Origin of the sequence: Nocardia yamanashiensis NBRC 100130, assembly GCF_001613325.1 — a bacterium.
Lineage (GTDB): Bacteria > Actinomycetota > Actinomycetes > Mycobacteriales > Mycobacteriaceae > Nocardia > Nocardia yamanashiensis.
This window is the reverse complement of record NZ_BDCD01000011.1, coordinates 1-56556: the sequence shown is the minus strand read 5'-3', so window position 1 is coordinate 56556 and position 56556 is coordinate 1. Positions and strand designations below refer to the sequence as shown.

At 68.8% G+C, this 56556-nt stretch carries 53 protein-coding genes (1 of these 53 only partly in view); 23 read left to right on the top strand and 30 right to left on the bottom strand.

The window, feature by feature from the left end; genetic code table 11:
- Window positions 1-127, top strand: partial view of an MFS transporter gene (locus NY1_RS10870; protein ID WP_067710818.1) — the final stretch only. Its footprint begins 1589 nt before the window's first position; 127 of the gene's 1716 nt are visible here — the last part of the coding sequence; its start codon lies beyond the left edge, outside the window; it ends in the stop codon at window positions 125-127.
- Between the two features lie 131 nt (window positions 128-258).
- Window positions 259-1488 carry a bifunctional 3,4-dihydroxy-2-butanone-4-phosphate synthase/GTP cyclohydrolase II gene (locus NY1_RS10865; protein ID WP_067710817.1) on the top strand — a complete coding sequence of 410 codons (1230 nt, stop codon included), beginning with the start codon at window positions 259-261 and terminating at the stop codon, window positions 1486-1488.
- A gap of 62 nt (window positions 1489-1550) precedes the next feature.
- On the opposite strand, the gene NY1_RS10860 is transcribed toward NY1_RS10865, so the two are convergent.
- On the bottom strand, window positions 1551-2741 hold the full coding sequence (locus NY1_RS10860) for a lipase family protein (RefSeq protein WP_067710816.1): 1191 nt from the start codon (window positions 2739-2741) through the stop codon (window positions 1551-1553).
- A 238-nt stretch (window positions 2742-2979) separates the two neighbouring features.
- Between NY1_RS10860 and NY1_RS10855 the strand changes: the two genes are divergently transcribed.
- Complete coding sequence (locus tag NY1_RS10855) at window positions 2980-3684, top strand: carbon-nitrogen hydrolase family protein (protein WP_067710815.1); 705 nt, start codon at window positions 2980-2982, stop codon at window positions 3682-3684.
- 2 nt (window positions 3685-3686) lie between these two features.
- On the opposite strand, the gene NY1_RS10850 is transcribed toward NY1_RS10855, so the two are convergent.
- Window positions 3687-4052: an MmcQ/YjbR family DNA-binding protein gene (locus tag NY1_RS10850; RefSeq protein ID WP_067711432.1), complete on the bottom strand. Its 366-nt coding sequence runs from the start codon at window positions 4050-4052 to the stop codon at window positions 3687-3689.
- Window positions 4053-4235: 183 nt separating this feature from the next.
- On the opposite strand from NY1_RS10850, the gene NY1_RS10845 reads away from it, so the two are divergent.
- Window positions 4236-6539 (top strand): ATP-binding protein, encoded by a 2304-nt coding sequence (locus NY1_RS10845; protein WP_067710814.1) that lies wholly within the window; start codon window positions 4236-4238, stop codon window positions 6537-6539.
- Between the two features lie 174 nt (window positions 6540-6713).
- Here the strand turns inward: NY1_RS10845 and NY1_RS10840 are convergent, their stop codons facing one another.
- On the bottom strand, window positions 6714-8009 hold the full coding sequence (locus NY1_RS10840) for an alpha/beta hydrolase family protein (protein WP_067710813.1): 1296 nt from the start codon (window positions 8007-8009) through the stop codon (window positions 6714-6716).
- 48 nt (window positions 8010-8057) lie between these two features.
- Between NY1_RS10840 and NY1_RS10835 the strand changes: the two genes are divergently transcribed.
- Window positions 8058-8864 carry an IclR family transcriptional regulator gene (locus tag NY1_RS10835; protein ID WP_067711430.1) on the top strand — a complete coding sequence of 269 codons (807 nt, stop codon included), beginning with the start codon at window positions 8058-8060 and terminating at the stop codon, window positions 8862-8864.
- On the opposite strand, the gene NY1_RS10830 is transcribed toward NY1_RS10835, so the two are convergent.
- The 3 genes from NY1_RS10830 to NY1_RS10820 all read right to left on the bottom strand — a co-directional run bounded on the left by NY1_RS10830 (window position 8861) and on the right by NY1_RS10820 (window position 13096).
- Window positions 8861-10840 (bottom strand): S9 family peptidase, encoded by a 1980-nt coding sequence (locus tag NY1_RS10830; protein WP_067710812.1) that lies wholly within the window; start codon window positions 10838-10840, stop codon window positions 8861-8863. The two genes, NY1_RS10835 and NY1_RS10830, sit on opposite strands and share 4 nt — an antisense overlap.
- Window positions 10841-10883: 43 nt before the next feature.
- Window positions 10884-11588 (bottom strand): flavodoxin family protein, encoded by a 705-nt coding sequence (locus tag NY1_RS10825; protein WP_067710811.1) that lies wholly within the window; start codon window positions 11586-11588, stop codon window positions 10884-10886.
- 62 nt (window positions 11589-11650) lie between these two features.
- Window positions 11651-13096, bottom strand: a complete 1446-nt coding sequence (locus tag NY1_RS10820; RefSeq protein WP_067710810.1) for an MFS transporter — start codon at window positions 13094-13096, stop codon at window positions 11651-11653.
- Between the two features lie 162 nt (window positions 13097-13258).
- Between NY1_RS10820 and NY1_RS10815 the strand changes: the two genes are divergently transcribed.
- On the top strand, window positions 13259-14086 hold the full coding sequence (locus NY1_RS10815) for an NADPH-dependent oxidoreductase (RefSeq protein ID WP_067710809.1): 828 nt from the start codon (window positions 13259-13261) through the stop codon (window positions 14084-14086).
- 9 nt (window positions 14087-14095) lie between these two features.
- Here the strand turns inward: NY1_RS10815 and NY1_RS10810 are convergent, their stop codons facing one another.
- The 6 genes from NY1_RS10810 to NY1_RS10785 all read right to left on the bottom strand — a co-directional run bounded on the left by NY1_RS10810 (window position 14096) and on the right by NY1_RS10785 (window position 22918).
- On the bottom strand, window positions 14096-15817 hold the full coding sequence (locus NY1_RS10810) for a family 2A encapsulin nanocompartment cargo protein cysteine desulfurase (protein WP_084534851.1): 1722 nt from the start codon (window positions 15815-15817) through the stop codon (window positions 14096-14098).
- Complete coding sequence (locus NY1_RS10805) at window positions 15792-16721, bottom strand: family 2A encapsulin nanocompartment shell protein (RefSeq protein ID WP_067710807.1); 930 nt, start codon at window positions 16719-16721, stop codon at window positions 15792-15794. Before NY1_RS10805 ends, NY1_RS10810 begins: the two co-directional genes overlap by 26 nt.
- A gap of 220 nt (window positions 16722-16941) precedes the next feature.
- A complete protein-coding gene (locus NY1_RS10800) occupies window positions 16942-17796 on the bottom strand; it encodes an alpha/beta fold hydrolase (protein WP_067710806.1) in 855 nt (284 codons plus the stop codon).
- Window positions 17797-18960 (bottom strand): 3-hydroxy-9,10-secoandrosta-1,3,5(10)-triene-9,17-dione monooxygenase oxygenase subunit, encoded by a 1164-nt coding sequence (gene hsaA, locus NY1_RS10795; protein ID WP_067710805.1) that lies wholly within the window; start codon window positions 18958-18960, stop codon window positions 17797-17799.
- Between the two features lie 102 nt (window positions 18961-19062).
- Complete coding sequence (locus NY1_RS10790; RefSeq protein WP_174567172.1) at window positions 19063-20997, bottom strand: alpha/beta hydrolase; 1935 nt, start codon at window positions 20995-20997, stop codon at window positions 19063-19065.
- Window positions 20998-21346: 349 nt separating this feature from the next.
- A complete protein-coding gene (locus NY1_RS10785) occupies window positions 21347-22918 on the bottom strand; it encodes an FAD-dependent oxidoreductase (protein ID WP_067710804.1) in 1572 nt (523 codons plus the stop codon).
- A 167-nt stretch (window positions 22919-23085) separates the two neighbouring features.
- Between NY1_RS10785 and NY1_RS10780 the strand changes: the two genes are divergently transcribed.
- The 5 genes from NY1_RS10780 to xylB all read left to right on the top strand — a co-directional run bounded on the left by NY1_RS10780 (window position 23086) and on the right by xylB (window position 30234).
- Complete coding sequence (locus tag NY1_RS10780) at window positions 23086-25470, top strand: PEP-utilizing enzyme (protein WP_067710803.1); 2385 nt, start codon at window positions 23086-23088, stop codon at window positions 25468-25470.
- Between the two features lie 228 nt (window positions 25471-25698).
- Window positions 25699-26631, top strand: a complete 933-nt coding sequence (locus NY1_RS10775) for a tyrosine-protein phosphatase (protein WP_067710802.1) — start codon at window positions 25699-25701, stop codon at window positions 26629-26631.
- 104 nt (window positions 26632-26735) lie between these two features.
- Window positions 26736-27740 (top strand): glycoside hydrolase family 172 protein, encoded by a 1005-nt coding sequence (locus tag NY1_RS10770; protein ID WP_218028344.1) that lies wholly within the window; start codon window positions 26736-26738, stop codon window positions 27738-27740.
- Between the two features lie 79 nt (window positions 27741-27819).
- Window positions 27820-28830: a zinc-dependent alcohol dehydrogenase family protein gene (locus tag NY1_RS10765; protein ID WP_067710800.1), complete on the top strand. Its 1011-nt coding sequence runs from the start codon at window positions 27820-27822 to the stop codon at window positions 28828-28830.
- 15 nt (window positions 28831-28845) lie between these two features.
- The gene (gene xylB, locus NY1_RS10760; protein WP_067710799.1) at window positions 28846-30234 is read left to right on the top strand and encodes a xylulokinase; all 1389 of its coding nucleotides are present in this window, start codon (window positions 28846-28848) and stop codon (window positions 30232-30234) included.
- Here the strand turns inward: xylB and NY1_RS41890 are convergent.
- The gene (locus NY1_RS41890; RefSeq protein ID WP_157762149.1) at window positions 30225-30395 is read right to left on the bottom strand and encodes a ribbon-helix-helix domain-containing protein; all 171 of its coding nucleotides are present in this window, start codon (window positions 30393-30395) and stop codon (window positions 30225-30227) included. The genes xylB and NY1_RS41890 overlap by 10 nt on opposite strands.
- A gap of 77 nt (window positions 30396-30472) precedes the next feature.
- On the bottom strand, window positions 30473-30961 hold the full coding sequence (locus NY1_RS10755; protein ID WP_067710798.1) for a hypothetical protein: 489 nt from the start codon (window positions 30959-30961) through the stop codon (window positions 30473-30475).
- 95 nt (window positions 30962-31056) lie between these two features.
- Here NY1_RS10755 and NY1_RS43635 point away from each other — a divergent pair, with 95 nt between their 5' ends.
- The gene (locus tag NY1_RS43635; protein ID WP_169815332.1) at window positions 31057-31218 is read left to right on the top strand and encodes a hypothetical protein; all 162 of its coding nucleotides are present in this window, start codon (window positions 31057-31059) and stop codon (window positions 31216-31218) included.
- 55 nt (window positions 31219-31273) lie between these two features.
- Here NY1_RS43635 and NY1_RS10750 read toward each other — a convergent pair whose 3' ends face one another.
- From NY1_RS10750 to NY1_RS10740, 3 genes are read right to left on the bottom strand one after another with little or no spacing between them, the layout of a single operon-like run.
- Window positions 31274-32749: an FGGY-family carbohydrate kinase gene (locus NY1_RS10750; protein WP_067710797.1), complete on the bottom strand. Its 1476-nt coding sequence runs from the start codon at window positions 32747-32749 to the stop codon at window positions 31274-31276.
- Window position 32750: 1 nt separating this feature from the next.
- Window positions 32751-34169, bottom strand: a complete 1419-nt coding sequence (locus tag NY1_RS10745; protein ID WP_067710796.1) for an L-fucose/L-arabinose isomerase family protein — start codon at window positions 34167-34169, stop codon at window positions 32751-32753.
- Between the two features lie 47 nt (window positions 34170-34216).
- On the bottom strand, window positions 34217-35074 hold the full coding sequence (locus tag NY1_RS10740; protein WP_233434278.1) for a family 43 glycosylhydrolase: 858 nt from the start codon (window positions 35072-35074) through the stop codon (window positions 34217-34219).
- Window positions 35075-35158: 84 nt separating this feature from the next.
- Between NY1_RS10740 and NY1_RS10735 the strand changes: the two genes are divergently transcribed.
- Both NY1_RS10735 and NY1_RS42765 read left to right on the top strand, forming a co-directional pair.
- Entirely contained in the window at window positions 35159-36250 is a 1092-nt protein-coding gene (locus NY1_RS10735) for a winged helix DNA-binding domain-containing protein (protein ID WP_067710795.1), read from the top strand.
- A gap of 132 nt (window positions 36251-36382) precedes the next feature.
- Complete coding sequence (locus NY1_RS42765) at window positions 36383-36580, top strand: hypothetical protein (RefSeq protein WP_067710794.1); 198 nt, start codon at window positions 36383-36385, stop codon at window positions 36578-36580.
- A 280-nt stretch (window positions 36581-36860) separates the two neighbouring features.
- On the opposite strand, the gene NY1_RS10725 is transcribed toward NY1_RS42765, so the two are convergent.
- Window positions 36861-37658, bottom strand: coding sequence for a tyrosine-protein phosphatase (locus NY1_RS10725; protein WP_084534847.1), 798 nt, complete (start codon window positions 37656-37658; stop codon window positions 36861-36863).
- On the bottom strand, window positions 37648-39849 hold the full coding sequence (locus NY1_RS10720; protein ID WP_084534846.1) for a pyruvate, phosphate dikinase: 2202 nt from the start codon (window positions 39847-39849) through the stop codon (window positions 37648-37650). The genes NY1_RS10725 and NY1_RS10720 overlap by 11 nt, the downstream gene beginning before the upstream one ends.
- A gap of 452 nt (window positions 39850-40301) precedes the next feature.
- On the opposite strand from NY1_RS10720, the gene NY1_RS10715 reads away from it, so the two are divergent.
- Window positions 40302-41930 (top strand): FadD3 family acyl-CoA ligase, encoded by a 1629-nt coding sequence (locus NY1_RS10715; protein WP_067710792.1) that lies wholly within the window; start codon window positions 40302-40304, stop codon window positions 41928-41930.
- Window positions 41931-42027: 97 nt separating this feature from the next.
- Window positions 42028-42444, top strand: coding sequence for a nuclear transport factor 2 family protein (locus tag NY1_RS10710; protein WP_067710791.1), 417 nt, complete (start codon window positions 42028-42030; stop codon window positions 42442-42444).
- A 31-nt stretch (window positions 42445-42475) separates the two neighbouring features.
- Here NY1_RS10710 and NY1_RS10705 read toward each other — a convergent pair whose 3' ends face one another.
- The 7 genes from NY1_RS10705 to NY1_RS10675 all read right to left on the bottom strand — a co-directional run bounded on the left by NY1_RS10705 (window position 42476) and on the right by NY1_RS10675 (window position 48462).
- On the bottom strand, window positions 42476-43042 hold the full coding sequence (locus tag NY1_RS10705; RefSeq protein WP_067710790.1) for a Dabb family protein: 567 nt from the start codon (window positions 43040-43042) through the stop codon (window positions 42476-42478).
- Window positions 43039-43392 carry a hypothetical protein gene (locus tag NY1_RS10700; protein WP_067710789.1) on the bottom strand — a complete coding sequence of 118 codons (354 nt, stop codon included), beginning with the start codon at window positions 43390-43392 and terminating at the stop codon, window positions 43039-43041. Before NY1_RS10700 ends, NY1_RS10705 begins: the two co-directional genes overlap by 4 nt.
- A complete protein-coding gene (locus tag NY1_RS10695) occupies window positions 43389-44291 on the bottom strand; it encodes an LLM class F420-dependent oxidoreductase (protein WP_067710788.1) in 903 nt (300 codons plus the stop codon). The genes NY1_RS10700 and NY1_RS10695 overlap by 4 nt, the downstream gene beginning before the upstream one ends.
- 114 nt (window positions 44292-44405) lie before the next feature.
- Window positions 44406-45221 (bottom strand): SDR family NAD(P)-dependent oxidoreductase, encoded by an 816-nt coding sequence (locus NY1_RS10690; RefSeq protein WP_067710787.1) that lies wholly within the window; start codon window positions 45219-45221, stop codon window positions 44406-44408.
- An 11-nt stretch (window positions 45222-45232) separates the two neighbouring features.
- Window positions 45233-45964: a glucose 1-dehydrogenase gene (locus tag NY1_RS10685; protein ID WP_067710786.1), complete on the bottom strand. Its 732-nt coding sequence runs from the start codon at window positions 45962-45964 to the stop codon at window positions 45233-45235.
- A 1-nt stretch (window position 45965) separates the two neighbouring features.
- A complete protein-coding gene (gene kstD, locus NY1_RS10680; RefSeq protein ID WP_067710785.1) occupies window positions 45966-47693 on the bottom strand; it encodes a 3-oxosteroid 1-dehydrogenase in 1728 nt (575 codons plus the stop codon).
- A gap of 13 nt (window positions 47694-47706) precedes the next feature.
- Window positions 47707-48462 carry a glucose 1-dehydrogenase gene (locus NY1_RS10675; protein WP_067710784.1) on the bottom strand — a complete coding sequence of 252 codons (756 nt, stop codon included), beginning with the start codon at window positions 48460-48462 and terminating at the stop codon, window positions 47707-47709.
- Window positions 48463-48706: 244 nt separating this feature from the next.
- Between NY1_RS10675 and NY1_RS10670 the strand changes: the two genes are divergently transcribed.
- The 4 genes from NY1_RS10670 to NY1_RS10655 all read left to right on the top strand — a co-directional run bounded on the left by NY1_RS10670 (window position 48707) and on the right by NY1_RS10655 (window position 52091).
- Window positions 48707-49834 (top strand): LLM class flavin-dependent oxidoreductase, encoded by a 1128-nt coding sequence (locus tag NY1_RS10670; RefSeq protein ID WP_067710783.1) that lies wholly within the window; start codon window positions 48707-48709, stop codon window positions 49832-49834.
- Between the two features lie 20 nt (window positions 49835-49854).
- Window positions 49855-50607 carry an SDR family NAD(P)-dependent oxidoreductase gene (locus NY1_RS10665; protein WP_067710782.1) on the top strand — a complete coding sequence of 251 codons (753 nt, stop codon included), beginning with the start codon at window positions 49855-49857 and terminating at the stop codon, window positions 50605-50607.
- A 30-nt stretch (window positions 50608-50637) separates the two neighbouring features.
- Window positions 50638-51597 (top strand): LipP1 family hormone-sensitive lipase, encoded by a 960-nt coding sequence (gene lipP1 / locus NY1_RS10660; RefSeq protein WP_067710781.1) that lies wholly within the window; start codon window positions 50638-50640, stop codon window positions 51595-51597.
- Window positions 51598-51683: 86 nt separating this feature from the next.
- Window positions 51684-52091 (top strand): DUF4189 domain-containing protein, encoded by a 408-nt coding sequence (locus tag NY1_RS10655; protein ID WP_233434277.1) that lies wholly within the window; start codon window positions 51684-51686, stop codon window positions 52089-52091.
- Window positions 52092-52094: 3 nt separating this feature from the next.
- On the opposite strand, the gene NY1_RS10650 is transcribed toward NY1_RS10655, so the two are convergent.
- The 3 genes from NY1_RS10650 to NY1_RS10640 form a co-directional block, all read right to left on the bottom strand.
- The gene (locus NY1_RS10650) at window positions 52095-52463 is read right to left on the bottom strand and encodes a DUF5313 family protein (protein WP_067710780.1); all 369 of its coding nucleotides are present in this window, start codon (window positions 52461-52463) and stop codon (window positions 52095-52097) included.
- Window positions 52463-52915: a MarR family winged helix-turn-helix transcriptional regulator gene (locus tag NY1_RS10645; protein WP_067710779.1), complete on the bottom strand. Its 453-nt coding sequence runs from the start codon at window positions 52913-52915 to the stop codon at window positions 52463-52465. Before NY1_RS10645 ends, NY1_RS10650 begins: the two co-directional genes overlap by 1 nt.
- A 114-nt stretch (window positions 52916-53029) precedes the next feature.
- Complete coding sequence (locus tag NY1_RS10640; protein WP_067710778.1) at window positions 53030-53446, bottom strand: nuclear transport factor 2 family protein; 417 nt, start codon at window positions 53444-53446, stop codon at window positions 53030-53032.
- Window positions 53447-53529: 83 nt separating this feature from the next.
- Here NY1_RS10640 and NY1_RS10635 point away from each other — a divergent pair, with 83 nt between their 5' ends.
- Together NY1_RS10635 and NY1_RS42760 are read left to right on the top strand one after the other, a co-directional pair.
- Window positions 53530-54084, top strand: a complete 555-nt coding sequence (locus tag NY1_RS10635) for a TetR/AcrR family transcriptional regulator (RefSeq protein WP_067710777.1) — start codon at window positions 53530-53532, stop codon at window positions 54082-54084.
- Window positions 54085-54280: 196 nt separating this feature from the next.
- The gene (locus NY1_RS42760) at window positions 54281-55501 is read left to right on the top strand and encodes a glutamate ABC transporter substrate-binding protein (RefSeq protein WP_067710776.1); all 1221 of its coding nucleotides are present in this window, start codon (window positions 54281-54283) and stop codon (window positions 55499-55501) included.
- A gap of 15 nt (window positions 55502-55516) precedes the next feature.
- Here the strand turns inward: NY1_RS42760 and NY1_RS42755 are convergent, their stop codons facing one another.
- Entirely contained in the window at window positions 55517-56164 is a 648-nt protein-coding gene (locus NY1_RS42755; protein WP_157762148.1) for a DUF4190 domain-containing protein, read from the bottom strand.
- Between the two features lie 94 nt (window positions 56165-56258).
- Here NY1_RS42755 and NY1_RS10620 point away from each other — a divergent pair.
- The coding region (locus NY1_RS10620) for an RtcB family protein (protein ID WP_174567171.1) at window positions 56259-56556 on the top strand (298 nt) is incomplete at its 3' end.

Here is a 56556-nt window from a genome sequence, read left to right as displayed (position 1 = left end):
GCTCTACGCCGACAAGGGCTATGAGATCAGCTTCTACTTCATCGCGATCGCGGCGGTCGTCGCCCTGATCGGCACGGTGATCATGAAGCACGGCCGCACCCCGGCCACCGGCGGTACGGCCCACTAGGTCGCCACTGCCTCGTCCAAGGCCCGGAAGCTTCGGCTTCCGGGCCTTTTTCGTACCGGTGAGCGGGACCCCACCTCGTTGTTCTTCGTCAGTCATATTTCGATTAGAAGTACTGAAGGAGGTGGTCGACGATGACCGGTGAACTCGACAGCATCGCAACCGCGGTGGCCGCGATCGCGCGCGGCGGCATGGTGCTCGTGGTGGACGACGAGGACCGTGAGAACGAGGGCGATCTGATCCTCGCCGCAGAACTGGCGACGCCGGCGAACATCGCCTTCCTGGTGCGCCACACCAGCGGCGTCATCTGCGTGCCGATGACGGGCGAGGACTGCGACCGGCTGCACCTGCCGCCCATGACCGCGGTCAACGAGGACCCCAAGGGCACCGCCTACACCGTGTCGGTGGACGCGGTCGCCGGGGTGAGCACCGGCATCTCGGCCGCCGACCGCGCCCGCACCATGCGCGTGCTGGCCGATCCGCGCACCACCCCGGATCAGCTGTCGCGGCCCGGGCACGTGTTCCCGCTACGCGCCAATCCCCGTGGGGTGCTGGGCCGGCCGGGTCATACCGAGGCCGCGGTGGATCTCATGCGGCTGGCCGGGCTGCGGCCCGCCGGGGTGATCGCGGAGGTGGTGAACGACGACGGCACCATGGCGCGCCTGCCCGAACTGCTGGTCATGGCCCGCGAGCACGAGTTGCCGATCATCTCCATCGCCGACCTGATCGAATACCGGAAACAGTTGGAGCACGGCATTTCCCGGGTCGTGGAGACGCGGCTGCCGACCCGCTTCGGTGATTTCCGGGTCATCGGGTACAGCGACGAGCATTCCGGCGCGGAGCATCTGGCGCTGGTGTACGGCGCGCCATCGGGCGAAAGCGTGCTGGCGCGCGTGCATTCCGAATGCCTCACCGGCGATGCCTTCGGCTCGCTGCGCTGCGACTGCGGCGAACAGCTGGACGCGGCGCTGGAAGCCGTTGCGGCGGAGGGGCAGGGCGTGGTTGTCTACCTGCGCGGGCAGGAGGGCCGCGGCATCGGACTGCTGAACAAGTTGCGCGCCTACGAACTTCAGGACGGCGGGGCCGACACCGTGGACGCCAATGTGCGCCTGGGCCTGCCCATCGACGCCCGTGACTACGGTGCGGCCGCGCGCATCCTGCTGGATCTCGGCGTGAATTCGGTTCGGCTGCTGAGCAACAACCCCGCCAAGCAGTCGGGGCTGACCGCGCACGGGGTCGACGTCACCGACCGTATTCCGCTGGTCACCCAGCCCACCGAGCACAATGTGCACTACCTGCGCACCAAGCGCGACCGGATGCGGCACGAGCTGGCCGAGGCGGATGTCGCGGTCGGGTTCCGCTGACGCCCTCGCCCGAAAACGACTGTGCCCCGCCACGATTGCTCATGGCGGGGCACAGCGCTGTCTCAGCAGGTGGTGGTCACCGGGTCACCGCGGAAGCGGGCCTCCACGTACTCCCAGGCTTCCGGGAAGCCCGCGACGGCCGTGGTGAGATGCTCGGCGATCTCGTACGGCTTGAAGGTGAGCGGAACACCGGCCTGGCAATAGCGTTGCGCCACTTCCTCGACCGGGCCGAAGAAGGTCATGGTGTCGAAACGGCCCTGCCAGAAGAAAGTGGGCACCGTCGGCAGCAGATCGGAGTAGCGCAGGCTGTTCTCGCGCAGCACGGCGTGCGCTTCGGGGCTGCTCATCATGTCGCGGGAGGCGGCCAGCTGCGCGGCATTACGGGTGACGCCGTGGAAGAGCAGGAAGCGGCGGCAGGCGTCCTTGGTGAAATCGCGGAACCAGAGCCCGTTCTCGTTGAGCTGATCGGAGACCGGTAGTCGATCCGGGTACTCCCGCTCCAGGCCCATGGCGGCGGCGAAGGCGAGACCGAAGCCGGGGTGCGGGTCGAAACCCAGGGCCAGGGCCATTTCCCGCAGATCGGCCGGGATGCCACCCGCCACCACGGCGGTCAGCTTCAGATCCGGCGCGTAGGTCGGCTGCATCGCGCCCGCCCACGACGTCGCCATCCCGCCGCCGGAGTAGCCGGCCAGCACGGTCGGCACATCGGCGAGACCGAGTTCGCTGACCTGCTTCACCGCCTTGACGCTGTCCAGGGTCACCATGCCGCCGAGCTTGGCCGCGCCGTAAGCGACCGTGGGACCGAGATAGTCGGGCATGGAGATGGCCCAGCCGCGGCCGATGGGCAGCATGGCGCCCGCCGAGTCCTGCAGCTCGCCGTTGAACAGCGAACGCGACGGACTGCATTGCGTGCCCAGGGAATTGATCAGCGCCTGGTAGGACACCAGCGGCGGGTTCTTCACGCCCTGCGGCATGAGCACGGTGGTCATGCCCATGATCGGATTGCCGGCCGAATTGGTGGACCGGAAGGCCACCTGCCAGCCGTCGGTGTGGACGTAGAAGCCCGGGTCGATGCGGCGCACCCGCACCACGTCACCCGGCTTCTTGTCGGCCAGGTCGCTCGGGGCCTGGAAGAACGGGTCCGGATCGGGCGTGGGGTACAGCGGATTCGCGCCGGCGGGCGCGCTCAGCAACGCGGCGGACGCGGCAACGGTCAATACCAAGATCATGATCTTGATAGCGGATCTCAACATGCCAACCTTCGGAAACAGCGGGAACACCCTAGGGGGACTAGCGATCCGGTGCACCGGTCGACAGTGACCGGCGCAACAGGACGCTGTGAAAATAGCGTTCTTCTGTCAAAGTGCCCAATCCAGGGTGCGGGAACTTGGCGAAACGACAATGGCGACCCACCGCCGATGTCATCGATCACAACGGAAATGCGGCGGGAGCCGCCTTCAACGCGTCCGGCGCATCGTCTATCTTTCCTGCATGAGAATCGCAGTAGCCCAATTGTCCTGCGTTCCAGTCGACATCGAGGCCAATGTGGAGCAGATGGCGGCGCTGGCCAAGGAGGCGGCACAGCTCGGGGCCGAGCTGGTCGTATATCCGGAACTGGCGCTGACCGGATACGAGCCCGACGATCTCGCCCACGACCCGACCCGGTGGACGCATCCGAAGGATCCGCGCCTGACGCCCTTGCGCACGGCAGGCATCGCCACCGTCGTCAATGGCGTGGCGGCCACCGAGAACGGCCCGGCCATTACGACTTTCGTGTTCGGACCGGACGGCGACCTGCTGACCACCTATCGCAAACAGCATCTGTACGCCGAGGAACGCTGGGTGTTCACGCCCGGAAACACCGACGGCCGCTTCGAATTGGGCGGTGTCCGTTTCGGATTGGCGACCTGCTTCGACAATCACTTCCCGGAACTCACGGCGCGCGCCCACGACGACGACTGCGATGTACTGCTGGCCAGTTCCCTCTACGGCTCCGAAGCCGGGATGACCGAGCGGGCGACCGTGTACCCGGCCATCGCCGAGCGGGATCGGATGTTCGTGGCGCTGGCCAATCACGTCGGCGCGGCCGGGGAATGGATCGGCTGCGGGCGCTCGGCCATCTGGGCGGCGGGCGGCGAACTACTCGCCGAGGCCGACGGGACCAGCGCGATGGTGGTGGCGGCCGATATCGGCTGACCTCACCGCATCGAATGCTCGGCCAGCCATTTGCGGCCCCGGGTGGCCGAGGCGCGCGCGAGCCAGGCGTCCTGGACGACTTCGCTCAGTTCCGCCAGGGACACCTGGCCGACGTGCGCGCCGCGCAGCAGGACCGACAGGTGTCCGGCGAAATGCGGGGTGGTGAAGAACGGCGAGTCCGGGTCCTGGGTGAGGGCCAGCTTGTCGGCTTCGGACGGCACCCAGAAGATGATGACGTCGTCCCAGCGCTCCCCCGTGTGCGGATCGGCGGCGTCGCGGCTGGGCGTGCGGAAGTAGACGAAGGACTTGCCGCCCACCTGATAGACGGGATTGCCCTTCGGACCGTGGATCAGGGTCACGTGCGGCATGCCCAGCGCGAGCTGATGCACGTCGTCGAGGCGGGCCCGGCGTGGTCTCGGCACGGAATCGAGTTTAGGGCGACCCGAGCCGGTCCCACTACCACCCGGTAATAGCTGTAAAGCATGGTTGTATTGGGCGTTTTAGGCCCGGGCGCTGGCTTGGAACCGGGCAAATCACATAGGTTGGAGCACATGGCGCGGCGTGTCAACGGAAACCTCCCCGAAGAGGTCACTAGTTTCGTCGGCCGCCGCGACGAACTCGCAACCGCCAAACGGCTGCTGCCGACCACGCGGGTGCTGACGCTGCTCGGGCCCGGCGGGATGGGCAAGACGCGGCTCTCGCGGCAGATCGGGCAGCTGGTGTCGCGGGCCTTCCCGGACGGGGTGTGGCTGGTCGAACTGGCCGATGTGCAGGACCCCAATCTGGTCACGCTGAGCGTGGCCGAGGCGCTGCTGCTGCGCGACGAATCGACCGCGCCGCTGCCCCGGCTCACCGAGTTCCTGGCCGACAAGCGGCTGCTGCTGATTCTGGACAATTGCGAGCATCTGATCGACGCGTGCGCGGCGCTGGTCGGGCGGATCATCGCCACCACCCCGGACGTGCGGGTGCTGGCCACCAGCCGGGAAGTGCTCGGTATTCCCGGAGAACAGGTGATGACGGTGCCGCCGCTGTCGGTGCACGACGCCGACCCGGGCGAGGACAGCGACGCGCTGCGGTTGTTCATCGAGCGCGCCACCGCGGCCAATCCGGGCTTCACCGCGACCGCCGCGAACCGGGCCACACTGGAGGAGATCTGCCGGCGGCTGGAGGGCATGCCGCTGGCGCTCGAACTGGCGGCGCTGCGGTTGCGGGTGTTCACCCCCGAGCAGATCGTGGCGCGGCTGGACGACACCATGGATCTGCTCAGCGCCGGACCGCGCACCGCGCCGCAGCGGCAGCAGACCATCGAGGGGGCGATCCGCTGGAGTTACGACCTCTGCACGCCCGGCGAACAGCGGCTGTGGGAACAGCTTTCGGTGTTCGCCAGCGGTTTCGACATCGATGCCGCCGAGGCCGTCTGTGATCTGGGCGGCGCGTCGCTGATGGAGGCGCTCACCGGGCTGGTCGACAAGTCGGTGCTGATGGCGCGCTATGACGATGCGGTGGGCCGGTATTCGATGCTGGAGCCGATCCGCCAATTCGGCGCGGACCGTTTGACCGAGCGCGGCGAGGCTCCGGCCGCCCGGGCCCGCCATCACCAGCACTACCGGCGCTTGGCGCTGCGCGGCAATGCCGCCTACCCGACCGGCGACGATGTGGCCTGGTTCCGCGACCTCACCCGCGAACACGCGAATCTGCGTGCGGCCCTGCGCTCCGGCCTCGCCGACTCCCCGCTCACCGCCATGGAGATGGCCTCCGTGCTGCGCCCGTTCTGGGAGCACAATCGCTTCCTGTCCGAGGGTTACCGCTGGCTCACCGAAGCCCTGGACCGCAATCCGGAACCGACCGCGGAACGCGCCCGTGCGCTGTCCTCCGCGGCTTCCCTGGCCGCGTTGCTCTCCGATGTGGAGGCGGCCAGCGCGCTGCTGGTCGAATGCGTGGAACTCGGTGCGTCCGTGGGCAATACCCACATCATGGCCGAGATGACCCTGGACGAGGCGCTGCTGGCCTTCTCCGAGAACAAGCCGGTCTCCGCGCTCGAGTTGGCCCGCAACGCCATCCGCTTCGCGGCCGACAGCGGTCAGCTGGCCATCGAAATGGACAGTCTCGCTTTCGCTTTCATGTGCGCCCAGATCACCAAGGCGGGCGACAGCAGCGAATTGGCCGAACGTTTCCTGAAACTCACCACCGCCTCCGGCTCCCACCTGCTGGGCGGCCTGGCGCTGTGGACGGTCGGCATCGACCACTGGCGGCGCGGCGAGAACGACGTCTCCGCCGACTTCCACACCCGCGCCATCGAACAACTGGCCCTCTTCGAACGCTGTATCTGGCTCGCCTCGGGTTTCGAGGGCCTGGCCTGGACCGAGGCCGCCCGCGGCGACCTGGAGCGAGCCGCCCGCCTCATGGGCGCCGCCGAATCCCTGCAACGCAGCACGGTCCGCCTGGCCCACTCCATCACCGGCGTCATCGCCGACAAGGAACTCCAATCCGTCCGAGAAGCCCTCGGCGAGAAACCCTTCCGCGAAGCCTTCGGCGCCGGCGCCAACCTCCGCCTCGAGGAAGCCATCGACTACGCCCTCCGCCGCGAGTCCGCCACCCCCGCCGCAGATCCCGCTCCGCCCCGAAAACCGCTACGCGCCAAACAATCCCCCTCCCCCATGGCCGCCGACGTCCTCACCCGCCGCCAAAAGGACGTGGCCCGCCTGGTAGCCGCCGGCCACACCAACAAACGCATAGCCACCGAACTCGTCATCTCCATCCGCACCGCCGAAACCCACGTCGAACACATCCTCACCAAACTCGGCCTCACCTCCCGCACCCAACTGGCCGCCTGGGCCCACGAACACGACCTCTGAGCAATCTGCACTCGACCAGCGCTAGCTTTGGTATATGGCCGCTATCCACATCCGCGACGGGTCGGAGCGAACGCCGCATGCCGCCCCGGAACCCGTTTCCGGTCGAGCGCCTGAGCCCGTCGGGTTGACCACAGCGCACACCTCGGGCACCGGCACCTGGCACCGGGAGGAAATCTACGACGAGAACGTGCGCTCCACTGCCACCACTTGATCGGACGGCGGGCCGGTCAAGACGGTGTCGGCCATGCCGCCGGCTTTGAGATAGCTGTTGAAGAAGGCGGCTGAATATCGCATGTAGGCATCGGCTTTGGCGGCGAACTCGGCGGGCTGGTGGTTGCGGGACGGTAGTAGGGAACGCAGCAGGGGGTTGAGGGAGACGGTGTCGCAGGCTACGGCGTGGTCGGTGTTCTTGATCTCGACGAAGTATTTCGGGCCGGCGGCGGCGGAATAGATGGCCCACTGCGGGTCTCGCGGGGTCTCCATGTAGGGATCGTCACCGTTGATGAACATCACGGGGATACGGAGATCGGCGGCGCTGCGCGCGATGTTCGACTGGCCGATGAAGGTCGGGGGCGCCATCGCGAGAATGGCCTTGATGCGGGGATCGCGCATGGCAGCCGGATCGGTCAGTGCACGGACGGACGGCAGGGTGCAGGGGTCGATGCGAGCCATCGCGCCGCTGTTCGCGTCCGCTCGCTGCGCGGTGTCGGTCGCCTCGCAGCGGATCGACATACCGCCTGTGAACAGGGAGTAGGTGGCGCCGAGGGAGTGACCCGACATGCCGATTCGATCCGGGTCGATGAGCTCGGCGAGCGGGGAGGCCGGATCGCTGTTGCGGGCGAGGGCGGCATCCAGCGCGAAGGCGGTCTCCTGGGCACGGTAGGTCAGGCCGAAATCGGTGCGGCGGAACCAGTCGCTGAAGGCCGAGAAGACCGAATCGCTCATATTGCGAGTGGGAATGCCGCTCAGCAGCGTGGGTATGTCGGCGAGGCTCCAGCCCGGTGTGGTGGCCGCGGCATCCCAGTGATCGATGCCGATCACCACGTAGCCCTCGCTCGCCAGGTTCTGGGTGAAGAAGTAGTAGCCGTCGCCGGGAGTTCCCAGGCCGGGTGAGAACACGATCAACGGGTAGGGGCCGCCGGAACGATCCGCGGGCGCGTCTTCGATTGCGGCGCCGGTGATTCCGGTCGGGGTGACGTAGGGGTCGCGCGCGGTGGCGGTCGCCGGATACCAGGTGGTTATCCGCATCGGCCGGTCCTGGTAGGTGAAGGTCTGCACGTGCACGCCGACGGCATGCGGGCCGAGCGGGGCGGCCGTGGGCACGGCGGCCGCCGGGACCGGGATCGGGAATCCGGCGACCGGGACGGTGCCCGCCCAGGCCAGTCCGCAGGCCGTCGCGAGGGTGAGTGGCAGGCGAACGAGCCACCCGAGAGCTGTGCTGCGGCGGCTGCGCCGATCCGGGGAGAACATGGGCCAACCGTGATCGATCCCGGATCGGGCGGGCAATACAGTTCTGCTGTGCGGAAAAGAGCGCCGATCGAGCGTCCGGCCTATGTGCTGGAGTCGGTCGACAACGCCCTGCGACTGGTGCAGATGCTGCGGGACGTCGGCGCGCTCCGGCTCACCGATGCCGCCCGCGAACTCGGCATCGCGCCCTCCACCGCCCACCGGCTGCTGGCCATGCTGGTGTATCGAGGATTTGCGGTGCAGGACGAGAAGCGCGTCTACCACCCGGGGCCGGCGCTGGAAGCCGTTCCCGCGCAAAAAGATTGGACCCGGGCGTTCGCGGATCGGTGCCGGCCGTTCCTGGAGACGCTGGCCGAGCAGGTCGGCGAGACCGTCAATCTGGTCATCAGGGTCGGCACCCAGGTGCGCTTCCTGTGGTCGGCGGAAGCGGACCGGCCGCTGGGCGTCGGTGATCGGCGGGGGCAGGTGCTGGACGCGGAACTCACCGCCGGCGGCCGCATCCTGCTCGCCGAACTTCCCCGCGACGCCCTGGAGCGGCTGTACCTGCGTCCCGAGGAGAGTGCGCCGGAACAACTTCCGTGGGGCGATCGCCGGCTCCCGCCACCGGAGTTCGAGCGGTTCCGGCGCGATCTGGCGGCTGCGGCGGCGGTCGGTTTCGCACTCAATGTGCAGCGCACGGAGGAGGGCATCGCGGCGTTCGGTGTCGCCATCCACAATCGGCGCGGGGAGCCGCTCGGTGCACTGGCCGTGGCGGTCCCGCTGGCCCGATTCCAGGACCATGCGCAGGGACCGCTGGTGGCGCGCATGAAGCACATCGTGCGCGACCTCGAACTCGAGGTCGCCGATATCGACCCCTAGCTCGCCCCGCCGAGGTTCTCGACGGTGACGGGGTCGATCTTCTCGTCGGCGGGCAGGTCGAAGCCGAATACCTGGGCGTAGAAGCTCAATTCGGAGTCCAGGGCCTTGCGGATGTTGTCGGCTTGGCGGAAGCCGTGCTGTTCGCCTTCGAAGAGCAGGTAGGCGACCGGGATGCGGCGCTCGCGCAGGGCGTCGACGATCATCTGGGATTGGTTGGGCGGCACTACCGCGTCCTCGGTGCCTTGGAGGACGATCAAGGGGCTGCGGAAGCGGTCGATCTGGTGGATCGGGGACAGTTCGCGGTAGCGGTCGCGCTGGGCGGGGTATGCGCCGATCAGGCCGTCCAGGTAGCGGCTCTCGAACTTGTGGGTCTCGGCGGCGAGGGCTTCCAGGTCGGCGACGCCGTAGTGGTCCGCGCCCGCGGCGAACGGGGTGTCGGGGCGGGCCAGCGCGGCGAGGGTGGTGTAGCCGCCGGCCGAACCACCGCGAATGGCGAGGCGGTTCGGGTCGACGCGGCCGTTGTCGGCGAGCCAGCGGGCGGCGGCGATGCAGTCGGCCACGTCGACCACGCCCCAGGCGTCGCGCAGCAGTTCGCGGTAGGCGCGGCCGTAGCCGGTGGAGCCGCCGTAATTGACGTCCACGACGGCGAATCCGCGACTGGTCCAGTACTGGGTGGCCGGGGACAGCACCGGCACGGCGTGGGCGGTGGGGCCGCCGTGGATGAGGACCAGCAGGGGCGGCAGTGCACCGCCGGGACCGCGGTAGCCGGCGCTCGCGGGCGGGTAGAACAGCGCGTGAGCGGTGCGCGGCGCACCGGTGCGATCCGTCGACGGGAACGAAATCGGTTCGGGCGCGGAGACATCGGCGGTCTCGAGGCCGAGTTCGCGGGGTGCGCACAGTGTTTCGGTCCGCACCACCGGGCCGTCGAATTCGATTCGGTAGATGCCTGGTTCGGTGGTCGGTGCGCCCGCCACCACGACCACCGCGTCGTCGGCCGCCCGCTCGATCGCGGCGATCGCGGAGAACGGCAGGTCCAGCTCCGTCACCGAACCGTCCGCGTGACGCACCGCGAGCCCGTCGTAACCGTCGCGCCAGCGCGCGAACACGATGCTCCCGTCGCCGAGCACGGCGTAGCGAGCGGACCCCAACTGCCATCCCGGAACACCGATTTCGGCCTCCACCTCGATGAGCGCCTCGATCGCACCGCCCGGCGTCCAGCGGTAGAGGTTCCACCACCCGTTGCGATCGGACAGGAACAGCAGGGACCCGTCCGGCTGCCAGCGCGGCTCCTGCACCGACTCCCCCGGACCGCCCGCGACCACCGTGTCCGCACCGGTCGCGAGCTCCCGCACCCGCAGCACGGTGTCGTCCCACGGCATCGAAGGATGGTCCCAGGTGACCACCGCGAGCCGGGTCCCGTCGGGGCTCAGCCGGGGCGCGACGGCGAAATCCGTTCCGCTGAACAGGATTTCCGGCTCCGCGGGCCGGTCGGTAGCCAGCCGCACGATCTCGTTGCGCACATCGATCGCACCGCGTCCGCCGACCGGATGGTGTTCCCGGACGGCCACCATGGTCCGCCCGTCCGGACCGACCGCGCCGTCGCCGTAGCGATCCCCGCGCGGCGTCTCCGGCTCCGGGGTCAGCGCGACCGGCGCCCCGTCCCGCTCGATCCGGTACACCCGCTGATCGGCCCAATTGACGAAATAGAGCACGCCGTCGCGCACCCACCATGCGGCCCCGCCGTATTCGTGCACGGCGGTACGGGCGTTCATGTCCTCCGGCAGCAGATCGACGCGCACGCCGTCGACGCCGCGCCGCACGATCTGGGTCCGCCCGCCTTCGTCCGGCCGCCCCTCCGACCAGTACACGTCGGCCCCGTCCACCCGCACCTCGCCCAGCCGCACCGCGGCACTGACGACGCTCTCGGAGGTGATGGAGGTGGGCCAGGACCCGAACGGCAACTCGGTGATCGTCATCCGGCCAGGTTAGCCCGCGCGCCGGAAGTGCGGGTTCGGGCCGCTACCGGTATTCGGGGTTCTCGTAGTCGAAGCGGCAGCCCGCGTCCCATTCCGAACGCTGGTTGCCGTACACCGGGAAACCGTTGTTGTCCTTGAAGATCCGGGCCAGATGCATCAGGTTCCAGGTCATGAACGTGGTGTTGCGGTTGGTGAAATCGTTCTGCGGGCCCCCCGAGCCGGGATCGAGGTAGGAAGGCCCGGGCCCGGCTTCGCCGATCCAGCCGGCGTCGGCCTGGGGCGGAATGGTGTAGCCGAGGTGCTGCAGGCTGTAGAGGACGTTCATGGCGCAGTGTTTGATGCCGTCCTCGTTGCCGGTGATGAGACAGCCGCCGACCCGGCCGTAGTAGGCGTACTGTCCGGCGGCATTGAGGATCGAGGAGTTCGCGTACAGCCGTTCGATGACGCGCTTGGTGACGGAACTGTTGTCCCCCAGCCAGATCGGGCCCGCCACGACCAGGATGTCGGCCGCCATCACCCGTTCCTGGAGTGCGGGCCATTCGTCGCTGGCGGCGCCGTGCTCGGTCATATCCGGCCACACGCCCGGCGCGATGTCGTGGTCCACGGCGCGAATGTGATCGACCGTGACGCCGTTCTTCTCCATGATGTGGGCGCTGGCGTCGATCAGCCCCTGGGTATTGCTGATCTCCGGGGACGGTTTGAGCGTGCAGTTGATGAACAGGGCGCGGAGGTCGTCATAGGTCGGCATGGACCCAGTGTCCGCGCGATCCCGCGCCCCCGGGCGGTTCCGCGCGTCCGGTCAGTGTTTCGTCATGCCTCGCACCGATCGGCGCGGAAGTGGCGGGAGAACGAGAGGATCGTGGCCCCGGCCGCGGCGGCCGCGCACGCCAGCACCGCCCAGCACAGCGAACGCGTCGACGCGGCGCCCCCGAAGGCCAGCAGCACGCCGGTGGTGAGCGCGATACAGAAGGTCGCCGAAAGTCGTTGCGTGAGTTGCAGGAACGACGCCGCCACGCCGTGCAATGAGGAGGGCGAGAAGGCGAGGGTGACGGCGCGCAGCGGCGGTTCCACCACGCCGCCGGACAGGCCGGAGCCGATCTGGAGCGCCGACAGGACCAGGAACAAGGTCTTCCCGTCCCAGTACAGCGCGGCGGCGGCACTGACCGCCAGGCACGCGGTCTGCCCCGCCAGGCCGTAGGTGACCAGGGCCGGACCGTAGGCGGCGAAGAGCCGCTGGCCCCAGCGCGCCGCGATCATCCGCGCCAGCGCGGAGGGAATGAGTCCGAGCGCGATCACGAAGGCGAGCATGTCGCACACCTGCAGGAAGTAGATGGTTTTGATGGTGGCGAAGGCCAGCACCGAGCCGAACCACAGCGACGCCACCGCATTACCGGTCACGTACCCGCGCGACCGCATCAACGGCGGCGCGAACAGCGGCAGCCGGCCGCGCCGTGCGTAGTGCCGCTCCCACCGGACGAGTCCGGCGACCAGCAGCGCGCACGCGGCGACCACGCCCGCGATGGCGAGCCCGGGCAGCCCGGGATCGATCACCGGGACCGTCACCAGGACCACGAGCAGGCCGAGCGCCACGATGGCGGGCAGATCCAGGTCGACGGCGCGGCCCGGGCGCGGCGCCCCCGGCAGCCCGCGGATGCCGAGCACGATGGCGGCGATCGTGAAGGGTATCGGCAGCAGAAGTATTACCCGCCAGGCGATTTCAGCGGGCAGCAGCCACAGCGCACCACCGGCCAGCAGCGGTCCGGCAATGGCCGCCGCGCCGCCCGCCGCCGTGTATCCGGCCAGCGCCCGCAGCCGGGCCGGACCGGTGAAGACGTCCTGGATGACCGCGAGCACCTGGGCGCTGATGAACCCCGCGCCGAAACCCTGTACGAGCCGGCCGCCGATCACCGCCCATGCTCCGGAGGCGACCGCCGAGCCGATCCCGCCGACCAGGAACAACGCCAGTCCGGCGATGAACAGCCCGCGCCGCCCGTAGGCGTCGCCCAGGCGTCCGGCCGGGGCGAGCCCGAGCCCGAACATGAGCGAGAACGCGGCCAGGAACCATTGCACGTCGGAGTCGGCCAGCTGGAGCGCGGACCGCACGGAGGGCGCGGCGAAGGCGACCACGGCGCCGTCCAGCAGGGTCGCGAAACCGGCTGCGTAACAACACAACAGCGCGGCCCGCTGGGTGGGGGCGACGGCCGCGCCGGCAATCGCGGAGCGCTCGGCGCCGGTGGCGGCCGCCGTATCGGTCATCCCCGCACCGCCGCCACCCGAACCTGATTCATCGGACGATTCTGCGATCCCGGCTCCGCCGACAACAGATTTACGCTCGCCATGATCGTTGCGCCGGCGCAATTCGGCTCGCGCTGTGCCTAATACCTGACTACGCGGCGTTCTGCGGCCACGCTGTCTGCCATGACTCAGACCGCACCCGCACCGGATCAGACGGTGGCCCAGCGCTACGGCGACCCCGTACCCACCGCGCCCGCGGCATGGAATCCCGTACTGCAGGTGCTGCACGAGCACCGCTCGGTACGGCGCTACCTGCCCGATCCTATCCCGGATTCGGTACTGCGCCTGCTGGTCTCAGCGGCGCAGTCCGCGCCCAGTTCCTCCAATCTGCAGCTGTGGAGCGTGATCGCCGTCCGCGATCCGGAGCGCAAGGCCCGGCTGGCGGCGCTCGCGGGCGATCAGGACCACATCCGGCAGGCGCCGGTGCTGCTGGTATGGGCCGCCGATCTGGCCCGGGTACGCGAGCTGGCCGCCGAACGCGGGACGCCGCTCGACGGCGCCGACTACCTGGAAACCAGCTACGTCGCTTTCCTGGACGCCGCGCTGGCCGCGCAGAACGCGGTGGTGGCGGCGGAATCGCTGGGCTACGGCACCGTCTACATCGGCGCGCTCCGCAACCACCCGGAGCAGGTGGCGGCCGAATTGCACCTGCCGCCCGGCGTTTTCGCGGTCGCCGGACTGGTGGTGGGCGTGCCGGACCCGGCGGAGGACGCGCGCGTCAAACCCCGCCTGCCGCAGGCGGCGGTCCTGCACGAGGAAACCTACGATCCCGCCGGGCAGCTGGCGCACATCGCCGACTACGAGACCCGCATCGTGACGTTCTTCGCCGAACAGAACCTCACCCGCTCCTGGATCGACCAGACCCTGGCCCGGCTGGCGTCCGCCGAGTCGCTGAACGGCCGCCACCGTCTGCGCGAACAGCTGACCGCGCACGGCTTCCCGCTGCGTTAGCGGAGCTCGTCACCTCCGGGCGCGGGCCAGTTGTTCGACGGCAGCGATCATGCGGTCGATCTCCGCGCAGGTGTTGTAGAAGGCGAACGACGGGCGCACGGTGGCCTCCAGGCCGAAGTGCCGCAGGATGGGCTGGGCGCAATGATGCCCGGCCCGGACCGCGATCCCCTTCTCGTTCAATGCCTTCCCGACCTCCAAGGGCTCGTACCCGGCGAGCACGAACGACAGCACGCTCGCCTTGTCGGCCGCCGTGCCGACCAGCCGCACGCCCGGCACGGCCGCCAGCCGGGGCGTGGCGTAGGCCAGCAGCCCGTGCTCGTAGCGGGCGATATTGTCCATGCCGAGCCGCCGCACATAGTCGATGGCCGCGCCCAGTCCGACCGCGTCCGCGATATTCCCGGTGCCTGCCTCGAACCGGCCGGGCGCGGGCTGGAACAGCGAGCGTTCCAGGGTGACATCGCTGATCATGTTGCCGCCGCCCTGCCAGGGCGGAAGATCCTGGAGCACTTCGGATTTGCCGTACACCACGCCGATGCCGGTCGGCCCGAACAGCTTGTGCCCGGAGAACACGAAGAAGTCGGCGTCGAGCGCCCGGACGTCGATGCCGGTGTGCGGCACCGACTGCGCGCCGTCGATCAAGGTGACCGCGCCCGCCCGGCGCGCCGCCGCCACCACCTCCCGGACCGGGGTGATGGTGCCCAGCGCGTTCGAAACATGGGTCACCGACACGAGTTTCGTGCGGCCGGACAGCAGGCGGGTGTATTCGTCGAGCCGCAGCTGCCCGGTGTCGTCGACCGGAATGACGCGCAGCACCGCACCCGTCTCGGCGGCCAGCAGCTGCCAGGGCACGATATTCGCGTGATGCTCGAGGTGCGAGATGAGGATCTCGTCGCCCGCGCCCAGGTGCTTGCGCCCCCAGGTCTGCGCGATGAGATTGATGCCTTCCGTCGCACCGCGCACGAAGATGATCTCCTCCGCCGAGCCGGCGCCGAGGAAGCGCGCGACCGTGGCCCGCGCGTTCTCGTAGGCGTCGGTGGAGCGCGCCGCCAATTCGTGTGCGGCACGGTGGATATTGGAGTTCTCGTGCTGATAGAAGTGCGCGATGCGGTCGATCACCGCGCGCGGCTTCTGGGTGGTGGCGGCATTGTCGAACCACACCAGCTGATGCCCGTTCACGCGCTCGCGCAGGATCGGGAAATCGTTGCGCACCGCGTTCACGTCGAACGGGGGATGCGGATCGGGCGCGAGCCCGCCGGACTCCGCGCCGAGGAAGTAGAACGGCGAATCGGCCGGAGCCGCCGGGGCTTGCGGCCGCTCCAGGAAGTAGAACGCGGGTCCGGCCGGTGACGCCGGGGGCGCGGTGAAGCGGGTCGGCGTCAACGGGACGTCCAGTGACGGGAGCACCGGCAGCAGCGGATCGTTGTGCACCGCTTCGGCATACGCCGGGGCGGCGTACCCGGCGCCGGCCGCCGGACTCGGATCCCATTGGGGCACGGTGGGTTCGGGCGTCGGTCCGCCCGGCGGCACCGCGCCCGCCCCGGCTGCGGGCAGGTCGCCGACCGAGACGACCGGGGCCCCGGACGGTGCGGCGCCGGCCACGGCCGAGAAGAACTGCCCGGCAAGCCGATTCAGGGTCGCCTCGTCGGGCAACAGCGCCGCCCATTCCGGCCCCGCCGGGACCACCGGCTCCGGCGGGACCGCGGCGTCAGCGGTAGGTCGGCGCGTAGTCATGGAACTTGTCCACCTCGACGCCCTCGAGCAGCCCGACCGCGTCATCGGTCAGCACCGCCAGCGAGCAGTACAGCGACACCAGGTACGACGCGATGGCGCTGCGATCGATGCCCATGAACTTCACCGAGAGTCCCGGCCCCTGCTCCCCCGCCAGTCCGGGTTGATACAGCCCGACCACGCCCTGCCGTGATTCACCGGTCCGGATGAGCAGGAACTTGGTCTTGCCGTCCACGACCGGAACCTTGTCCGAGGGAATGATCGGCAGGCCGCGCCAGGTGAGGAACTGCGAGCCGAACAGGCTGACCGTCGGCGGCGGCACACCGCGCCGGGTGCATTCCCGGCCGAAGGCGGCGATCCCCTGCGGATGGGTCAGGAAGAAGCCCGGCTCCTTCCACACCTTGCTGATCAGATTGTCCAGATCATCGGGGGTCGGCGGCCCGGCGATCGTCGAAATCCGTTGCTTGGCGGCGGCATTCGCGATCAACCCGTAGTCCGGGCTGTTGATCAGCTCGCCTTCCTGATGCTCCTTGATCGCCTCGATGGTCAGCCGCAGCTGCTGGGCGATCTGGTCGTGCGGGCTGGAGTACAGGTCGGAGACCCGGGTGTGCACATCGAGAATGGTGTGCACGGCCTTGAGCCGATATTCGCGCGGATCCTTCTCGTAGTCGATGAAGGTCTCCGGCAGCGGGGACTCGTCGAAGTTGTCGCATTTGATATCGACGGTCTGCTCGTGGGTCACCCGGTTGCGCCGGTAGATACCGGCCTCGACCGGCACCCAGTTCAGCAGATGGACCAACCACCGCGGAGTGATCGACTCCATCTGCGGCACGGTCTTGGTGGCATTGGCCAGCGTCCTCGCGGCCTCGTCACCCAGGGCAACCGGCTGGGGTACAGCGCTCGTCATGGAAACCGCCTTCAGATAGGCAAATTAACCGTTACCGGCGCTCGCTATGCTAACGCCGCGACGAACCGCTGTCCTGCTGAGCTCACGCGCTGGGCGTGTCATTCCAGCTAACAGTGAGGGAACCGAAATCCATCTTAATCCCGCCGGTTTCCGACGGTAAGAGTGCCACGGTGGTGTCCAGGAACGACTGCGCTCCAAGCCATTCCTGGACATGCGACCGCTACAGGCCGTGGGTCAGGAAGTCGATCACGGCGCGTTCGAAGGCGTCCTTGCGCTCCACCTGCACCCAGTGGCCGCAGCGGGAGAAGATGCGCAGGTCCGCGTTCGGGAGCTGGCGGGCGGGGAAGAGCGAGCCTTCCACGGGGGTGACGCGGTCGTCGCGGCCCCAGAGCATGAGGACCTCGTTGGTGAGGCCCTTCAGGCGCGCCCACAGCGGGAGCGGTTCGGCCAGCTTCGGGTTGTAGAAGGTGGCGTAGGCGTCCCGCACGGCCGCGATGGCGTTCGGGTCCGAGGCGGTGGCCAGGCGCTGCTCCACCAGTTCCTCGGTGAGCACGGCCTGGTTGAAGACCATGGTCTTCAACCACGCCAGCACCCGCTCCTTGGTGGGGTCGGCATTGAACTCCATGAGGCGCGAAATGCCCTCGGACGGTTCGGGTCCGAGCACGTTCACGCCGACGCCGCCGGGGGCCATCAGCACCAGGCGGTTCACCCGGTCGCGATGCTCCAGCGCGGTCAGGGTGGCGACCGCACCGCCCATGGAATTGCCGAGCAGATGCGCCTTGCCGATGCCGAGCTCGTCCAGCAGGCCGACCACGGCGTCGGAGGAGATGCGCAGATAGTTGCGGTCGTACACCTCGGCGCGGCCGCTCTCGCCGAAACCGGGCTGATCCACCACGATGCAGCGGAACCGCTCGGCCAGCACCGGCAGGTTGTTGCCGAAGTTGGCCCAGCCGGTGACACCCGCGCCCGAACCGTGCAGCAGCACCAGGGGTTCGCCGCTGCCGGCCTCGTGATAGCGGACCTTGTGGCCGCCGACCGTGGCGAAGCGAGTGGTGTTCTCGGCAGTCAAGGTCATCTAGAGCATCCGATCCGTGACGGTGAGGCCCATCGCGCCCTTGCCGAACATGGCCAGCGCGCGCTCGACATCGTTGATGGCGTGGACGCTACCGGCATGCGCGTCGCGCCAATGCCGTTCGATCGGATTCGGGCGGCGGATGGAGTGGCCGCCGGAGTTCTTGAACAGCAGATCGATTGCCTCCAAAGCGCGTTCGGTGCCGCGCACCTGATCGCGGCGGGCGCGCAGGCGGGAATCGAACGGGATCTCCTCCCCCGCTTCGGCATAACGCAGCTGCTCGGAGATATTGCGCTCCATCTGCAGGATGGCGGCGTCGATCTCGCTGGCGGCGCGAGCGATTCGCACATGCGCGAACGGATCCTCCGACACCTTCTGGCCGCCGTAGGACAGGCGCACCCGCTCGCGCTGCCGCTCCAGATGCGACTCGTACGCGCCCTCGGCCGCACCGATGATGGGCGCGGTGATGGTGTTGGAGAACACGCTGCCGAACGAGATCTTGTACAGCGGCGCGGTATTCACCTGCTGGCCGGGACCCACCAGGTTGGCCTGATCGGCGGCGCTGTAGGTGCGGTAGGCCGGGACGAACGCCTTCTCGATGACGATGTCGTTGGAGCCGGTGCCGGACAGGCCGGACACGTGCCACACGTCCTCGATGACGTAGTCGGTGCGGGGCACCAGGACCGTGTAGTAGTCCATGCCGCCGTTGCCGTTCGGCGTGATCGCACCCAGGAACACCCACTGGGCGTGATCGCAGCCGGAGGAGAAGCTCCAGCGGCCGGTGATCTCGTAACCGCCCTCGACCACGGTCAGCTTGCCGGTCGGCGCGTACGAGGACGACACCAGAACGTCCGGGTTCTCGCCCCACACGTCGGCCTGGGCGCGATCGTCGAACAGCGCCAGCTGCCACGGGTGCGCACCGAGCACCGAGGTCACCCACGCGGTGGACGGGCAGGCGGTCGCCACCGCCCGCACCACCTGGTAGAAGTCCACCGGGGAGGCTTCCGCGCCGCCGTAGCGCGCGGGCTGCAGCATGCGGAACACGCCGGCCTCGGTCAGTTCGGCAATGCTGGCGTCGGGCACCCGCCGCTGCTCTTCGGCCTCCACCGCCCGTTCCCGGATCGCGGGCAGCAGATCCCGAACCCGATCGAGCACCTTGTTCGTCATGCGGGTGTTTCCTCCTCGTGCGTACGGTCTCCCTCGACGCTATGGTCGGGGCGGCCCGGCGAGGCGGAAAAGTCCCGGTCAACGGAATAGCGCTCCCACTGGCTATTTGTGGGCGTACTCCCAGTCGATGTCCTCGTCGAGGGCCGTGCGGATGCGTTCGGCGAGGTCGGGGTTCCAGTCCGCGGGCTGTGCGACGGCCACCCAGCCGTCCAGGACGAGGGTGCCGTAGCGGTGGCCGTGACCGGACGGGACCTTCTGGGCGTGGGCGAGGTCGGCGCTGACTTGCCAGAAGGTGACGATGGGCCACCAGCGAATGGATTTGGAGACGTCGCTGCCGCGCGGTTCCCGCAGCCAATCCGGTTGTTCGAACAGCAGATCCGGCGACCACCACACGATGGGGTCCGAGGCGTGCTGCAGGTACACCACGCGCGGGTTCACCCACGGGCGATCGGGGCGTTCCAGATCGGGAGCGGCGCCGGCGAATCGGACGATGAGGCCGTCCGCGTAGATGGGCAGGATCTGCGGGGTGCCCGGATCCCGGCGCTGCTCGAGCTGGGTCCAGATGCGGTTGGAATTCGGCGGGCCCACCCACAGCACGCCGTCCACCAGCGTGCGAATGTCATCGAGTCCGGTGAACGCGCCCTCCGAACCCTGCGAGCCGAGACTTTCGCCGTAGACCAGGAACTTCGGCCGCTGATCGGCGGGCAGGCTCGCCCATTTCTCGTGCACCGCGTGAATGACCAGCCGTCCCGATTCGGTGGCTTTCGCCTTGTCCGACAGGAACGACAGCACGCTCGGCAGATACGAGTACTGCGTGGCCGCGATGGCGGTATCGCCGCCGTACATGTACTCGAGCGATTCGGCCGTGGTCGAATCCACCCACCCGGTACCGGTGGTCGTCACCACCACCAGCACCTTCCGCTCGAACGCATGCGTGCGCTCCAGCTCCTGCACGACCAACGCCGCGATGTCCTCCGGCGTCTGCGCCGACTCCAGCCCGGCGTACACCCGGATCGGTTCCTTCGCGGGCTTGCCCGTCACCCCGGCGATCCGATCCGAACTGGGCGCATTGGCCACGAACCACCGCCCCTCCGAACCGAGCGTGTCCCACCCAGCCAAAGACATTGGGCTCCCGGACCTTTCGGGAATCTGCGGCTGCACCGCATACTCCGACGTCTTCCCGTTCCGCAGGCTGAACGCCGAATTGGCCACCGAGAAGAACGCTTTCGCCAGCACGCCCTGGAACAGCAGCACCGCCAGCACCACCACCACGACCACCGCACTCGGCACGGCGACCACGCGCGGAATCCGCCAATCGATATTGAGCACCCGGATCACCGTGCGCAGCAACCACCGCACCAGGCGGTACAGCGCGATGACGAACGCCAGCGTCCCCGCCGCCACCAGCTCGGTCCGCAGATAGCTCGACGTCGTATCGGGCGTCATCCCCATCAGGATCTCCAGATCCCGCTGCCACCGCGCCGACCGCGCCAGGATCAGCGCCGCCAGCACCGGCAGCGCCACCAGGATCACCAACCGGCTGATCTCCCGGGTCCGCAACGGCGGATGCCAGAACTTCCCGATCGCCCCCGCCTCCCGCGGAAACCGCGGCAGCACCCACTTCTGCACCGCCCAGGCCAGCACGCACCCCACGCCGTACCCGATGGCCGCGCTGACCCCACTCACCAAACCTTGAAAGATCCAACTGCGCGGCAACAGCGAAGGCGATACCGACCAGGCGAAGAACACCGCCGCCACCAGCAGCCCGGGATAGCTGGGCCGCAGCTTCCGCTCGACCCGCAGCACCGCACCCCAGGCCCGCGCCCGGCCCGATATGCCTGCCGTGGAGATCGCTACGGCTGATGCCGTTGCCGGCTCCTCCGGTGCCTTCTCCTCCGGCGGCTCGGAGGGCGAATCGACCGGCGGGGCAACGATGTCCGCGCCGGACTCCGGGATCAGCTCGTCGCCGGGGTGCGGTCGCAGGTCGTCGTGAGATTCGGGCACGGGCGAATCGCTGGAGCGCGGCTCGTTGCTCATCAGGTGAGTGTTACCGGCGAGTGGGGGCTGGATGGACAGCGACACGCCTTGTTCGAGGGCGTCGGTGGGCGGGTCGCGGTGGGGTCCGCAGAGCGGAAACGAAATAGTGTGGTTGCGTCGGGTGCCGTCCCCGGCTGTGGTCCCCCTGACGGGTGCCGTTCTCTCGCCTTCCGGCGTCGTTACGGCCGTTGTCGACTTCTCGAGCAACAGAACGAAAGACGTTCGAGGTTGAGTGGCACATGAGTGAGGGGGTTTCCGGCGTGTCGCCTCACTCATGTGCCACTGATCATGAAGGGCAGGGTTTCCCGGGTTGGCGTTTCACTTTCCGGGGGCGTGAGCAGAGGAACCGTCAGGCGTTTCGGGCAGCGGCGGTGCCGGCTCGGCGGCCGAAGAAGGTGCCATCGCCGAGGGAGGTGCCCGAGATGTAGCCGAACCCGTGTAGGCCGCTGGCGGCGCGGCCTGCGGCGAAGAGGCCGGGGATGGGGCGGGCGTCGAGATCCAGGACGTGGCCTTCGAGGTCGGTGTGCAGGCCGCCGAGGGTGAAGACCGAGGCGCCGGTGCCACGGCGGTCGCCGGATTCGGCGGGCGGGCGGATACCGGCCTTCACGTCGATGGCGGCCAGCGGCGGAACCAGTGGGCGCAGCCAGCGCGGGGATTTGTGGTGGTCGAGATCCGTTCCGGCAGTGGCGAGTTCGTTGTAGCGGCGGATGGTGTCGACCAGGGAGCCGGTGGGGAGGCCGGTGAGTTCTTCGAGTTCCGAGGGGGTTTCGGCGACGTGGGTGGGCTGGACGCCCCAGCGCTGGGGTTCGGGGACGTCTTCGAAGCCGGTTTCGTCGACGATCACCCAGACGGCGGTGTCGGTGCCGGCCCAGCTGCCGCCCATATTGTTGCGGTAGAGGGCGGATTGGCCGATGCGGCCGGGGTAGGTGTCCTCGTTGATGAAGCGGCGGCCGAGGCCGTTGACGACCATGCCGCGGGCGGCCAGGCCGGGGATGAGGGACATGCCGATCTGGCCGGCGTTCATGTGTCGGACGGCCGCGCCGAGGGCCTGGGCCATGCGGATGCCGCTGCCGTCGTCGGTACCGGCGCTGACCTTGGTGTGGCCGAGGAGTTCGGGGGCGTGGTCGGCGAGCATGGGGTCGTTGTCGACGAAGCCGCCGGTGGTGAGGACGACGCCGCGGCGGGCGCGGATGGTGAGTTCCTTGCCGTAGCGGCGGGCCACCACACCCACCACGCGCGGGGCGACGGCCGGGTGACGCCCGGCGGCCTGGTCGGGGTCGCCGGCAGCGGCAGCGGCAGCATCGCCGTCGGCGACGATGAGCGCGGTGACGTAGGTATCGAATTGCGCTGTCGCACCGGCCGATTCGGCGGCGGCGGTGAGGCATTCCATCAGCAGTTTGCCGCCGAAGTCGTTGGCGGTGGGGCGATGGCCGCGCGGGGCGGGATGCGCGAGTTCGGTGAAGGGCCAGCTGTTCTCGCCCAGCCACATGAGGCCGTCGTCGGTGGGCGGAACCCAGGTGGGGGCGTCCCACATGCTCGGCTTGAAGGGGACGCCGCGGTCGACCAGCCACTGGAAGTGCTCGACGCTGCCCGCGCAGTATTCGTCGATCTTGACCGCGTCCGCGCCGGTGCCTAGAGCGGCCTTCAGGAAGGCGGCCATGGCTTCGGGGGTGTCGTTGTACCCGCAGGCGATCTGGATGGGCGTGCCGCCGCCCAGGTAGATCTCGCCGCCGGACATGGCGGAAGCGCCGCCGGGCCCGCCCGCACGGTCCACGACGAGCACCCGGGCTCCGGTGTGAGCGGCCTCGAAGGCGGCCGCCGCGCCCGCCGCGCCGTAGCCGACGACCAGCACGTCGGTCTCGAGGTCGTAGCTGTTCACCGTGCTCGCCGCGCGGGGCGTCACCGAATTCCGCACTGTCATGGGTACGACGGTGCCCGCCCGACCGGGGCTGCCCTAGCGCCGCATCTTGCTGAGCGACTCGGTGATCCCGTTGACCGGGACTGCGACCCGTGCCGGGCCTGCCTACCACCGATGGTGTGTGAACGGCGTCACTTGTGGTTGGGGGCGCTTCATGAGGAGGAGAGTCAATGCGGATTCTGGTCACCGGGGTCACCGAGCCCAGCGGAAAGGCCGTGGCGCGCATGCTGCTGGCGGCCGGGCACGAGGTCACGGGGCTGGACCGGCAGCGGGATCGCTATGTCGATCCGCGGGTCGAGCAGACCGTCGGCGATCCGGCCGACGCCCGGACCTGCGCGCGGGCCGTCACGGGCGTGGACGCCGTGGTGCACCTGGCGGGCAATGCGGTGGCCGGTATCGCGCAGGCGGCCGCCGAAGCCGGGGTGCGGCTGGTGGTTCCCGTTGCGGCGGGCCAGGATTCGGTCGAGCGCGCCGTCACCGCGAGCGGAGCCGACGCGCTGATCGTGCGGACCGCGCTGGTCGCCGGTCGCCGCATCGACGGCGCCGGCTGGCGCACGCTCGAATCGCTGACCGCCGGCAAGGACGGCTTCCAGGTGCTGCACTACGACGATCTGGAGCGCTTCCTGGTGCAGGCCGCGCTGTCGCAGCGCAGCGGCATCGTCGAATTGGCCGCTCCCGGTGAGGTTTCCGGCGTCGAGGTGAAGCGGATCCTGCGCGAGGCGGGCGTGAAGTACACGCCGTGGCTGCCCAAGTCGGCGGCGAACCGGCCGCGCCTGGACACCACCGCGGCCCGCGAGGAGTGGGGCTTCCGCTACGGCTGGACCGCCAACGAAGTGATCGTCGATGTGGCGCGCGGCCTGCACGGGCGCAAGGCGGCCGGTTCCGGGTTCCGCAGCCGCACCGGCGCGATCCCGCTGCCCGCGCACGTGGTGCCGCAGAACGCGCCCACCTCCGACGGTTACGCGCTGAAATCCGGTGCGCCGGAGGGTCTTCAGGGCGAGTTCGACGATCTCATCGACGACCGCATCCCGGTGTTCACCGCCACCAATACCTCCGAGGCGCTGCCCGGCCCGCTCACCCCGCTGACCATCGATCTGCAAGCGGGTGCCATCCGGCTCGGCAACGAGGCCATGGGCAATATGATCGCCATCGAGGGAATCGCGTTGGAGCACTGGGTTTCCCGGGTCACCGGCGTGCTCGGGCATCACATGTACATCAATGCCTCGATCGGCGTCTTCTCGGCCGAGAACATGCCCGGATGGGACGAGGAGAGCGTGCGCCGCGACGTGTACGGCGCCATCGGCGATGTGGAGCTACACCCCAAGGGCCGCCCCGCCATGCCGACCGGAATGGCCAAGCGCGCGGGCACTTTCAAGGCGATGGGCCGGGTCGCCCGCACCGCCATGAGCTACGCCAAGACCGCCGAGCTGATCAATGCCGCCGCGCACGCGGAGGCCATCGACCGCGACGGTATCGCCGAGCTGACCGATGAGCAGCTGCACGCCCGCGCCCTGCTGTGGCGCGACCGCCTGAACCAGGCGTGGCAGGCCGCTTCCATCGGCGTCATGATGACCGGCGCCGCCACCGCCGCCCACAAGGGCGAAGTCAAGATCAACCTGGAGCGCCTGGAGTCGGCCAAGACCATGCTGGCCGTGGAGCGCCTGGCGGCCCTGTGCCGCAAGGATTCCGGTCTGCAGGGCGTCGCCAAGTCCGGTGACGTGGCCGCCGCGCGCGAGAAGTCGCCCGAGTTCGCCCGGGCCCTGGACGAGGAACTGGCCCGGATCGGCCATCGCGGCCCGGGTGAGTGCGAGCTCATCAACGCCACCTTCGGCGATCGCCCGGAACTGCTGGTGACCGCCGCCGGCCGGGCCGCGGAAATGCCCGCGCCGCACCGCGAACCGGTGCCGGACCCGACCTCGCGCACCGCCAAGATGGCCGTCGGCGCGACCGTCTACCGCGAACGCGCCCGCGATGCCGTGGTGCGCGTCACCAACTGCCTGCGCCTGGCCACCCAGGAGCGCGCCGCCCGCCTGATCAAGGCCGGCAGGCTCACCGAGATCGAGGATTCGGCGTTCCTGACCCTCGACGAGATCCTGTGGGCCCCGGCCGATCTGAAGGAACGGGTGGCCCGCCGCCGCGCCGAGCGCACCCGCTACCAGGGCGTGCGCATGCCCGATGTGGTGAACGGTGAATGGGAGCCGGAAGAGGTCTCCGGCGCGCTGCCGATCGGCGGCACCCTGACCGGTCTGGGCGTCAGCCCGGGCGTGGTGGAGGGCACCGTCAAGCGGGTGCTGTCCCTCGACGACGATATCGAGCCCGGCGACATCCTGGTCGCCTCGGTGACCGACACCGGCCACACCGCCATGTTCGGCTACGCGGGCGCGGTGGTCACCGATATCGGCGGCGCCGCCTCGCATGCCGCCATCGTGGCCCGCGAGTTCGGGGTCCCCTGCGTGGTGGACACCAAGACCGCGAGCACCAGCCTCAGCGACGGACAGCGGGTCCGGGTGGACGGCGCCGCCGGCACCATCACCCTGCTGGCCGACGCCGACTGATGCGGGCCCGGGCGGCGATCCACCGGGGTCACCGCCCGATCCGCAAGAGCGACACCGCTCACCGGGACCCGCGCCGGGAGTTCGCCCGCTGTATCCCGTTCCGCTACCCCGCGGCGGCAATGTCGCCGCGGCCGACTTCGAACGCCGCGCCGCAATCCGGTGCGGCGTTCGGTTGTGACCCGGGCCGGGCACCCACTGCCCGGTCCGTTTTGGAAAGGAATATCGCTAGTGACGTATTCGCGCGCTGTACGCGGCACCCTCACCGGTGTTGCCGCCGTACTCCTGGCCGCGGGCCCGATCGCGGTCACACCCGCGTTCGCCGCCCCGGCCGTCCCCGGCATCGCACACCAGGCTCCGGCCAATGCCCCGCTGGCGTTGCAGGCCGCCCCGAACGCCCGTGACATCGGCGGGGTTTCGGCCACCGCGGGCAAGATCAAGCCGGGCCTGGTGTACCGCACCGACGCCCTGAACCGCCTCACCGACGCCGATCAGCAGGCGCTGGTCTCCGCCGGCATCACCAACATCATCGATCTCCGTTCGCCGACCGAGCGGGCGGCCAACCCGGACAAGATCCCGGCCTCGATCCCGGTGCAGACGTTGCCGATCTACGATCCGGCCAACGACTTCTACCTGTTCTTCGCCAAGGCCGTGCAGGGCGGCCCGGCGTACCAGCAGCAGGTGCTCGGTGACGGCAAGGCCGTGAAGTACATGGTCGACTACTACAAGTGGATGATCACGGACGCGACCACGCGGCAGCAGCTGGCGACCGCGCTGCGGAGCATCGCCGACGCCAACGGCCCGGTGCTGTACCACTGCACGCAGGGTAAGGACCGCACAGGCGTGCTGACCGCGATCCTGATGAGCATCCTGGGCACCTCGAACAACGACATCTACGCCAACTACCTGCTGTCCAACGACAAGCTGGCCGCCAGCAACAAGGCCACCCTGGACGCGCTGGTGGCGCAGGGCCTGGTGCAGGACCGGACGCTGTTCGAGCCGGTGCTCGGCGTGCAGCGGGAATTCCTGGACGCGGCGCTGAACCAGATCAACGCCTCCTACGGTTCGATGGCCACGTTCGTGCAGCAGGGTCTGGGCCTCAACGGCGATGTGACGGGCAAGCTCACCTACCGGCTGGTCGAGCGGTCCGGTCCGTTCGGATAAGCAGCCGGTTCGGATGCCGGTGTCGCGTGTGGGGCGGCGCCGGCATTGTCGTGTTCTGGCATGTCCGCAGACATATAGCCGATGCGCATGCGAAAATTCGCATGGTGCACGAGATCTGGCAGCTCGATGGGCGGCGCACCCGCTCGGTCAGCGCGGAGAATCCGACCGGCGCGCCCGGGGCGGGTGGCCGCGCCATCGCCGGTACCGGGGCGTTCGCGGCGGCGGGATTGGGCCGGGGCTGGAAGGTTTCACCGTCCATCGACCTGGCGCCGGGTGAAACCGCCACGCTCGCCGATATTTCCGGCCCCGGTGTGATCCGGCATCTGTGGCTCACCACCGACCGCACGCTGCTGCGGCACTTCACCCTCCAGATGCATTGGGACGGCAGCCCCGAACCCGCGGTGGCGGTGCCGCTGGGCGACTTCTTCTGCAATGGCTGGGATCAGCTGGCGCTGGTGAATTCGCAGCTGATCGTGGTGGCCCCGGCGGGCGGCCTGAACAGCTACTGGCCCATGCCGTTCCGCTCGCACGCCTTGATCACCCTGCACAATGGCTCCGACCGGTCGGTACCTGTTTACTATCAGATCACCTATCTGGAAGAGGATGTTCCGGACACTTCCGGCTATCTGCACGCACTCTGGCGGTGCAGCGATCCACTCGGAAATCCGGCCGTGCATCCCATCGTCGAAGTCGCCGGCGGTCCGGGCCGTTATGCCGGAACGTATCTCGCCATCGAACCCCGCGTTCCGGGCTGGTGGGGCGAGGGCGAGCTGAAGTTCTATCTGGACGACGACTCCGAATTCCCGACCATCTGCGGCACCGGCACCGAGGACTATTTCGGCGGCGCTTGGAATTTCGATCTCAACGGCGCGCAACTGCCCTACTCCACCCCATATCTGGGCCTGGTGCAGGTGCAGCCGCGCGACCGCATCTACGAACCGCACCAGCGATTCGGCATGTACCGCTGGCACATTCCCGACCCCATCTGTTTCGACACCGGACTGCGCGCCACCGTGCAGGCGCTGGGCTGGCGCGAGGACGGGCACTACCTACCCCTCGATCACGCGCACGTGGCGACGACCGCCTTCTGGTATCGATCGCTCCCCTGATCCCCTATTTCCCTGACCATTCGATTGCTATTGGGTAAAAAGCGCCGGTTACCCGGGAGTCGGGTGCATCGTTATTACTATGCGCGCGTTGGTCGTCGAGAAGCCGGGCCGGTTCTCGGTCGAAACTGTCCCAGATCCCGCACCCGGTCCGGGCGAAGCGGTGATACGAGTGGACGCGGTCGGGATTTGCGGAACCGATATCCATATCACCGAGGGGGAATTCCCGCCCACGCCCTATCCCATCGTGCCCGGACACGAATTCGCCGGGGAGGTAGTGGCACTCGGCCCGGAAACCGCCGGCGTACGGGTGGGCGATCGGGTGGCGGTCGATCCCTCGCTGTTCTGCGGCCGCTGTCATTACTGCGCGATCGGGCGCGGAAATCTGTGCGAGAACTGGGGCGCCATCGGCGATACCGTCGACGGCGCCATGGCGGAATACGTGAAAGCGCCCACCGCCAACTGTTATCGGCTACCCGGGCATATCCCGGCCGCGCACGGCGCATTGGTGGAACCGCTCTCCTGCGCCGTGCACGGATTCGACCGGCTGCCCCGGCAACTGGGCACGCACTATCTGATCTACGGGGCGGGCACCATGGGCCTGCTCATGACGCAATTGGCCGTCGCGGCCGGGGCGGCCTCGGTATCGGTGGTGGACACCAATCCCAACCGGCTCGCGGTGGCGCGCACGCTCGGCGCGGACGCCGCCACCGTCGGCGCCGACGATCTGGACCGGCCCGAGGGCTGGGAGATCGTCATCGAATGCAGCGGCTCGGTGGCCGCTATGGAGGACGGGCTGACCCGGGTTCGGCGGGGCGGCACCTATCAGCAATTCGGCGTCGCCGCGGCGACGGCGCGGGCGGCGGTCTCGCCGTTCCGCATCTACAACGACGAGATCACCATCGTGGGTTCGATGGCGGTCCTGCACAGTTTCGGCCGGGCCGTGGATCTCATGGGCGAAGGCGTCATCGACGCGGAAACCATGATCACCCACGACTTCTCGCTCGACGAGTTCGACGAGGCGCTGCGCACCTTCCGCGCGGGCACCGGCCGCAAGATTCAGCTGCACCCCGGGCGGCGGGCGGCGCGATAAGACGGGTAGGGGCCAATGACGGTCGTTGCCGGAGTGGATTCGTCCACGCAGTCCTGCAAGTTGGTGGTGTGCGACGCCGATACCGGAACGGTATTGCGGCAGCGGCAGATTCCGCACCCGGACGGGACGGAGGTGCCGCCGTACCTGTGGTGGGACGCCTTGCGCACCGCCTGCGACCGCATGATGCGGGATGTGGAGGCGATCGCGGTGGCCGGGCAGCAGCACGGCCTGATCGTGCTGGACGCGGCGGGCAATCCGGTGCGGGACGCGCTGCTGTGGAACGACACCCGCTCCGCCGAGGCCGCCGCGCAATTGGTGGCCGAGCTGGGCGGCCCGCAGGCCTGGGCGGACGCGGTCGGTTCGGTGCCGCTGGCCGCGCATACGGTGGCCAAGCTGCGCTGGTTCGCCGACCACGAACCCGAACTGGCCGACCGGACGCAGCGGGTCATGCTGCCGCACGACTATCTGACCTGGCAATTGCGCGGCGGCGATCCGGCCACCGAGCCCACCACCGATCGCGGTGACGCCTCCGGCACCGGCTACTGGTCACCAGCGGGCGGGCACTATCGAACCGATCTGCTGTCCTTGGCTTTTCGCGGCCGCACGCCCGCGCTGCCGCGGGTGCTGGCGCCCGCCGAGGTGGCCGGGCACACCCCGGGCGGCCGGTTGGTCGCGGCGGGCACCGGCGACAATGCCGCCGCCGCACTGGGTCTGGGCATCGAGGACGGCGATGTGGTGGTGTCGCTGGGCACCAGCGGGACGGTCTTCACCCGCGCCGCGCAGCCCAGCGCGGACGCCTCCGGCGCGGTCAACGGTTTCGCCGATGCCACCGGGGCGTATCTGCCGCTGGTCTGCACGCTCAATGCCGCGCGCGTGCTGGATGCCACCGCCGTGCTGCTGGGCACCGACGTGTCCGGGCTGGAAGTGCTTGCGGCGCAATCGCCCGCGGGGGCCGACGGGTTGATCCTGCTGCCCTATCTGACCGGTGAGCGCACGCCGAACCTGCCGCACGCCACCGGCAGCCTGCACGGGCTGCGACCGCACACCATGCGCCCGCATCATCTGGCGCGGGCCGCCATCGAGGGCATGCTGTGCAATATCGCCGACGCCTTCGACCGGCTGCCCACGGTGCCGCGCCGCATTCTGCTGATCGGCGGGGCGTCGCGGTCCCGGCTCATCGCGCATGCCGCGGCGACCATTTTCGGGCGCACGGTGGCGGTGCCGAATCCGGGTGAGTACGTGGCGCTGGGCGCGGCCCGCCAAGCCGCCTGGGCGCTGCGCGGCGGTCCGCGGCCGCCGCGCTGGCTGACCCCGCCCGCCGTCGAATTCCATTCCGCGGCAGCCGGTCTCGGGGCGGCGATCCGGCAGCGCTACGCGGAGGTGCGGGATACCTACTATCCGTAGACGACCGGATCGTCGGACAGGAAATCGTCCCAGGCGCGCTGCCGTTCCAGATAGGTCCGGAGGGCGTCGCGGACGATCTCCTGTTTGGATCGCCCTTCCATCACCGCCTGCGCGGTCAGCGCAGCCTCTTCACTCTCGCTGAGCCGCAAAGTCCATGCCACCGGCAAGTAATACCATCCCGGCGGCGGTGTGTCCCGGGGATGAGCGCCGGTCGGCCAGATGTTGAAACAAATTCACTTCACATCACGCCGAGCCGGAAGAGCAGCCGCGGATACCAGCCCACCGGATGCGGTTTCCGGACCGCGCCGGTGAGTTCGCGCTCGACGCGGTCCAGCAGCGCTTCCAGGCAGGCGTCGTGCAGCGCGCGAATCGCGATCGGCCACAGCAGCGGGAAGAGGCCGCGCAGGCGCATGGCGGTGGTGTGGCGCAGTTCGGTGGTCTGCTCGTCGATGGGCTCGATGGTGAACTCGTGGAAGCCGGCCATCTCCGGAGCGCCGGTGAAGCGGAAGCGAATCCAGCGGCCCGGCTGGTAGCCGACCACCGTGTAGGTGCCGCCGCCGTGCCCGCCCTCCGCGCCGATGCCGAGGGGCTGTTCGACGCGCATCTCCGGGAACGGGCGGCCCGGCCAGACCCGGTCGGCGTCGCCGCTGCCGAAGGTTTCCAGCAGGTCGGCGACCTTCCCGGCGGGAACGGGGAGCTTGCGCGCGTGCACATTGACTACGTCCATCACACAACGCCTTTCAATTGGAATGTTCGCTTCACATCAATTGGAGCACCCCTTCCAATTCGGCGGTAGGTGGGGGCGCTCACTATCGTGGAGGCGTGGGCATCATGGGCGAACTCTTCGGGAAGAAGATCGAGAAGGACGACAGCTCGGACAGCACCGGCGAACCGGTGCGCCCGCGGCTGGACCTGGACCTGGACGCCGGGGTCATCCGCGTGACAGGCAAACCCCCGGCCGCGAAGACCCGCGACGACGACTGACCCCTCGTCATTCCGGCATGCTTTCAGCCGGAATCCATACGGTTCGCCGGGATGACTAGTGCGCCGCGCGATGCTGCTCGGCCGCCAGGAAATGCGCGGTGGCACGGGTGGATTCGTAGAGGGCGCGGTAGTGGCGGTGGTACGGCTCGTAGCGGGCGGTGTGCGCGGGATCGGGCTGAATGGTGTCGATCACCGGATTCCAGTGCGCGGTGCCGAGGCCGATCGCCTCGGCCGCCAGCAGCGCGTCGCCCAGCGCCGCGCCGACGGTATCGGCCGGAAGTTGCTGCGGCAGACCGGTGATATCGGAGACGATGCGGGTCCACAGGCCACCCTTGGTACCGCCGCCGACCGCGACCAGGCGACGGGCCCGGCCACCCGCGGCGGTCATGGCCTCCAGATTGTGGCGGACGCCGTGGCCGATGCCTTCCAGAACGGCCCGGTACAGGTCGGCGCGGGTGTGGTTGAGGGTGAGCCCGGCGATCATGCCGCGCGCATCCGGATCGAACAACGGGGTGCGCTCACCGGCGAAGTACGGCAGCACCAGCAGACCGCGGCTGCCCGGCGGCACCAGGGCGGCCTCCTCCACCAGTTCGGTGTAATCGCTGCCGGTGAGGGTGCGCAGCCAGTCGGTGACCGCGCCGGAGGTGGCCATGCCCGCGGCGGAAGTGTATGTGCCGGGCCAGGTTCCGCAGGTGCTCCAGAGTCCGGGATGCGGGCGCGGGGCGGTGAGCACCTGGGTGAGGAACAGCGTGGTGCCGTACATGATCATGACGTCGCCGGGGTCGCGGACGCCCACGCCCGCCGCCTCGGCCCAGGCGTCGATGGTGCCGGTGGTGACCGGCAGTCCTGCGGGGAGACCGGTGGCGGCAGCGGCCGCGGCCGTCACGCGGCCGACAATCTCGGTGGGCCAGGCCAATTCGGGCAGCGGCAGACCCGGGGCCACCGATTCGGCCCAGTCGCGAGCCCAGTCCCGGGCCATCAGGTCGTACATGGGTACGCATTGACTGGCGGATTGGTGATCCAGCACGTAGCGGCCGGTGAGCCGGTGAACCAGAAAGGAACTGGCCATCAACAGCATCCGGGTGTCCTTCCACACCTCCGGTTCGTGCCGGATGAGCCAGCGTAGTTTCGGCCCGACGGCCTGGCTGGTGAGCGGCGAACCGGCGCGTTCCAGCACCGTCTCCGGCCCCAATTCCGCTTCCAGTTCGGCGATTTCGACGCCCGCGCGGGTGTCCACCCCGTATAGGATGGCGGGCCGCAGCGGCCGTCCGGCGGCATCGGCCGGTAGCAGGCACGGTCCGATACCGCTCACGGCGAGCGCATCGATCAGCTCACCGCCGGCCGCGGCCACCAGTTCCCGGGCGATGGTCACGAAGTCGGCCCACCACACCTGCTCGGCGTCGTGCTCGAACCAGCCCGGCCGCGGGGTCGAAACCCGGTGCGGGCGTTCGGCTCGCATGGCGACCAGGCCCTCGTGATCGACCAGGACGCCCTTGGATCCGGAGGTGCCGATATCGATGCCCAGCAGCATGTCAGCTCGCCCTGGTGAATTCGTCGAGGGTGACGTCCAGCAGCGCGCAGGCCGCGCGCACCGCGGCGCGATGATCGCCCGGGACGGCGTGAATGTGGTTGGCCCCGAAGCGGGACAGGAAATCGCCCGCGTCGGCGTCGAGTCTGGCGAAGGCGTGCGGCCATTCCCAGGTGGACCGGCGCATGAGCTGTTCGTTGGTGCGATCGTCGTAGTTCTCGAACGCGCCCAGCATCAACTGCATTCGATACGCGCCGTTCTTGCGGGTGAGCCGGGCCAGCGTCATCTCCCCGGGCGCGGCCAGGTGATGCACCGACGCGCCGCCGGCCGGAAAGAAGAACACCTCCGGATACAGGTGCACCTTGGCCAGGTTCTCCTCGGCGTCCGCGCTGCGGGCCGCGTACCAGGTGGCGTGCTGGCCGGAATTGCACAGATCCCAGATGTCGCGGTCGGCGTGATAGTGGCGCACATCCGCGAAAAGCACCGGCGTACCGGCGATCTGCTTGAGCAGCTGCATGGTGAGCGCGCCGTCCATATCGGCTTCGGTGGCGCAGACGTGGGTCTGTTTGGGGCCGTTCCAGTCGTAGGGATCGTTGAGGAACGCCTCGGTGACGTCCATCGTGGCGAAGTACTGGGTGAGCTCCGGCTGGCCCTTGATACCGGTGAAGTCCAGATGCCATTCGGCGATCAGGTCGCGCATGGCCAGGTACGAGCGGATCTGGCGTTCCAGGATTTCGGGGGTGAGCTTGCGGCCGTCGTAGTGCACCCCGGCGGCATTGCGCTCCAGCCATTCTCGCGCGCCCTTGGCCTCCCCCGCGTCGGCGAGTTCGGCGCGGCGTACGATCTCCCACTGATCGATCTCCTCCACGTCCACGCCGAACACGCGCTGCCATTGGTCGGTGGCGGCGACGGCGGTGTTCATGCCCATGGGGCGGCCGCCGATGCGCCCGAAGGTGCTGCCGCGCAGGCTCGTCACGGCCGCTGCGGCCCGCGCCTTCGCGCCGATTTCGGCGATCAGCTCCGGATCCTCCGGGTCGCCCCAGAGCCGGGCGTGGTCGCGGCCGATCTGATCGAGCGCGCCGCCCGCGGCCAGCATGCCCACCATGCCCGGTTGGACCGGATCGATATTCGACAGCAGCAGAAGCGGACTGGTCAGTGCACCGGCGGCCAGCATGGTGAAATGCGGGAAGGCCCAGACCGCGTAGTGCAGTACGGTCAGGTCCACGCCGGAGGCCTGCACCCGTCTGGCGACCGCCACCGCCTGTTGATTGGTGCCGACCGGTTCTCGACCGCGGACCACCGTGTGCCCGGCCGTGGTCAGGGCCGCGACCAGGCGATCCTCCGCCGCCCGAATGAATCCGACGATGCCCCCGTGCACATAGTCGCGGCCGTCGGAAACGCTGATGACACCGATACGGGCCATTGCCTGCCTCCCCGCACTGGGTGGACTTCCGTCTCAAGAATCCCAGCTCAGAGATTGCGCCGGGAGGGAATGGCGAAGATCGGAGCCAGCGCCACGCCGCCGCGGTCCCAGCCCGCCGTGGTGACCCACAGCCGGCCGTCGGCCTCGATCACCTCGGCGGCGTGCGCGTGGATGCGGCCGACCAGGTCCTGCGGATGGAAGCGAAACGGGTTGTCGCTGCGGAAGATCTCGGTGCCGTCGTAGTCGGGGCGCGGGCCGATGAGCAGATACCAGTGCCCGTCGTGGCGCAGCACGAAGGGCGATTCGGTATTGCCGGCTTCGGTGCCGGTGGTGGGATCGGTGTAGGCGACGCTGCGCTGGCTCCAGTACACCAGGTCGGTGCTGGTGCGGTAGGCGACCACGTGATTGCCGCCGGCGGCCTTGCGGGTGGCGCAGTAGTACATGACCCAGCGATTGCCCAGGCGCAGCACCATGGGATCGCGGGCGTCGTAGCCGTCGCGGAAGAGCGGGCCGTCGCCGTGGCGCTGCCAGTGGAAGAGGTCGTGCGACACGGCCAGATACATGCCGGTGGCGGTGCGATCCGCGCCCCCGCCGTCGTAGAACATGAAGTAGCGCGCGCCGTGGCGGACCACGAACGGGGCCCACAGGTGCGTCTCGCCGTGCGCGGCGGAGGCGGTCAGCACCGAGGGGTGCTTGGTCCAGGGACCGTGCAGGCGCTCGGCGGTCGCGTGCGCGAACTCGTGCTCGTCGAACGGGTCGGCCGGTTCCGGATGGGTGATGCCGAACAGGTGCCAGCGGTCGTCCGGTCCGCAAATCACGGTGTGGTCGTTGATATACCAGCGTTCACCCGGTTCACTGGGATCGTAGATGCGCCTGAATTCCCCGGCCCGCAACGGCTGCTGCACGGTGACCTCCGTCTCCTCGCGACAACATCCAATGCTCCCACCACTAGGACAGGAACAGACCTAATTCGGTCGCAGACTGGGCGCATGACGGAAATCTCGCTGCGCGCCCTGAACCGCACCCTGCTGCTGCGTCAGCATCTGCTGGAACGCAGCGATATGCCCGCGGCGGATTTGATCCAGCACCTGGTGGCCGTGCAGGGACAGGAACCGAACTGGCCGTACGTGGGGCTGTGGACGCGCCTGACCGGGTTCCGGCACGAGGAGCTGGCGAAGCTGCTCGACGATCGAACGGTGGTGCGCGCCACCATGATCCGTCGCACCGTGCACCTGGCCACCGCCGCGGATTTCCGCTGGATGTACCCCACCGTCCGGCCGGTGCCCGGTTCGGCGCTGCAAGCCGCGTACTTCCGCGAGGCGGTGGACGGGGTGAACCACGACGAATTGGCCACCGCCGGAACCGAACTCCTCGCCGGGCGCACCCTCCCCCGCGCCGAACTCGGCAAGCTGCTCGCCGCGACCTTCCCCACCGATCATCCCAGCCGCCTGGCCTACGCCGTGGGCGTCATGCTGCCGTTGATCCACGACGCCGCGGCCGGGACCTGGGGCGGCTGGAGCAACCGCCGCGTCTCGGTCTCGCTCGCCGAGGATTGGCTGGGCGTACCCGTCCTGGACACCCCACAGCCGGAAACCCTGATCCTCCGATACCTGGCCGCCTATGGTCCCGCCACGGTGGCCGATGTCCAGAACTGGTCCGGCACAACCCGTCTCGCCGAGGTGATGACGCGCCTGCAACCGCGACTCCGAGTCCTGCACGACGAATCCGGCCGCGAACTCTTCGATCTCCCCGACGCCCCCCTGGCCGACCCGGACCTCCCCGCCCCGGTCCGCTTCCTGCCCGCCTTCGACAACTCCGCCCTCGGCCACCAGGACCGCCGCCGCATCATCAGCGACCCGGACCGCGCCCGGATCAACAAGATCGCCTCAGCGGGCGTCCCGATGTACTTGGTCGACGGATTCGTCCACGGCCGTTGGGATCTCGAAGGCTCCACCCTCCGCATCACCCCGTGGCATCCCCTGTCCGCAGCCGACGAAGCCGACGTGATCGCAGAGGCCGCCCGCCTGCTGCCGGTGATCACCACCGATGCCGAGGCCGAGATCGTCATCGCGCCCCACTGATACCGAAGGCCCCGGCATCGCCATGCTCGGAAACAGCCCCGGTCAACTCCGATGCCGGACCGCCCCGGCACGGTGGAACCGGCCGCACCATAATGCGATGCGGCCCGCGAGCGGTCTGGATACGCTCGCGCCATGACCGCAGCAGAAGACGCACCCTGCCCCGAATGTGGTTCGGGCGCACACGAAATCCGGTACGGGTTTCCGACACCGGAGCTCATGGAGCTCGAGGAGCTGGGCGAGGTCGCGCTGGGCGGCTGCTGCATCGACGGCGACTCACCGCGCTGGCAGTGCCGGGAATGCGGTACGCGCTACGGGAAAACACTCGCCTGACGTAGCCCAATTGGTCCGGCGCTGAATGACGGAACACCGCCAGCAGTCTCAGCGGAACTCCATGCGCCCTCCGGATGCCGCTCCCCTCCGTCATTCCGGCGTGCTTTTGGCCGGAATCCACACGGTTCGCTGGGGTGTGGATCCCGGCTAAAGCATGCCGGGATGACGAGGGCGGCACCGCAGTGCCTGGGAGCGCCTCGGTGCCGGGCGCGCCGCAGTGCCAGGCAGCGCCGCAGTGCCGGGCGCGCCGCGCTGCCAGGGAGCGCCGCGGTGCCGAACGTCAGGCCACCAGGGCGCGGCGGAGCTGTTCCAGTTCGGCTTCCGCAAGCCCCTGCGCCAGTAGCCATTCGGCTGCTCCGCCGTGTTCCGCGTGCAGGTTCTCCAGGAAGCGGAGCATGGTTTCGGCGGTGACGGCGAGGATGCCGGTGTTGGCCTGCGGGAGTCCCTCGTAGGAGGGCAGGGCGTCGAGGCGGTCGCGGACGCGCTGCATGCGCAGGTTGGTGAGGGCGTAGTCGTCGGCGATCGCGGCTGACGGGACGCCTACCGCGTCGAGCAGGACGGCGGCGAGCACGCCGGTGCGGTCTTTGCCTGCGGCGCAGTGGAACAGGACCGACTGCTGGGTGGGGTCGATGATGAGGCGGACCGCTTCGACGATGTGCTCGGTGCTGCCCGCGAGGAGCTGGCCGTAGAGTTCGGTGAGGTCTACGCGGGTCTTGTCGGGGACCAGATCCCTTGCGGCCAGGGAGGATTGCGGGGACTTGCGGATCGGCAGGTTCGCGATGTTCAGGTTCGCGTCAGCGATCAGGCCGTAGCCCTCGCGCTCCACCTCGTCGGGCAGGCGCAGGTCGATGACCGTGCGCAGGCCGAGGAATTCGGTGAGGTGCGCCAGGTCCTCGGGGGTGGCCTGTTGCAGGGTGCTGGAGCGGAACACCACGCCGAAACGGGTGGTGCCGCCGCCGTGGACGGGGAGCCCGCCCAGATCGCGCACATTGTCGATCTGGGCGAACTCGATCCAACGCTCGCCCGCTGCCGGGTTGTGCGAAATGCGGGGAGCGGAGGTCACGGGATCAGTGGGCACGGCCGGCCGCCGCTTCCTCGGCGCGGGTCAGGCCGCACAGGCCGATCAGGTCTTCGTGCAGCTCGAACCAGACGGTGTGATAGCTGTCCATGATCGGGCGGGCCACCCAGGTGTGATCACCTTCGGCGATCTTCTCCACCGCGCGATCGAGCCGGGCCAGGTAGCCGGACAGCCGCGGTGCGATACCGCCGATACGGGCGATGAGCGGGCGCAGGCTCGCGTGCGTGGCGTTCAACCGCGCCAGCACACCCGCGTCGTACTCGGCGTCCGCGTGATCGTTCACGGTGGCCGGGTCCTTCATCTGCCAGTCGGTGATGATCACCTTGAGATCGGCGTTGTACACACAGAACTCGTCGTAGGCGGCGGTGACGGCGGCATGGTCGATACCGTCGCGCTCCGCGGCGAGCAACTGCTCCAAACGCGGCCGCCCCTCGGGGGTGAGGCGGAACCCGGCCGGGGTCGCCGCGGCCAGCCCAGCGCTGACCAGATCGGCACAGCACGAATCGATTTCAGCAACCTCGGCGAACAAGCTGGCGGCCAGATTGTCGGCCTTCACCCGCCCCTTGATACCGACCAACCGCAGCACGGCCAGTTCGGTGACGGGAGCAGGCGCGGATGCAGCCAGATCGGCCGCGGCATCGGCCTGTCCCGTGGTGGAGCTGGCGGCGTTGCCGTTCGCCTCGGCCGCATCGGCGGAGCGGTTTTCGAGGGCGGCGGCGAGTTGCTCGCTGTCCACGCCGGCCCAGTCGGCGAGGCGGCGCACGTCGTCTAGTACGGACTGTTCGACCGGGTTGGCGGTGATTTCGCCGAGCAGTACCAGGCCCGCCCCGCCGTCGACGGTGACGGTCTTGCCGGTGAGGGCGGCCACGACGCCGGGGCCGCAGCCGACCACGCAGGGGCGACCGAGTTCGCGGCTGACGAGTGCGGCATGCGAAGTGGCGCCGCCCAATTCGGTGACGATGGCGCGGGCGGCGATCATGCCGTGCAGGTCGTCGGGGCTGGTGGTGGGGCGCACCAGGATGACGTCCTCGCCCGCTTCCGCGCGCGCCTCGGCCTCGTTCGGGTCGGTGACCACGATGCCGGAAGCCAGTCCGGGGCAGGCGGATTCGCCGCGGGCGAGGGGCTCGAGTCCGGCGGTGTCACCGGAGGCGGGGCGCAGGACTTCGCGCACCTGCTCGGGGGTGAGGCGGCGCAGCGCCTCGGCGGCGGTGATCAGGCCCTCTTCGACCATGGCGACGGCGGTGCGGACGGCCGCCCGCGCGGAACGCTTGGCCGGACGCGACTGCAACAGCCACAGATTCCCGGATTCGACCGTGAACTCGATGTCCTGCAGATCGCGGCCGTCCCGCTCCAGCAGTTGCGCGGCGGCGATGAGCGGCGCGTGCACGGCGGGCTGGGTGGCGGCCAGCTCGTCGAGCGGGCGCGGGGTGAGGCGGCCGGAGACCACGTCCTCGCCCTGCCCGCCGACCAGCCATTCACCGTAGACGGGACCCTCGCCGGTGTTCGGGTTGCGGCTGAAAAGCACACCGGTGCCGGACAATTCGTCCAGATTGCCGAACACCATGGCCTGCACGGTCACCGCGGTGCCGAGCGTGTCCGGCACGCCGCGATGCGCGCGATAGGTCTTGGCGCGGGCGGAATCCCACGACCGGAACACCGCCTCGACGGCCCCGCGCAGCTGATCCCACGGATCGGCCGGCACCGTCCCGGCCGCGTCGCCGAGCACCGTCTCCCGGTACTGGTGCACGAACCGTTCCCGAGTGTCGTTGGCGTAGGCCGGATTACGCGTCTCATCGGCCAGCGCCCGCTGCACCTCGTCGGTCATGCCGAGGTTGAGCACGGTGTCCATCATGCCGGGCATGCTGATCGCCGCACCCGAACGCACCGACACCAGCAGCGGCCGCTCCGCCGACCCGAATCGCCGCCCGGTCCCGGCCTCGATCATGGCGATGCCGGCCCGCACCTGCGCCCAGATCTCCGCCGCGATCTCCCCGCGTACCGTGTAATCGGCCCACGCGTCGGTGGTGATCACGAATCCCGGCGGCACCGGCAATCCCAGCGCCCGCATGTGATTGATGCTCCACGCCTTGCCGCCGATCTTCTCGCGCGACAGCTTGCAGGCACCGTCGAGTTCGACGACGGTGACGGCGTCGGCCACCGGTCGCTGCGCTAGCTCCGCTCCCGCGCTCATGTCACTCCTCCGAGGTCTTGGATTCATCAACCGCTCCAGCGTCCGCCGCACCGTTCCGGCGGCCGGCCGGGCATATCCGTCCCACCACCGGGACCACTACAACGAGCGTGCCCGGAGTCACCCTCCCGCCCCAACCCCCGTCCCGATCAGCGGAACCCTGAACCCGCATATGCCGAGCCGGTATATGCGGGACCGGCAGAAATCACCGGCCCGACAACCAGAACCGGCAAATCACGAACGTTTCCAACTCGACAACCGATTTCGTACCGACCGGGGTAACTCCCCGGGCACGCCCGAATTCGGCTCCGCACCCAACCGCCGGCAGGCGTACGAAACCGGCGGCTCCCGAGCCGTGCGCTGAAGCCGCGGAGCGGCGGGCAGGCACGCCCGGTCAGCGGGATGGCACTGGGAAAAGGGGCATCGCGCGGGGGTGGGTGCGGCAGGATGTTCCCATGGATCGGCGGCATGCGGCAGCCACGGGCAGGCATCCGGCGGCTGCTCCGATCGTGACGATTCCGGCCCTGCTGGCGGATCGGGCGCGACGGTATCCGGAGGCGGTGGCCATCGCCGGGCCGGCGGGGCGGCTCACCTTCGCCGAGCTGGCCGAGGAGGTCGGTGCGGTGACCCGGGCGGCCATCGCGTCGGGCATCGAGGCCGGGGACCGGGTGGGCATGTGGGCGCCCAACGGGATTCGGTGGATCACGGCCGCGCTGGGGATGCTGGGGGCCGGTGCGACGCTGGTGCCGATCAGCACCCGGCTGCGCGGGGCGGAGACGGCCGAGGTGCTGTGCCGTAGCCGCGCCAAGGCGGTGTGCACGGTGCAGGAGTTCCTGGGCGTCGACTATCCGGCCATGCTGGCCGAGCACAGCGTGACCTTGCCCGAGCTGGAACATCTGATCCTGCTGGACGATTCGCCGGGCGAGAGCATCGACGACTGGGATATCAGCTCCTGGCAGGGCTTCCTGGCCCCGGGCACGGTGGTCCCGCCGGAGTACGCGCGCGAACGCAGCGAGTCCGTAGCCCCGGACGCCATCTCCGACATCCTGTTCACCTCCGGCACCACGGGCGCGCCGAAAGGCGTACTGGCCACCCACGAACAGACCCTGGAGGTCTTCGCCGCCTGGGCCGACGCGGTCACCTTGCGCCCGCGCGACCGCTACCTGCTGGTGAACCCGTTCTCACACACCTTCGGCTACAAGGCGGGCATCATCGCCTGCCTGCTGAAGACCGCGACCATGGTCCCGATCGAACGTTTCGAGACCCGCGCGGTACTGCGCCTGATCGAGAACGAGCGCATCACCGTACTCGCCGGTCCCCCAACGCTTTTCGATGATCTGCTGCACGCCGACCGCTCGGACTTCATGCTCGGCTCACTGCGCCTGGCGGGCACCGGCGGCGCGACCGTCCCCGCCGAACTGGTGGACCGGATTCGCGAAGAGCTGGGCGTTCCTTACGTTTTCACCGCCTACGGCCTCACCGAGTCGATCGGCGTGGTGACGGTGTGCCCGCCCGCCGCGCCCACCGAGCTGGTCGCGGGCACGGCCGGAAAAGCCCTGCCCGGCACCGAGATCCGCATCACCGCCCGCGACGGCACGCCGGTCGCCCCGGGCGAGGAAGGCGAGATCACCGTCAAGGGCCCGAATGTCATGCTCGGCTATCTCGACGATCCGGAGGCCACCGCCGCCGTCATCGACCCGGACGGCTACCTGCACACCGGCGATATCGGCACCTTGGACGCGGACGGCTACCTGCGCATCACCGACCGGCTCAAGGACATGTTCATCGTCGGCGGCTTCAACGCCTATCCCGCCGAGATCGAGCGAATCCTGCTGCAGCACCCCGATATTCGCGATGTGGCGGTGGTCGGCGTACCGGACCCGCGCCTGGGCGAGGTGGGCCGCGCGGTGGTGGTCCCGCAGACCGGCATCGATGACGCCGAGGCCATCGCGGAAGCCATCATCGAATGGTCCCGGGACAAACTGGCGGGCTACAAGGTGCCCCGCGAGATCGTCTTCACCGACCAGCTGCCGCGCAATGCGGGCGGCAAGGTGCTCAAGGGTCAGCTGCGCAATCCGGCCTGAACGCGTGCACCGATCGCGGGGGTCTTGGCATCCCCGCGATCCGGCGCTAGCGTGCACCCTGGATATGCAATTAGTTGACTATGAGAGGTGGGGCCCGATGCATCCCTTCCGTGCCGCCGTGGAAGCCCGCGACGAAGCCGCCATCGAAGCGCTGCTGGCCGACAATGTGGTCTTCACCAGCCCGGTGGCCTTCAAGCCGTATCCGGGCAAGGCCATCACCGCGGCCATCCTGCGCGCGGTCATCCAGGTGTTCGAGAACTTCCGCTACGTCCGCGAGATCGCCGACGCCGGCGGCCGCGATCACGCCCTGGTCTTCGAGGCCACCGTCGACGGCAAACAGCTCACCGGCTGTGACTTCCTGCATTTCGACGCCGACGGCAAGATCGACGAACTGATGGTGATGGTCCGCCCGCTGTCGGCGGCGAACGCCCTGGCCGCCCGCATGGGCGAACGGTTCGAGCAGATCACCGCCGAGGCCACCGCGCAGCTGCAGCGCGAGGCCGCGGGAGCCTGAGCGCTCAGACGCCGAGCACCGGCCCGTCCGCCTACCGGTACAGGTGCGCGATTTCCGGCCGCACGATGGACCCGGGCATCTCGGCGTCGAACCACCTGTCCACATGCGTCCAGTGGTACGGGTGCAGCAGATAGTCGCCGTTGAGCCCGTCGGGATCGGCGAATTCCTGTTCCCAGACATGGGTGAACCGGTCGTCGCCAGCCACCCGGCTCAGGGCCCAGGACTTTATGGCGGCGATGTGGGCGGGCATGGCCATCAGGTCGGCTTCGAAGCGTTGCACCACCTCCGACGGCGTGCCGGGCCGCACCCCGAGCAGCAGCGTCCGCTTCACCCGGCGCTCGTGCGGGAGGCGGGCGATGCGGGAGTTGACCGGGGACAGCGGCACCACCCGCGCGCCGTCGGGCAGTTCGCCGAGCGCCTGCACCGGTGCGATATCCGCGGTCAGATCCCACACCGCGCCGAGACCGCCGGTGCTGCCGGGCAATTCGGCTCCGGCCGAGCAGTGCGCGACGCCCGGCGTGGCGGTGGCGGCGGCCGCGCGGGCCGTCAGTTCGGGTTCGCCGCCGGGGAGCGGGCTCAGGACTATCCAGCGACTCATGCCCGGACCTCCGTCTCGACGGCCGCCGGTGCGGCATCGACGGTCTGTTGCGCGGCCAGCACATGCCGTTCCCGCGCCAGCGCGACGGCGTCGGTCTCGGCCCAGAACCGGGTCACCGCGGCATCGGCGCCGGCCATCCCGCGCATACCGTAGAAGTCGTAGATCCCCGGCAGCTCCCAGATGATCTGCCACGCAACCGAATCCGCCCCGGCATGCTCGCGCCACACCTGCGGATCCCGCATACCGCGCGCGGTCGCGCCCGGCACGTAGTCGGCACGCCAGCGCGCCAGCCAGTCATCGGCGCGATCGGCGGGCAGCACGACGCGATCGAGAATGCGGACCGCGTTCACAGCTTCGCCACCACGTCGTTGCGGTACCGCTCCACGTACCCGGCCAGCGATTCCACGCCGTTCAGCAGCGATTCCGGCCCGAAAATGGGCGGGGTCAGCACGATTCGGCTCGCCCCGGCGGTCACGTAGGGGCGCACGTAGTCGGCTTCGAACTCGCGCACGAAGTCGAACGACCCCGGCCAGATGGTCATTTCCACGGCGTCCCCGGAACGTCCTGCCGCCGTGGCGATCTCGCGCACCTTGTCCGCGCCGCGCGCGAAGTCCTCGGAGCCGATGGTGTACGGGAACCACCCGTCGCCGACCTTGCCCGCCCGGCGCACTGCCGGTGCGCTGTTGCCGCCCAGCACGATCGGCACCGACCTCGCCGGCTGCGGCAGGCAGAACTGCCGCTCGAACGATACATGCTTACCGCTGTAGCTGGCCGGGGACTGCGTCCACAGCGCCCGCATGGCCGCGATGCAGTCGTCGAGTTGCCCGCCGCGATCGGCGAACGAGGCCCCGATCGCCGCGTATTCCTCTTTCTGCCAGCCGATTCCGAGCCCGAGCAGCAGGCGGCCGTCGGATTGGATGTCGAGGGTCGCCGCCCGCTTGGCCAGCACCACCGGACTGTGCAGCGGCGCGACCACCATCGCGGTGCCGAGTTTGAGGGTGCGCGAGGCGGCGGCCAGGAAGGCGAGGGTCTCCAGGGGGTCGGTCATCGGCACGCCGAGATCGCCGCCGGGCATCTTGCCGTCGGGTGAGTACGGGTAGAGCGGTTCGTAATTGTCCGCCACCACCACGTGCTCCACGGTCCAGATCGATTCGAGCCCGCATTCCTCGGCGGCGGCGGCGAATTCGCGCAGGAACGCACCCGACGTCACCAAGCCGTCCAGGTACGGCATGAGCATGCCGATACGCATCAGGCACCTCCAATTCTGTTGTCCACGACCGATTTCAAAGGCCGATAGCCCCGCGCACTGGAATGCGGGGCTATCGGCCGTAGGTCCGGGGCCGGATCGCGGCGGCTCCGGAGCCTAGATCTCCTTGCGCATCTGCGCGGTCAGCGGCTTCATGTAGCCGGAGCCGAGCAGGCGGCGCATGACGTTCATCGCCTTGGCGTCCTTGCCGATCAGGATGAGCGGCTTGTTCTTGCGGATGCCCGCGAGCACGGTCTTGGCGCAGTCCTCGGGGCTGGTCTGGGCCAGCCGGTCGAAGTTCTCGGCCAGCGCGTCCCGGTCGCGGTTGGCGGAAGCGCGTGCCTTCCAGGCGATCTCGGTCTTGATCATGCCCGGGTGCACGGAGGAGACGCCCACATTGTGGCCCGCGATGATCATTTCCTGGCGCAGCGCGTCGGTGAAGCCGTGCATGGCGTACTTGGACGAGCTGTAGCCGCCCTGGCTCGGGCAGGCCACCAGGCCGAACATGGACGACACATTGGCGATGTGCCCGTCCCCGGAGGCGATCACGTGCGGCAAGAACGCCTTGGTGCCGTGCGCGGTGCCCCAGAAGTTGATGCCGAAGATCCACTCCAGGTCTTCCCAGGTGACGTCCTCGATATTGGCGGTCAGCGAGACGCCGGCATTGTTGATGACGATGTTCACCTTGCCGAAGTCGGCGACGACCTCGTCGGCGTGCGCGTACACCGCGGCCCGATCGGTGACGTCCAGCTTGTAGGCCTTGGCCTTGACGCCTTCCTTCTCGCACAGGGCCACGGTCTCGGCGACGTTCTCGAGATTGCGGCCGGACAGCGCCAGCTGCGCGCCGTTGCGGGCCAATTCGATGGCCAGCGCCCGGCCGATACCGGCGCCCGCACCGGTGATGACGGCGACCTTGCCGCGGAAATCCTTCATGGGCCTGTTCCTTACTGAGTGGTGAAGCCGCCGTCGGCGATGAATTCCGACCCGGTGCTGTAGGAGGATTCGTCCGAGATGAGGAACAGCACCAGGTTGGCGAGTTCCTCGGGGGTGCCCGGCCGGGCGATGGGCTGGTTCTTCGCGATGCTCGCGGACCGCTCCGAGGCGGCGACCATCTCGGTGGCGACGATGCCCGGGTGCACGGAATTGGCGCGGATATTGTCCGAAGCCAGCTCCTGCGCAGCGGTTTTCGTCATGCCGCGCACCGCCCACTTGGACGCCACGTAGCCGAGGATGTTGGAGTAGCCGATGAGCCCGCCGGTCGAGGAGATGTTCACGATCGACCCGACGCCCGCGCGCCGCATGGAACCGATCACGGCCTTCATGCCCAGGAACACGCCGACCTGATTGACGTCGATGACCTTGCGGTAGTCGGCTTCCGACAGCTTCTCGATCGGATCGACGTGCACGATGCCCGCATTGTTGACCAGGCCGGACACCGGCCCGAAGGTCGCCTCGGCCGTGGAAACCACGTCGTTCCAAGCGTTTTCGTCGGTCACGTCGAGCGCCTGGAACAGCGCGCCGTCGCCGAGTTCGGCGGCCAGCTCCGCGCCCTCGTCCACCAGCACATCGGCGATGACGACCTTCGCGCCCTCACTCGCCAGCTTGCGCGCGAACGCCGCGCCCATGCCGCGCGCGCCGCCGGTGACGATCACGACCTTGGTATCGACCCGTCCCATGTCACTGCTCCTTCTGCGCGGCGGGCTTGCGGGCCGGGCGCTTGGCCGGGGCCGCCGAAACCGCTTCCGCCGGTTCCTGATCCGCCAGGTGATTGGCCGCGATGTAGCCGAACACCATGGCCGGGCCGATGGTCGCGCCCGCGCCGGCGTAGTCGTTGCCCATGACGGCGGCCGAATTGTTGCCCGCCGCGTAGAGACCGGTGATGACGTTGCCCTGGTCGTCCAGCACCCGGGCGTGCTCGTCGGTGACCAGGCCGCCCTTGGTGCCCAGATCGCCCGGCACCATCTCGACCGCGTAGAACGGACCGCGCTCGAGCGGGGCCAGGGTCGGGTTGGGCTTGACGGTCGGATCGCCGTAGTAGCGGTCGTAGGCCGAATCGCCGCGCAGGAAGTCCTCGTCGCGGCCGGCGCGCGCGAAACCGTTGAACCGCTCCACGGTGGCGGCCAGCTTGTCGGCCGGGATGTTCAGCTTGGCGGCCAGTTCGGCGAGGGTGTCGGCCTGCTTGATGATGCCCGCGTCGAAGTACTTCTGCGGCAGCGGGCGCTTGGGGAAGTTGCCCAGGAACAGGTACCGGTCGCGGAAGTTCTGGTCGAAGATGAAATGCGCCGGAATGCTGCCCGGCACCTTCTCCTCTTCCTCGTACATGGTGTGCACGACGTTCACGTACGGCGCGGACTCGTTGACGAACCGCTCGCCGTTGGCATTGACCACGATCGCGCCCGGCTGCGAGCGCTCGGCCAGCATGAAGAACGGCGGGCCGTCGGGGTTGCGCACGGACGGGCCCCACCAGGCGTCGTCCATGAGATCGACCGCGCCGCCGGCCTTCTGGCCCGCCACGATGCCCTCGCCGATGTTCTCGGTCGCGCCGACGGTCCAGGCAGTGTTCTGCGGTCCGGCGATGTACTGCTCGCGCATTTCGAGGTTGTGCTCGAAACCGCCGGCGGCCAGCACCACGCCGCGCTTGGCCTTGATGGTGACCGGGCGGCCCTCGTGCTCGGCCTTGACGCCGACCACCACGCCGCCTTCCACGATCACCTCGGTGAGCGGGGTGTTGAGCCACACCGGCACGCCCGCGTCGCGCAGCGACAGCCACAGCCGGGCCGCCAGGGCCTTGCCCAGGCTCAGCGGCAGCGCGCCCTTGAGCATGTTCAGCGCGGTCTTCGCGCCCACCTTGATCGCGGTCTTCTTGCCCGCCCAGGTGCGCGCGATCATGTTCAGGTCGTGGAAGTCCTTGACCGTGATGGCGATTCCCGCGGGCGCGGACATGGTCGGCTTGTTGATCTTGTGCAGATCGCCGCCCAGCAGCCGCCCGTCGATCGGCTTCGGCTCGATGCTGCGGCCCTGCGCCAGACCGCCCGGGTACTCCGGGTGATAGTCGGAATAGCCGCGGTCGTAGGCGAACTCCCAGTACTTGGAGCGAGCGCCGATGTAGCGGAACATCTCCGGGCCGTGCTCCAGGAACGCCTGCTGCTTGGCGTCCGGGACCCGGTCACCCACAACGGCTTTGAGATATGTGCGCGCCATGGTCTGGCTGTCCGGCACCCCGGCCGCCTGCAGCACCGGATTGTTCGGCACCCAGATGCCGCCGCCCGAACGCGCGGTGGAACCGCCGAACAGGTGGCTCTTCTCGATCAGGGTGACCGACAGGCCACGATAGGCGGCGGTCAGCGCGGCGGTCATGCCCGCCGCACCGGAACCCACGACCACGACGTCGAATTCGAATTCCATGAGAGTTCAGTCCTTAGTAGCCGCAGCTGGTCAACATGCCGCCGTCGACGACGAATTCGCCGCCCGTGCAATAGCTCGAGGCATCGGAGGCCAGGAACAGCGCCACCTCGGAGACCTCGACCGGCCGGCCCCAGCGCGGAATGGGCAATTCGGAGAAGAAGGTATTGCCGTCCACCCCGGACGCGCCCGCGACAGCGGCGGTCATGGGGGTGGCGATACCGCCGGGGTGCAGGGAGTTCACCCGGATACCCGAGTGGCCCAGCTCCCGGGCGGCAGACTTGGTGAGCCCGCGCAGCGCGAACTTGCTCGCGCTGTAGGCGGAGAGCCCGGACGCGCCGACGAAGCCCTCGACCGAGGACACGTTCACGATGGCACCGCCGCCGGCCGCGGTCATGGCCGCGGCGACCGACTTGATGCCGAGGAACGCGCCGGTCAGATTGATGTTCATGATCAGCTGGAACTCGTCCAGGGTCATGTCGACGATCTTCTTGAACCGCAGGATGCCGGCATTGTTGACCAGCACGTCCAGCTTGCCGAAGCGCTCGACCGCGGCGGAAACCGCGGCGGTCCAATCGCTTTCGCTGGTCACGTCGTGATGCACGTAGGCGACCGCGTCGCCGAGTTCGGCCGCGAGGGCCTTGCCCTCGTCGTCGAGCACATCACCGAACACGACGCGCGCGCCTTCGGCGACGAAACGCCGCACATGCTCCGCGCCCATGCCACGCGCACCGCCCGTGACGAGGGCTACCTTGCCGTCCAGCTGTCCCACGGATTCCCGTCCTTCCGATTCACCATCGCCCGACGCGGGGCCTCACCTACTCGCGACACCCTGCGCCGCGCGTACAGCTCGGCGCAGCGATGGAAGTGGCTGTGGAACCGACGGTAAGTCTGCGGAAACCGGGCGGCACGGTGTGGTCCCGGCCACTGAGACAACTCGATGACCTGCCGGTATGAGTGCAGAAGTATTTCGGTTAGGCATTGCCGCCTGGACCGGCCGGAAGCAGGAGTCTCTGATGAAGTTCTCGATGATCTTCGAAGCGCAGATGACCGATCCGACCGCCGAGCACGAGGCACAGGTCTTACGCGACTCCGTCGAGCAGGCCGTGCTGGCCGACGAGATGGGGTTCGACACGGTCTGGGCGGTCGAACACCACGGGCTCAAGTGGTACGCGCACATGAGCGCCCCGGAGATCTTCCTGACCTGGGTCGCGGCCAAGACCTCGCGGGTCCGCATCGGGCACGGGGTCGTGTGCATGCCGTTCAACTTCAATCACCCGGTGCGGGCGGCCGAACGCGCGGCCATGCTGGACGTGCTGTCCGGCGGGCGGCTGAATCTGGGTGCGGGGCGCGGGTCCACCGAGGTCGAAACCTCCATGTGCGGAGTCGATCCGGCGCGGACCTATCAGGAGGTCGAGGAATCGCTGCGGATGATCGCGTCCGCATGGCAGGACCCCGAGGCCGAATTCGAGTATCACGGTGAGCTTCTGGATATCTCGCCGCACCATCTGCTGCCGCGCCCGGTGCAGCGGCCGCATCCGCCGCTGTTCATGGCGTGCACCAAGAAGGACACGCTGCAGCTCGCGGCGGAGTACGGAATCGGTGCTCTGGTACTGGGTTTCGCGGGCGTGGCGGAGATCGCGGAACTGCGGCGCATCTATGACGACGCGATCGCCGCGCGTACCGGGGAGCGGTTCGTCTCGACCGTCGTCAACGATCATTTCGCGGCGCTGTGCCCGACCATCGTGCTCGACGATCGCGAGCAGGCGATTCAGATCGGCGCACGTGGGCAGCGGTTCTTCGCGCAGGCCATCAAGCACTACTACGGTGCGGGGCCCATCCCGGACGAGGCCGTCGACCCCACCGCCGACGCCGTCGCCCAGATGCGCGAAGCCGAAGCCGAGCACGTCGCCTACCTGCACGAAGCCAAGATTCCGGTGAAGACCGGCGCGACCGCCATCTTCAATACCGAGCACGCCTACGGCACCGCCGACGACGCCATCGCCTACGTGGAGCAGCTGCAGGCGGCCGGGGCCGACGAGATCCTGTGCCTGATCCAGATGGGCACGGTCCCCCAAGAGGCGTGCCTGGAAACCATTCGTCAGTGGGGCGAGAAGGTCATCCCTCACTTCCGTAACAAGTAGCAACGACAGAAGGAACCGAAATGGCTGATCTGACCGGCAAAGTCGCCCTGATCACCGGCGCCGCCCGCGGCCAGGGCGCGGCCGAGGCGCGCCTGTTCGTGGCGCGCGGCGCCAAGGTCGTCATCACCGACGTGCTCGAAGCCGAAGGCAAGGAACTGGCCGACTCCCTCGGTGACGCCGCCGTTTTCGTGCGCCACGACGTCACCGACGCCGAGAGCTGGCAGGCCGCCGTCGACACCGCCGTCGACACCTTCGGCAAGCTGGACGTGCTGGTCAACAATGCCGCCATCTACATCATGAAGCCGCTCATGGAGACCACTCCCGATGAGCTGGAACGGATTCTGAAGGTCAACCTGATCGGCGCGTTCCTGGGCATTCAGGCCGTGGTGCCGGGCATGACCGAGAACGGCGGCGGTTCCATCGTGAACATCTCCTCGCAGGCCGGGCTCGAGGGCCTGATGAACCACTCCGCCTACGGCTCCTCCAAGTGGGGGCTGCGCGGCCTGTCCAAGATCTCCGCGCTGGAGCTCGGGCCCGCCCAGATCCGGGTCAACTCGGTGCATCCCGGCCCCATCGCCACCCCGATGGTGCCCTATCTGACCACCGGCCCGGGCAGCTTCCCGACCCTGCCGCTGGAGCGCACCGGCCTGCCGGAGGAAGTCGCCGAACTGGTCGCCTTCCTCGCCTCGGACGCTTCGGCCTACATCACCGGCGCGGAGGTGACCGTCGACGGCGGCCTGGCCGCCGGCAAGTTCATCCCGCGCGGAATGTAACTCCCGCAAGGCAACTCAGGAAGGCTCGTCATGTCCCTGTCCCCCGAATGGCAGACGTTCGTGGACGCCGCGTCGGCGGCGTTCCCGGCGCTGGGCACCGAGGTGCTCGACGCCGCCGACGCGCGGGCCTTCCTGGCCGCCCGCCCCGCCGTCAAAGCCGAACCGATTTCCGTTGCGGCGGTGGAGGAATGGCTGGTGCCGGGACCGGCCGACGCCCCCGAGATCCCGGTGCGGCTGTACCGGCCGCTCGATGCCGAATCGACTCCGGCCGTGGTGGTCTTCTATCACGGCGGCGGATTCGTGCTGTGCAACTTGGAAAGTCACGACAAGTTCTGCCGCATGATGGCCAATGCGGCCGGGGTGATGGTGATTTCGGTGGATTACCGCCGCGCCCCCGACGCCCGCTTCCCGGCCGCCGCCGACGACGCCTACGCCGTGCTGCGCTGGGTGGCCGACAATGCCGAATCCCTCGGCGGCGATCCCACCCGGCTCGCGGTGGCCGGGGACAGCGCGGGCGGCAATCTCGCCACCGTGGCCGCATTGCAGGCCCGCGACAACGGCATTCCCGACGTGGTCTTCCAGCTGCTCCTGTACCCGATGCTGGACCCCGCCACCGACAGCGGCTCCTACACCGACAATGCCGAGGGCTATTTCACCACCGCGGCGCACCTGCGCTGGTATTGGCAGCAGTACCTGAATTCCGAAGCGGACAAGGCCAATCCGTACGCCAATCCCATGGTCGCCGACCTGTCCGGCCTGCCGCCCGCCTATATCGCCACCGCCGAATTCGATCCGCTGCGCGACGAAGGCGAGGCCTACGGTCAGCGGCTGCGCGACGCGGGTATCGAGGCGGAGATCCATCGCTGGAACGGCACCGTGCACGGCTTCATGTCGATGGCCTTCCATCTGCGAGAAACCCAGCGCGCCAATACCTCCGCCTTCGCCGCGCTGCGCAAGGCGCTGACGCGCACGCCGACGGAAGCCCGCTGAATCGTTTGCCTGGAATTCCCAGCCGGTTCACAGGGCGAGCGGTTAGCATCGCCGGAGTTCGTCCATATGAAACGTCAGGGATTCTCTTGTCGGTTGCACGCCTTCTCACGCCGGTGCTCGGCACCGCCGCCGTGGCCATGACCATCACCACCGGGACCGCCGGGGCCGCGGGCCAGTCCTTCGGCACCATCGCGATATCCCAGCTCAGGAATACCGCGGTGGTGTCCACCGGATCGGGCAAGGTCTCGGCCGACGCCGCGGCCATCCGCGACTGCGCCAACTACGACTGCGAGATCGTATTCCGATTCACCGCCGGGTGCGGGGCCATCGCGCAGGGCGCGGACGGCAAATGGGGCTGGGCGGCAGCGGGTTCCCGCGAGGAAGCCGAACAGAACGCGGTGAGCGGACTGGGCGAGAGCGCCCCGGCCTTCCCCGACCTCGGCAGTGCGTCGCCGCGGGCGGCCAAGGTCGTCAGCTCGGCCTGCACCAGCTAGCGCTCAATGGTGGTAGCGCGCCTCGTAAGCGGCGCGCTCGGCCGCCCGCCGGCTCGCCCGGTGCGGGTTCTCCAGGTCCTCCGGCAGCCCGTGCCGGACCAGGCGGTGCGCGCGATTCATCGGCATGTAGGCGACGATGTAGAACACCGCCAGCAGCACGCCGAGCAGGATCACCGCCAGGCGCAACCACAGTTCGCCGGGCAGCAGCAGGAACAGCGCGAAGATCGGCAGCATGGGAACCAGGCCGCGCACGATATGGCGCGGGACCGCCCAGGCGCCGGTCAGGTCGTTGCGCACCCAATCCTGTAGCTGGTCGGGGAGTTTGCGGCCGAAGGCGTAGCCGATCCACTGAATCGGATTGGGGCGCTTCATTATCGAGATCCCTTCTGCGGTTCCGGCAGCACCGAGCGACGTGCCGCGTCGTTCACGCGGGTGAGCACGTCACGCAGTTCCTCCAATTCGGCGAGCGTCACACCGAGCCGTTCCACCACGGCCGGCGGAATCTTCTCCGCCTGCTTACGCAGCGCCCGGCCCGCGTCGGTGAGGTCGACCACGAGGTTGCGTTCGTCGTTCACGGCCCGCCGCCGGGTGATGAACCCCGCCGCTTCCAGGCGTTTGAGCAGCGGCGACAGCGTCGGTGAATCCAGCTGAATGGCCTCGCCGATGGCCTTGACCGACATCGGGGACTCGCCCCACAGCGCCAGCATGACCAGATACTGCGGATGGGTCAGGCCCATCGGTTCCAGCAGCGGCCGGTAGACGGCCAGCACCGCGCGATTGGCGACGGCCAGCGCGAAGCACACCTGGCGGTCCAGCCGCAGCATGTCCTCTGTTTCCGGTTCCACGAAACACCTCCTCGCCACCGAAGCTTAGCGTACAAATACTTCATGCACTAACTATTCGAGGGCGAGGAGTATTCCGGGCGGGATCGTTGCAGGTCAGTCGCGGGGCAGCGACATCAGACGCGCGGTGTTCATGTAGTCACGAAAGAGCGTCACCAGGCCGTCGTGGACATGCACCACGTTCACCGACGAGCGCACCTGCTCGCGGCCGCGGTCGGGGCGGGTCACATCCACCTCGTTCTCGACCACGAAGACGGCCGGGTCGGAGGTTTCGTGCACGAAGGGGTGGATGCCGTGCACCTCGATGCTGGACATGGAACCCCAACGGGCGGCGAGGAATTCGCGGATCTGCTCGCGGCCCTCGAGGCGTTCGGGCAGGCCGGGGACGGTGAACGGCATTTCGAAGACGGCGTCCGGGGCCAGGTGCGCGGCGAAGGCATCGGCGTCGCGGGCGGGGAGTTCCTTGAACAGCTTTTCGACCAGGTCACGGGCGGTTTCGACGGGGTGGGACATGGGAGCCTCCAGAAACGGAACGTATGACCCGGTTAATATTCGGGGCGTGCGCCCCGGTTGTCAATGGGCGGTACGCTCCTGAGGTGACCGAACGACCCCTGCGCGCCGACGCCCGCCGCAATCGCGAACGCGTACTGGCCGCCGCGCAGGAAGCCTTTGCGGCCGAAGGGGTTTCGGTGCCATTGGACGAGATCGCCCGACGCGCGGGGGTGGGGCCGGGGACCGTGTACCGGCACTTCCCCACCAAGGAGGCGCTGTTCGAGGCGGCCATGCTGGATCGCATCGAGCGCATGGCCGAACGGGCGCGCGCGGCCGCGAGCAGCGCGGAGCCCGGGGCGGCGTTCTTCGAATTCCTGGATCGCATGGTCATGGAGGGGGCGGCCAAACGCGATCTGGCGGCCGCGCTCGGGCCGCATGATCCGGCCACCTATGCCGGGCCGACCGCCGTCATGAAAGACGCCATCGGCGAACTGCTTTCGCGCGCTCAGGCCGCGGGGGCGGTGCGCGCCGATATCGGCATCGGCGATCTCATGACGCTGCTGCAGGGCCATTTCCTGGCCATGCACGCGGCGGGCTCCGATCCCGGGCTGCGCGATCGCACCTTCGCCGTGCTCGCCGACGGGCTGCGCCACCGGTAACTGCGGTCGCCAGGAAATTGCGGGTTGCCTCGGCTCCGGGGTTTAATTGCGCGGAGATTCGGCGATGTCCCCCATGTTTTGGCGCGGGTGATGCTTTGATGCACACGTGTGCTCAGCGGTTGCCGAAGCGGCGCCCGAGCCGTTGCTCTGCTTCCGGGTTCGCTCCGATCGGCCGACGTGAGGGAGATCAGATTCGATGAAGCGTGTGCTGCGCAGCGCCGCGGTGGCGGCCGGACTGATGGTGGCTTCCTGCGCCCAGGACCGTGAACCCGAACCCGCCCCGCAGCCGCCGCCGCGCACGCTCACCATCGGCATCAAATTCGATCAGCCCGGGCTGTCCACTCGCACCGCCGACGGCAAACCGACCGGCTTCGACGTCGATACCGCCGTCTACATCGCGGACCGGCTCGGCGTCCGGCCCGAGCACATCACCTGGCGGGAAGCCCGTTCCGAGCAGCGCGAGGAGCTGTTGAATTCCGGCACAGTCGATTTCGTGGTGGCCTCGTATTCGATCACCGCGGGCCGCCAGCAGCTCGTCTCCTTCGCCGGGCCCTATCTGATCGCCGGGCAGGATCTGCTGGTCCGGCAGAGCGAAACCGGCATCGAGCGGCCCGAGGATCTCAACGGCCGCACCGTCTGCACCGCCGAGGGCTCGACCTCCGCCGAGAAGATCCGCAGAAGTTTCGCCCGCAATGTCAGACTCAGCACCCGCGACACCTACGCCCAATGCGTCGCCGACCTGATCTCCGGCACCGTCGACGCCGTCACCACCGACGACGTCATCCTGGCCGGCTACGCCCGCGAGCACCCCGGCACCCTGCGCGTCGTCGGCCATCGTTTCACCCGTGAGCGCTACGGCGTCGGCGTCCGAAAAGGCGATCTGGCCTTGCAATCCCAGATCACCGCCGCCATTCGCACCATGATCGCCGACGGCACCTGGCGCCGCACCATGGCCGCCAATCTCGTCACCACCGGCTCCAAACCCTTCACCGCCCCCGTGGTCTTCAACGCCCCCGACCAGCCCCTCACCCCCGGCGACCCCACCACCCTCGACCCCGACCTGGTCCGCGTCACCAAAGCCATCTCCGCCACCTCCAACGCCCGCGACTGGGAAGGCTTCCGCTCCCTCGTCTGCCCCGAAACCGCCGACGCCATAGACGAAATAGTCACCACCTACACCCCCCAATACGACAAAACCCTCGGCCCCGAAGTAAAAACCGCCGGCTTCACCAACACCGTCACCGGCGTCACCCAATCCGACCCCGACACCGCCACCTTCGTCTTCCACGAAGCCTTCACCAACGTCCCCGAAAAATACCGCCACTACTTCAAGGACATCGACTACACCGGCAACCTCGTCCGCCGCAACGGCGAATGGAAACTCTGCTCCCTCGCAGCCGATTTCGTGGAGCCGTGAACCCCTGAGTGGCCGCTACGGGCCGCTCTGCCAGGTGCCGAGCGAGCACATCACCGCGAGCCCCGAGAAATCGCGTCCCACCGCCTGGGTGTCGGGATCGCACGCGGTGCCGGCATTGTGCACACCGGGCGCGATCGTGCCGGCCATGGCGACCCAGCGGGGTGGGTTGGCGCTACCCATCGACGCGCAGACCAGCGTGCTGCCGTCGGATGCCGTCCCGAAGCTGCGGACCTGCGCCCGGGTGCACGTGGCGCCCTGAGCCACCGTGGCGGGCGGTTTGGTCGTCGTCACCACCGGGGGTTCGACCGTCGTCGGTGCCGGGGGTGGCGGGGGAACCACCGTAGATTCGATGGTGGGTGCAACCGAAGTGCTTGTCGTCGTGGTTATTTCGATACGCGGCAAGGCCGTGGCCGACTCCGTGTCGTTGCTGCCGCCTACCAGCACCGCGAAGAAGCCGAGTACCGCTACGAGTTCGAGCGCCCCGAGCACCAGCGCGGAGATCGCCATGCCACGGCCGCCCCGATGGCGCAGCGCCAGCACGCCGAAGACGATCGCGACCGGGATGATCCCCAGCAACGCGGCCACCAGCGCGATCACCGCCAGCGGGTTGATGATTCGGTCCGGCGCGTCCGGCTGCCGCTCGGCGCCTTTGGATAGGTCCATGTGTGCACTCCCCTGTTCGTCGTAGCGAATATTCACATGCGCTCGATCGATCCCGCCACTTACCGTGTGTGGCAGTAGAGAGAAAGGACAGCCGATGTTTCCCGTCGAGCTGCGCGGAGCACGAGCGCAGACGCTCATGTGGGCCCACGAGCACGAGGTCGAAGCGGCCGCGTTGCAGCAATTGCGGAATATCGCGCGCCTGGAGTGGGTGTACGGAGTGCGGGTCATGCCGGATGTGCACCTGGGTAAGGGCGCCACCGTTGGATCTGTGATCGCTATGAAGGATGCGGTTGCTCCCGCTGCGGTGGGTGTGGATATCGGGTGCGGAATGGAAGCGGTGCGGACTTCGCTGACGGCTCCCGATCTGCCGGATGATCTGCATTCGCTGCGGT

What these genes read in the sequence shown, in the direction of transcription:
- NY1_RS10825 (WP_067710811.1), bottom strand. Translation starts at nt 11,588, where the DNA reads ATGCCGACCTATGACGACCTCCGCGCCCTGTTCATCAACTGCACGCTC.
- NY1_RS10815 (WP_067710809.1), top strand. Translation starts at nt 13,259, where the DNA reads ATGACTCAGACCGCACCCGCACCGGATCAGACGGTGGCCCAGCGCTAC.
- NY1_RS10855 (WP_067710815.1), top strand. Translation starts at nt 2,980, where the DNA reads ATGAGAATCGCAGTAGCCCAATTGTCCTGCGTTCCAGTCGACATCGAG.
- NY1_RS10690 (WP_067710787.1), bottom strand. Translation starts at nt 45,221, where the DNA reads ATGAAGGATTTCCGCGGCAAGGTCGCCGTCATCACCGGTGCGGGCGCC.
- NY1_RS10805 (WP_067710807.1), bottom strand. Translation starts at nt 16,721, where the DNA reads ATGACGAGCGCTGTACCCCAGCCGGTTGCCCTGGGTGACGAGGCCGCG.
- NY1_RS10765 (WP_067710800.1), top strand. Translation starts at nt 27,820, where the DNA reads ATGCGCGCGTTGGTCGTCGAGAAGCCGGGCCGGTTCTCGGTCGAAACT.
- kstD (WP_067710785.1), bottom strand. Translation starts at nt 47,693, where the DNA reads ATGGAATTCGAATTCGACGTCGTGGTCGTGGGTTCCGGTGCGGCGGGC.
- NY1_RS10755 (WP_067710798.1), bottom strand. Translation starts at nt 30,961, where the DNA reads ATGGACGTAGTCAATGTGCACGCGCGCAAGCTCCCCGTTCCCGCCGGG.
- NY1_RS10845 (WP_067710814.1), top strand. Translation starts at nt 4,236, where the DNA reads ATGGCGCGGCGTGTCAACGGAAACCTCCCCGAAGAGGTCACTAGTTTC.
- NY1_RS42760 (WP_067710776.1), top strand. Translation starts at nt 54,281, where the DNA reads ATGAAGCGTGTGCTGCGCAGCGCCGCGGTGGCGGCCGGACTGATGGTG.
- NY1_RS10695 (WP_067710788.1), bottom strand. Translation starts at nt 44,291, where the DNA reads ATGCGTATCGGCATGCTCATGCCGTACCTGGACGGCTTGGTGACGTCG.
- NY1_RS10650 (WP_067710780.1), bottom strand. Translation starts at nt 52,463, where the DNA reads ATGAAGCGCCCCAATCCGATTCAGTGGATCGGCTACGCCTTCGGCCGC.
- NY1_RS10640 (WP_067710778.1), bottom strand. Translation starts at nt 53,446, where the DNA reads ATGTCCCACCCCGTCGAAACCGCCCGTGACCTGGTCGAAAAGCTGTTC.
- NY1_RS10800 (WP_067710806.1), bottom strand. Translation starts at nt 17,796, where the DNA reads ATGACCTTGACTGCCGAGAACACCACTCGCTTCGCCACGGTCGGCGGC.
- NY1_RS10645 (WP_067710779.1), bottom strand. Translation starts at nt 52,915, where the DNA reads ATGCTGCGGCTGGACCGCCAGGTGTGCTTCGCGCTGGCCGTCGCCAAT.
- NY1_RS10850 (WP_067711432.1), bottom strand. Translation starts at nt 4,052, where the DNA reads ATGCCGCACGTGACCCTGATCCACGGTCCGAAGGGCAATCCCGTCTAT.
- NY1_RS10735 (WP_067710795.1), top strand. Translation starts at nt 35,159, where the DNA reads ATGACGGAAATCTCGCTGCGCGCCCTGAACCGCACCCTGCTGCTGCGT.
- NY1_RS10685 (WP_067710786.1), bottom strand. Translation starts at nt 45,964, where the DNA reads ATGGGACGGGTCGATACCAAGGTCGTGATCGTCACCGGCGGCGCGCGC.
- NY1_RS10750 (WP_067710797.1), bottom strand. Translation starts at nt 32,749, where the DNA reads ATGCTGCTGGGCATCGATATCGGCACCTCCGGATCCAAGGGCGTCCTG.
- NY1_RS42765 (WP_067710794.1), top strand. Translation starts at nt 36,383, where the DNA reads ATGACCGCAGCAGAAGACGCACCCTGCCCCGAATGTGGTTCGGGCGCA.
- hsaA (WP_067710805.1), bottom strand. Translation starts at nt 18,960, where the DNA reads ATGACGAACAAGGTGCTCGATCGGGTTCGGGATCTGCTGCCCGCGATC.
- NY1_RS10860 (WP_067710816.1), bottom strand. Translation starts at nt 2,741, where the DNA reads ATGTTGAGATCCGCTATCAAGATCATGATCTTGGTATTGACCGTTGCC.
- NY1_RS10745 (WP_067710796.1), bottom strand. Translation starts at nt 34,169, where the DNA reads ATGGCCCGTATCGGTGTCATCAGCGTTTCCGACGGCCGCGACTATGTG.
- xylB (WP_067710799.1), top strand. Translation starts at nt 28,846, where the DNA reads ATGACGGTCGTTGCCGGAGTGGATTCGTCCACGCAGTCCTGCAAGTTG.
- NY1_RS10665 (WP_067710782.1), top strand. Translation starts at nt 49,855, where the DNA reads ATGGCTGATCTGACCGGCAAAGTCGCCCTGATCACCGGCGCCGCCCGC.
- NY1_RS10840 (WP_067710813.1), bottom strand. Translation starts at nt 8,009, where the DNA reads ATGTTCTCCCCGGATCGGCGCAGCCGCCGCAGCACAGCTCTCGGGTGG.
- NY1_RS42755 (WP_157762148.1), bottom strand. Translation starts at nt 56,164, where the DNA reads ATGGACCTATCCAAAGGCGCCGAGCGGCAGCCGGACGCGCCGGACCGA.
- NY1_RS10865 (WP_067710817.1), top strand. Translation starts at nt 259, where the DNA reads ATGACCGGTGAACTCGACAGCATCGCAACCGCGGTGGCCGCGATCGCG.
- NY1_RS10720 (WP_084534846.1), bottom strand. Translation starts at nt 39,849, where the DNA reads ATGAGCGCGGGAGCGGAGCTAGCGCAGCGACCGGTGGCCGACGCCGTC.
- NY1_RS10670 (WP_067710783.1), top strand. Translation starts at nt 48,707, where the DNA reads ATGAAGTTCTCGATGATCTTCGAAGCGCAGATGACCGATCCGACCGCC.
- lipP1 (WP_067710781.1), top strand. Translation starts at nt 50,638, where the DNA reads ATGTCCCTGTCCCCCGAATGGCAGACGTTCGTGGACGCCGCGTCGGCG.
- NY1_RS10790 (WP_174567172.1), bottom strand. Translation starts at nt 20,997, where the DNA reads ATGAGCAACGAGCCGCGCTCCAGCGATTCGCCCGTGCCCGAATCTCAC.
- NY1_RS10820 (WP_067710810.1), bottom strand. Translation starts at nt 13,096, where the DNA reads ATGACCGATACGGCGGCCGCCACCGGCGCCGAGCGCTCCGCGATTGCC.
- NY1_RS10810 (WP_084534851.1), bottom strand. Translation starts at nt 15,817, where the DNA reads ATGACTACGCGCCGACCTACCGCTGACGCCGCGGTCCCGCCGGAGCCG.
- NY1_RS10830 (WP_067710812.1), bottom strand. Translation starts at nt 10,840, where the DNA reads ATGACGATCACCGAGTTGCCGTTCGGGTCCTGGCCCACCTCCATCACC.
- NY1_RS10705 (WP_067710790.1), bottom strand. Translation starts at nt 43,042, where the DNA reads ATGAGTCGCTGGATAGTCCTGAGCCCGCTCCCCGGCGGCGAACCCGAA.
- NY1_RS10715 (WP_067710792.1), top strand. Translation starts at nt 40,302, where the DNA reads ATGGATCGGCGGCATGCGGCAGCCACGGGCAGGCATCCGGCGGCTGCT.
- NY1_RS10780 (WP_067710803.1), top strand. Translation starts at nt 23,086, where the DNA reads ATGCGGATTCTGGTCACCGGGGTCACCGAGCCCAGCGGAAAGGCCGTG.
- NY1_RS10785 (WP_067710804.1), bottom strand. Translation starts at nt 22,918, where the DNA reads ATGACAGTGCGGAATTCGGTGACGCCCCGCGCGGCGAGCACGGTGAAC.
- NY1_RS10710 (WP_067710791.1), top strand. Translation starts at nt 42,028, where the DNA reads ATGCATCCCTTCCGTGCCGCCGTGGAAGCCCGCGACGAAGCCGCCATC.